The following is a 57,671-nucleotide window of genomic DNA, read 5'->3' as shown; positions in this document are numbered from 1 at the left end:
GCGGGGACCAGGACTGCCGTTTCTCCCTCGGGCAGGCTGAGCTGTTCCAACTGCGCGGGGTCCGTGACAATTTCACCCTGTACGAGGTAGCTCTTGGCGTCCTCCGTACCCCACAGGGTCGGGCACGACCCGTTCTTGCACGACGGGTCTCCGGACAGCTTCCGCAGCATCGATGCCCCCTCACGTTGTGTGGTGGCCTCGATGCTGTCGAGTGATCGGTCGTGCGGTCAAGAGGCACGCCTTTCCACAACGGGAAAGTCGCCGAAGCCCGAGGTCCGAAGCTCGGGTCGGGGCGTCAACTCGGCGCGTGGCGGCCACACCTGGGCGTTCGCGCGCCCACCCCGACCGGCGCTTGAGCTTCGGGTTTCGGGGGTCGGGATTCGAGCCCTGTTTCCAAGGAATGGTTTGTTGGGTTTGAACCCACCCATCCGCCCAACTCCCGTGTGCACACGGACGGATGACATTTCGTGAATGCGGAGTCGATGCCCTCCAGCGCCGTGTAGCGTGCGGCGCACAAGCAAACGGCCCCCGACCGGTGCGCTAACACCAACAGAGGGCCTGACCATCAAGATCGAACCAAGGACGATCTCATGGCTGTCGCCTACCCTATCGCTGCTCCCCCTATGGCCGCGCCTGGTTACGGCAAGCGCTCCGCACCAGATCATCAAGCGCCCCGCACCGCCCGCGACTTCGCACACCTGCCCGCCCGCGAGGCGGCCATCGCCGCGCACATCGACCGGCTCCCCGACGGGGCCGCCATCGACGCGAAGACGCTCGCCAAGGAGATCGCCGCCTACGGGCAGCAGGCCATCCGCACCGCCCTGAACAACCTCTCCGAAGCCGGGCACCTCCGCCGCATCCGCGAGACCACCGGCACCCAGTGGGTCACCCGCAGCCACTTCAGCCGGACCGCCCGCGACAACGACTGGTGGGCAGCCGTCCTCGCAGGAGACGTCCCGCAACAGGAGCAGCAGCAGCCACAGCCCGGGCGGTCCGTCGCGTACACCGCCCTCGCCGCCCTCGGCCGGACCAGCCCCCGCGTCGCGCTCTCCGCAGCCGAGTGCTCCGCCCTCGAACCCCTCGCCGCCGAGTGGTTCCAACGCGGCATCACCCCGCCCGAGTTCGCCCGCATCCTCACCACCGGGCTGCCCGCCGAACCCATCCACTGCCCCGGCGCCTTCATCCGCCGACGCCTCAACGACAAAATGCCACCCGAAGCAGTCGAAACAGCAACACCCACCCGTCTCATGGAATGCACCAACTGCGGCGACCCCGGCCCGTCCCACGCCCTCCCCGGCGGCCTCTGCCGCCCCTGCCACGGCGAGCAGCGACCCACCGACGCAGGCCCCGACACCCCCTACATCCGCGACCGCGTCGACGCGCTCCGCGCCATGGTGCGGGACCGCCCCCGGATCCCGCACCACCGACGCTGAGCGATCAGGCCGTGGTCGTCCGCTCCACCGGGATCCACAGCTGCGCGTCCGCCTGACCCTTGTCGTCCGGCCGGACCCGCAGGAACTCCGGGCCGGGCCTGCTGCGGTACGGGTTCGACGGGAACCACTCCGTATACACGTCCCGCCACATCAGCTGCAGCGCCTCGGGGAACGCCCCGGAGTTGTCGAAGACGGCCCACGTGCCCGCGGGCACGGTGAGGGCGTCCATCCCCTCCGGCACGGGCACGGACGTACCCGTCACCACCCCGTGCCAGTAGTCGAGCTCCGTCCCCTCCGCGCGGCTGGGGTCGATGTTGTCGGTCACCGCGACGATGCCCTGCGGCTCCTGGCCGGACAGTCCGTCCAGGCTCCGTATGGCGTCCTGGTCCAGGCCCCGGATGAACTCCGCGATGTGCGGGTTCACGCCCGCGTGGATGAGCGGGACGCGCGCCTTCCAGCCGACCACCCGCAACTCCTGCTTCTCCACCACTCGGTATCGCATACTGCTGCTCCCTTCGACGATGAGGCGGAAGGACATCCGGGGCTGCGACTGCAACGCCGCACCGGAGCGCCGGGCCTCGCCGGGGCCGACCCCGTGCATGGCGCGGAACGCCCGGGCGAACGCCTCCCCCGAGGTGTAGCCGTAGCGCACGGCCACCTCGAGCAACGTCCGCTCGCTGCCGAGCACTTCGGCACCGGCGACCGTGAGTCGCCTGCGCCGGATGTACTCGGACAGCGGGATCCCCGCCAGCGCGGAGAACATCCGTCGGAAGTGGTACTCCGACGTCACCGCGATCCGGGCCAGTTCGGCCACCTCGATCCGCTGGTCGAGGTGGTCCTCGATGTGCTCCATGGCCCGGTTCAGCTGCTCCAGCATCCCGACCCCTTCCTTCCCTTGCGATCACCACCGTAGGAAGGGAACAGCCTCCCCCACCCGACTTTCCGTGCCCGCTCCGGTCAGGCCGCGAGGCGGTGGTGTCCGGCCTCGTACTCGGGCAGGCCCGCGACAGACGCGACCTTCTCGCCCGCCTTGAGCATCAGGTTCAGCAGGAAGGGCGTGGACAGCATGCGGTTGCGCATGCGGATGCCCCTGGCCGTGCCGGGGGCAAGGAACTTGCCCGTGCGGTCGCCGCCCTTCTGGCAGCGCTGCGCGTAGCCGCGCAGCAGGGACTCGTACCGGGCGAAGGCCGCGCGGTGGTCGCCGCCGGAGCGGGCCAGCTCGCCCGCCAGGACGTACGCGGCGACGATCCCGGTGCCGGTGCCCATACCGCCGATCGTGGCGCCGCAGGCGGCGTCGCCGACGAGGGCGATGCGGCCCTTGGACCACGTGGGGACATCCGCCCGGCTGATCGAGTCGAAGTAGAGGTCGTCGGCCTGCCACAGGGAGTCGAGCAGGCTCGGCACCTGCCAGCCGAGGCCCGCGAAGGCGTCGGCGATGAGGCGCTTCTGCTGCTGCACATCGTGGCGGTCGTACGACAGCTGCGGTGCGGCGAAGACGAACATGGCTCCGGCGCGCCCGTGGCCCCGGCCGACGGAGGCCATCCGGCCGGGCACGTTGTAGCAGAGCGAGCCCTGCTGCACGCCCGCGTCGCCGGGCAGCTCCCAGGTGGCGGCGTAGTAGCCGAGGTGGCGGACGTACGACTCCTCGGGGCCGAAGGCGATGCGGCGGACATTGGAGTGCAGGCCGTCGGCGCCGATGACATAGTCGAACTCACGGGAGGCGCCGTGGCGGAAGTCCGCCCGGACGCCCGTCGCGGTCTCGGTGAGGGCGGTGATCGAGTCGCCGAAGACGTACTCGGTGTACGGGCGGCTGTGCTCGTACAGCACCCGGGCCAGGTCGCCGCGGTGCAACTCCAGCCCGCCGCCGGCGAACTCGCCGGGAAGGTGGAGGAGTTGCCGGTCGTCGGCGTCGACGAAGGTCATCGGGCTGCCGCCCGTAGAGATGCGGCGGAGCTCCGGCAGGAGGCCCATGCGCTCGAGGACGGTCATATGGGTCTCGCCGCGGAAGTCGACGGCCTGACCGCCGCCGCGCAGGGCGGGGGCCAGCTCGACGACGGTGGGCCGGAAGCCGTACCGCCCCAGCCAGTAGGCCAGCGCCGGGCCGGCGACGCTCGCGCCGGAGATGAGGACGGTCTTGTCGGTCTTGCCAGTCATGGGGTTCCCCTCCGCAGCGGATCCGTACAGAAACTGTGTCCGTCGGACACATTCAATACTGTGTACCTTGGACGCAGTTTTGGCAAGCGCGTAAGACGAAAGGCGGCACACATGGGCGGCACGGACCACGCCGTGACGGCACGACTGCTGTGGGGACCCCCTCCCCCCGGGCCCGCGCGAGGGCCCAGGCGGACGCTCGACCTCGGGCGCATCGCACACGCGGGGATCGCGATCGCCGACGCGGAGGGCCTGGACGGCGTGTCCATGCAGCGGGTCGCCGCCGAGCTGGACGTCACCAAGATGGCGCTCTACCGCTACGTGCCCGGCAAGGCCGAACTGGTCGCGCTGATGGTGGACGCCGCGATCGGCCCGTACCCGGCAAGAGACGGCAGACCTCGCGGCTGGCGCGAGGAACTCGAGGAGTGGGCCGGTCAGTTGACCGAGACGTTCGAGCGGCACCCCTGGGCGCTGGACGTCACGGTCGGCCCGCGCATCATGGGGCCGGGGGAACTGAGCTGGCTGGAGCGGGCCGTGTCAGCGCTGGACGGCACCCCGCTCAGCGGCGCCGAACGGATGGACGCCGCCGTGCTGTTGGCCCATCACGTACGCGGCCTGGTCCAGCAGTCCCGCGCGGCGGGCCCGGAGGACGACCCGGAGGCGCAGCTCGGCGCGGTCCTCGGCGGTGTGCTGCGGGAGCACGGAGAGCGCTTCCCGGCCGTGACCGCCGCGTTCGCCTCGGCGGCGGCGCCCGGCGGCGGGCAGGACCGGGCGGGCGAGTTCGGGCTGCACCGCATCCTGGACGGGCTGGCGGTGCTCATCGACCGGCGCGCGGAAGTCCGCCAGAGCATGCAGTAGCAGTGCAGTAGCAGTAAGGACGGACCGGGCCACCGCCGCAGAAACGACGATGGCCCGGTTCTCTCAGGCAGAAATGCCGTCGATCCGGGCCATCGCGTCCTCCGCGCCGTAGGCCTCCAGGTACGGAAGCCAGCGCGGATCCCTATGCCCCGTGCCGATGATCCGCCACGCGAGCCCCGACGGCGGGGCCGGTTGGTGGCGCAGCCGCCAGCCCAGCTCCGCGACGTGGCGGTCGGCCTTGACGTGGTTGCAGCGGCGGCACGCTGCCACCACGTTGTCCCAGGCGTGCTGGCCGCCCCGGCTGCGCGGGATGACGTGATCGACGCTGGTTGCGACGCCACCGCAGTACGCGCAACGCCCGCCGTCACGGGCGAACAGTGCACGGCGGGTGAGGGGGACGGGGCCCCGAAAGGGGATCCGCACGAAACGCTTGAGCCTGACGACGCTGGGTGCGGGGATGGTGCAGGTCGCGCTGTGCAGATAGGCGCCGGTGTCCTCGAGGCTGATCGCCTTTTCGTTGAGGACGAGTATGAGCGCGCGGCGGAGCGGTACGACGCCGAGCGGCTCGTACGACGCGTTGAGGACCAGGACGTGCGGCACGGATGCCTCCTTGTACGCCGGCGGCGCGTGGCTCGCGCCGGGACGATCTCCTGCAAGTGTCTCCCGCCTTCTGGCCGCGGCGCCACCATCGGCGGGTAACGGGTCACAGGTGTTTTGTGACACACCTCGGTCATCCCCGCACAGGACCTGCCCCACTTCGAACAGAACAACGGACAGTCCGCCCTGCCCCGATAGTGTGGTGGGTCTGCCCGTGTCGCCTTCCGGTACGGGCGAGTCCATCACGAAGGGTTTCCCGCTGTGTCCTGGTCCGCCGCCCCGGCCGCCGCAGACTCGACGCCCCGTCCCAACAGCCTCGACGAGGCCCAGCGAACGGCGGACAATGCCGCCAGCTGGGTCGAGCAGAACTGGTCCACCTGGCTCAGCAACGGCCTGCGCATCGTCCTGATCATCGTGATCGCGGTCGTCCTGAAGTCGTTGATACAGCGCGCGATCACCAAGCTCATCGCCCGGATGAACCGTGCCGCCAAGTCGGCCGAGCACGGGTCCATGTCGCTGGGCGGACTGCTCGTCAACGCCGAGCGACGGCGGCAGCGCTCGGAGGCCATCGGCTCCGTGCTGCGCAGCGTGGCCTCGTTCCTGATCATGGGAACGGCGGCGCTGACCGCTCTCTCGGTGTTCAAAATCAACCTGGCTCCGCTGCTGGCCAGCGCCGGTGTGGCCGGTGTCGCCATCGGTTTCGGCGCCCGCAACCTGGTCACGGACTTCCTCTCCGGCGTCTTCATGATCCTCGAGGACCAGTACGGCGTCGGCGACGAGATCGACGCGGGCGTGGCCAAGGGCACGGTCGTCGAGGTCGGCCTGCGCGTGACCAAGCTGCGAGGTGCGAACGGCGCCATCTGGTACGTGCGCAACGGCGAGGTCAAGCGCATCGGCAACCTCAGCCAGGGCTGGGCCATGGCCGAGGTGGACATCACCCTGCGCTATGACGAGGACCTCGAGCGCGCCCGTGCGGTGATCCAGGCGGCCGGCGAGGAGATGGCGAAGGCCGGTCCCTGGGACGAGAAGCTCTGGGACCCGGTCGAGGTGATGGGCCTGGACACGCTGTCCCTGGAGTCGGTGGTGGTCCGTGTCCAGGCCAAGACCGCGCCGGGCGAGTCGGCGGCGGTCGAGCGCGAGCTGCGCTGGCGGATCAAGGCCGCCCTGGACGCGGAGGGCATCCGCCTGGGCTCCGTCCAGGCCTCCCCCGAGGACGCGGCGGCCCCCGATCCCGCCGTGACCGTGACGGCGCCCTCGGCGCTCGCCAACCCGAACTCCCCGCAGTCCATGGCGACGGCGCCGATACCGGGCGCGACGCTGGACAAGTGAACGCGGCCACGCCGCGGATCTGTTGCGGGTGCGGTTCCCCCGATAGGTTGACCGTTGGACGACAGAGCCACAGGAGCCAACCGCAAGGGGACCGCACCCGTGAAACTCGCCGTGGTCGGCGGAGGGTCGACCTACACGCCCGAACTCATCGACGGATTCGCGCGGTTGCGCGAGGCCCTGCCCCTGACCGAGCTGGTGCTGGTCGACCCGGCGGCCGACCGTCTGGAGACGGTCGGCGCCCTGGCCCGGCGGATCTTCGCCCGGCAGGGCCACCCGGGCCGGATCACCTGGACCGCCGACCTCGACGAGGGCGCGGACGGCGCCGACGCGGTGCTGCTCCAACTGCGCGTGGGCGGGCAGGCGGCCCGCGAGCGGGACGAGACCTGGCCGCTGGAGTGCGGCTGCGTCGGGCAGGAGACCACCGGGGTGGGCGGCCTCGCCAAGGCGCTGCGCACGGTGCCGGTGGTGCTGGACATCGCCGAGCGCGTACGGCGGCGAAGCCCCGATGCCTGGATCGTGGACTTCACCAACCCGGTCGGCATCGTCACCCGTGCCCTGCTGACCGCCGGGCACAGGGCGGTCGGCCTGTGCAATGTGGCGATCGGCTTCCAGCGGAAGTTCGCGGCGCTGCTCGGTGTCGCACCGCACGAGGTCGAGCTGGAGCATGTGGGCCTCAACCACCTCACCTGGGAGCGGGCCGTCCACGTCGGCGGCACGGACGTCCTGCCGAAGCTGCTGGCCGAGCACGGCGAGGCGGTCGCCGCCGACCTGCGCATGCCGCGCGCGCTGCTGGACCGCCTGGGCGTGGTGCCCTCGTACTACCTGCGCTACTTCTACCAGCACGACGCGGTCGTACGGGAGTTGCGGACCAAGCCCTCGCGCGCGTCCGAAGTCGCCGCGATGGAGCGCCGGTTGCTGGAGCTCTACCGTGACCCGTCGCTCGACGAGAAGCCGGAGCTGCTGGCGAAGCGGGGCGGCGCGTACTACTCCGAGGCCGCCGTCGCGCTGACGGCGTCGCTGCTGCGGGACACGGGGGACGTCCAGGTCGTCAATACGTTCAACAACGGCACGTTGCCGTTCCTCCCCGACGACGCGGTCGTGGAGGTGCCCGCGGCGGTGGACGCGCAGGGCGCGCACCCGCTGCCCGTACGCCCGTTGGAGCCGCTGTTCGCCGGGCTGGTCGCGGGGGTGACGGCGTACGAGCGGCTGGCGCTGACGGCGGCGCTGGAGGGCGGGCGCGACCGGGTGTTCGCGGCGCTGCTGGCGCACCCGCTGGTCGGCCAGTTCGAGCAGGCGGACGCGCTGACCGACGCCCTGATCGCGCACAACCGGGACCACCTCGCGTGGGCCTGAGCGCGCTCGCCGTCGACGCGGGCAACAGCAAGACGGACGTGGCGCTCGTGGCCGCCGACGGCACGGTCCTCGGGGCGGCGCGCGGCGGCGGTTTCCGGCCGCAGACGACGGGGATGGCGGAGGCAGTCGCCGCCCTGGAGCGCCTGGTGGGCCAACTGGCCTGCGGGGAACTGCCGGAGCACGTCCAGGCGTGTCTGGCCAACGTCGACCTGCCCGTCGAGGAGCGGCGGATCACGGCCGAGCTCGAGGGCCGTGGCTGGGGGCGTACGTGCACGGTCGTCAACGACACCTTCGCCCTGCTGCGGGCCGGGCTGCCCGACGGCGCGGAGCCCGAGGGCGTCGCCGTGGTGTGCGGGGCGGGCATCAACTGCTCGGGGCTGGCCCGGGACGGGCGCACTGCCCGCTTCCCCGGCCTCGGGCGGCTCTCCGGCGACTGGGGCGGCGGCGAGGGGCTCGTACGGGAAGCGCTGTGGTGGGCGGCGCGGGCGGACGACGGGCGGGGCGAGCCGAGCGAGCTGGCCCGCGCGCTGCCCGCGCGCTTCGGGCTCGGCGGCATGCCCGAGCTGATCGAGGCGCTGCACCTGGGCACGCTTCCGGCCGCGCGGCGGCACGAGTTGGTGCCGGTGCTGTTCGCGGTGGCCAGCGGCGGGGACGCGGTGGCGCGGGCGATCGTGGCGCGGCAGGCCGAGGAGGTCGTCGCCATGGCGCGCGTCGCTCTCGGCCGGCTCGGCCTGCTGGGTGCCGATGTGCCCGTCGTGCTGGGCGGCGGGGTGCTGGCGGCCCGTCATCCCCTGCTGCACGACCGGGTGGTGGAGCTGCTGGCGGAGTGCGCGCCCAAGGCGGTGCCGGTGGTCGTGACGGCCCCGCCGGTGCTGGGCGCGGGGCTGCTCGCCCTCGACCGGTTCGGGGTACCGGTCACCGCGCACGCGCGGCTGCGGGCGCACTACGCGTAGGCATTACACGTAGGTTCGCGCCATGTTCATGACGTGAGACAAGCCACGTTAATGCGGCATGCACCGAAAATTTTCCTGCCATGATCGATTTGTAACGGCAATCCTCCTGACGTTGCCGTCAATAGCGGGATGGGCCAGAAATTCCTGCCACCGCGCTGGTTGACCCTTCATGCACCGAGTGTCCGTATTAACGGGCCATCCCGTCTCCCCCTTCACACCCGCGTGCCAGCATCCGTTCCACACGGATTGTTCACGAAATACCCACAAAACCCATGCCCAAAAGGCCATTTACGGGTATTTCGTGACAACTCCTACTTCGGACACCACTTCCCGAGGAGGATCCCGCATGTCTTCTCGCCCCACCCGTCGCGTCGTGCTCATAGGTTCCGCCGCAGCAGCGGCCGGGGTCGCGCTGGCCACTCCGTCTGCCTCTGCCGACTCCATGGGCCACATGCCCATGCCGTTCGACGAGACGTACCTGGGCCGGCACATCGTCGGCAGGCCGGCCGAACCCGGCAGCCACGGCGCCCACCACGGCGGCGGCTTCTCCGTGTTCATCGACGGCGAGGAACTGCACGTCATGCAGAACGCCGACGGCACCTGGATCAGCGTGGTCAACCACTACCAGCCGTTCCCGGACGCGCGCGCCGTCGCCCGCGCCGCCGTCGAGAAGCTGCGGGGCGCCACGCTCGTCCCGCTCATGGCCGCCTGAATCGCCTGAATCGCCTGAAAGGACACCTCGCCATGGCAGTACGCAAGAACCAGGCGGACCTCTCGGCCACCGAGAAGCGCAACTTCGTCAACGCGCTCCTCGAGCTCAAGCGCAACGGGCGCTACGACGAGTTCGTCAGAACCCACAACGGGTTCATCATGAGCGACCGCGACAACAGCGAGCGCGTCGGCCACCGTTCGCCGTCCTTCCTCCCCTGGCACCGCAGGTTTCTCATCCAGTTCGAGCAGGCGCTCCAGAGCGTCGACTCCTCGGTGACGCTCCCCTACTGGGACTGGACCGTGGACCGCACGACCGATGCCTCGCTCTGGGGCGCCGACTTCCTCGGCGGCAACGGCCGTCCCCGCGACAGCCAGGTGACCACCGGACCGTTCGCCTACAGCGGCGGCAAGTGGCCCATATCCGTGAACGTCGACAACCGCCCCTATCTCCAGCGCGAGATGGGCTCCTCCGGCGACGACCTGCCCACCCGGGCCGACCTGGACTCCGTGCTCGCCATGGACACCTACGACATGGCCCCCTGGAACAGCGCCTCGGACGGCTTCCGGAACAACCTGGAGGGCTGGCGGGGCGTGAACATACACAACCGCGTCCACGTGTGGATGGGCGGGCAGATGTCCACCGGTGTGTCGCCCAACGACCCGGTCTTCTGGCTGCACCACTGCTTCATCGACAAGCTGTGGTCGGAGTGGATGGGCATGCACCCGAACTCGCCCTATCTGCCCGGCGGCTCGACCCGCAACGTCGTCGACCTGCACAAGGCCATGAAGCCGTGGAACAACGTCTCCCCGGCCGACCTGCTGGACCACACCAGGTTCTACTCGTACGACCGCTGAGATCCCGCTGATCCTGCTGATCCCGCTTCCTCTGCTGCGGAACCGTTTCACGCGTCCCGCGCGTGAACAGGGAAGAAAGACCCGCGCGGACCCCGACGAAGATCGCGATCTGAACAAGATCACTGCATAACCGGTGTTTTTGTCAGTGCCTGCGGCCATACTGCTGGCCAGGCGTCCGCGCCCTCGCCGTCACCGGGCGGCGGGCGCCGCCGGCGACCAAGGGGGGTCACGTGTCACAGCCGCAGCAGGCCGGCGCAGCCCCGGGCCCACGCCCGGGGCTCGCCGTGTTGCGCGAGGGCGCCAGGCGGGTCTGGACGGCCGCGACCACGACGGAGCCGGGCCGGCTGCGCCTCATCGGCGCCGTACTGGCCTTGCTGCTCGCGGTGTTCGGCGCGACGACCGCCTGGCAGGTCTCCGCCCGGGCGACGGCCGCGGACGCCGTGGCGGAGCACAGCCAGCCGCTGAGCGCCGACGCCGCGGACATCTACCGCTCGCTCGCGGACGCCGACACCACCTCCGCGGGCGGCTTCCTCGCCGGCGGCAAGGAGCCGCGCGAAGTCCGCCGGCGGTACGAGACGGACATCGCCACCGCCTCCGACCTCCTGGTGAAGGCCGCGGCCAACGCGGGCGGTTCGTCGGACGAGCGCAAGCAGATCGCCACACTCAACCAGCAACTGCCCGTCTACACCGGCCTGGTGGAGTCGGCGCGCGCCAACAACCGCCAGGGCCTGCCGCTGGGCGGCGCCTATCTGCGCAACGCCAGTGACCGGATGCGTCTCGAACTGCTGCCTGCCGCACGGCGGTTGTACGAGGCGGAGACCTCCCGCCTGAGCGCGGACTACGACGACGCGGAGGCGTGGCCCTGGGCCGCCCTCGCGACCGGCGTGCTCGCCCTCGGCGCGCTCGGCTGGGCGCAGCACCGCAACTACCGCCGTACGAACCGGGTGTTCAACCACGGCCTGCTCACCGCGACGGCCGTCTCCACGGTGGCCCTGCTGTGGCTGGTCGCGGGGCACGCCGTGGCCCGCGCCGGGCTGACGGATTCGTACGACCATGGGGCCAGGGCGCTCAAGGTGCTCAACACGGCCCGGATCAGCTCGCTCCAGGCGCGCGGCGCGGAGAACCTCACCCTGGTGGCGCGCGGCGCGGTCCTCACCAAGGACAACAAGGACCGGTACGAGGAGAGCTACCTCTCGGACATGGACGCCCTCATCGGCGCCCGGGGCGCGGACGCCGCGCCGCGAAGAGGGAGCCTGCTGGACCGGGCGGCCGACCTCGCGGACGGCACCGAGGGCCACCAGGCGGTGTCCCAGGCGATCCAGGGCGTACGGGAGTGGCAGCAGCGGCACCAGGTCGCCCGCGCGACGGACGACGCCGGGCGCTATGACGACGCGCTGCCCCAGGTGATCGGTGCGACGCACAGCACGGGCGAGTCCTTCGACCGTGTGGACACGGAGCTGCGCAAGGCGCTGGACCACGAGCAGGACGAGTTCCAGCGGAATGCCGACGACGGGCGCGGGGCGCTCACCGGGCTGGCCGTGGGGGCGGTGGTCCTGGCCGTGCTGGGCGCGGTCGGCGCGGTGCTCGGCATCGGCCGCAGGCTGTCGGAGTACCGGTGACCAGGGCGACCAGGGGAGGCGACGGGATGCGCACACGACGGGCCATGGGTTCGAGGGCGTTGGCCACGGCCGCAGGGGCGGTGTGCGCCATGACCGCGCTGATCGCGACGGTGCTGCCCACGCACACGCTCACCACCGGCCACCCGGCGGCCGTCCGCGCACCGGCCCGCGCCGCCAAGGCCACGCCCGCCTCGTGCGTGAACCCGGAGGCGAGCCTGCGGCCGTCCACCGCGGACGGCGACGCCGTGCAGAAGATCAAGGCGCGCGGCAAGCTCATCGCGGGCGTGGACCAGAACAGTTACCTGTGGGGCTTCCGCGACCCGGCCTCGGGCACGCTGAAGGGCTTCGACATCGACCTGGTGCACGCCATCGCCAAGGCGGTCCTCGGCGACCCGGACAAGGTCATCTGGCTGGCGATCCCCACCAGCCAGCGCATCCCGGCACTGCAGTCCGGCAAGGTGGACGTCGTCGTGCGCACCATGACCGCGAACTGCGACCGCATCGGCCAAGTCGCCTTCTCCACCGCCTACTTCAAGGCCGGGCAGCAGCTGCTGGCCCCCAAGAACACCACGATCAAGGGGTTCGACGCGCAGTCCCTGCGGGACCGCACGGTCTGCGCCGCCACCGGGTCCACCGCCCAGACCGCGCTGCAGAACGAGCTGAAGAAGGACCGGCACTTCACGTCCGTGCGGCCGGTGGACAACCAGCTCGACTGCCTGGTGCTGCTGCAGCTCGGCCAGGTCGACGCGGTGCTCACCGACAACGCCCTGGCCGCCGGGCAGGCGGCCCAGGACCCGTCCGTGGGACTCGTCGGCAAACCGTTCACAGAGGAGTACTACGGCGTGGCGATGAACCTCGGCGCCACGGACCTGGTACGCCGGGTCAACGCAGTACTGGAGGACTACCGCCGCGGCGGTTCCGACAGCCCCTGGATGGTGGCCTACCGCAAGTGGCTGGCCGCCGCGAATCTCGGGATCACGGCCCCGCCGGAGCCCGAGTACAAGGACTGACGGGGGCAGGCGCAGACTGGAAGGAACGGCGCACCGCCGCGTAGCGGCAAGGACGGCTGACAGGCTTTCGGAGCACCACCGGACGACGCGGCGAGGCCGCGGACAGGAGAGGGGATCGATGGCGGTCGCGGGATCCACCGGGCCGGCGCTGAGCCGGGAGGAGGTGGACCGTGCGCTGGCGAGGCTCGGCGCGGAGCACGAGGCCGTCGAGTCCTCGCTGCTGGCCCTCCAGGACCACGCCGGCCGCAGGCTGCTGGAGGGCGCGGAGCTCAGCGGCGTCACCAGGAGCCGGTGGGAGGCCGCCGAGCAGCTCATCACCCGGCTGTGGACGTACTTCGACACCTACACCGCCGCCCTCGAGGCGGCCCGCGAGCTGCGCGGCCGCCGCCGCTGGCCCACCCAGGGCGAACTGGGCGAGCTCACCGACCTGCTGCTCGGCGACCGCGTCACCCTGCCCGGCGGCAGGCCGACCGCGGCGACCGGGTCGCTGACCGCACCGAAGCTCAGCGAGCGGCTGAGCCTCCAGGAGCTCGTCGACCGGATGAACGGCTGGTACGCCGAGGCCCTGGACGTGGTCGTCATCGCCGACACCGTGTGGTCCGCGCTGCCCGCCCGCATCGACCTGCTGGCCGCCGAGCTCCAGCGCACCCGCTCCCTGGCCCACTCGGTGGGCGTGCGGCCCGGTGAACACCCCTCCGGCGACGACCTGGAGCGCATCACCGGCGAACTGGCCGCCCTGCGAGGCGAGGTGATAGGGGATCCGCTGGCGTTCTGGACGGGTGCCTCGCCCAGCTCCGCGCCGGGCGGCGGCCGCCCCGACACGTCCCGCTACGACCGCGCCGCCCGCGCCCTGGAGGAGGTGCGGCGCGAGATCGAGGCCGTGCTCGCGGTGCGGCAGGACGCCGAGCAGCGGCTGATGCGCGTGCGCGATGTGCTCTCCCGCGCGGACCGCACGCTCATCGAGGCGCGTCAAGCGCGCGTAGAAGTGCTGTCAAAAATCGCGGCGTCCGTGGTGCCCGCCGTGTCCGGCCCGCCGACCGCGCTCTACGAGCAGTTGTCGGCCGCCGCGGAGCACCGCAGACGCGCCCAGTGGAACCGGCTCTCGCCGCTGCTGGAGGGCCTCGAGCAGCGCGCCGAGGAGGAACTGCTGCGCGCCCGCGACCAGTTGACGGCCGTCACCGCACCGCTGGCGGTGCGGGCCGAACTGCGCGGCCGGCTGGACGCGTACAAGGCGAAGGCGTCCAGGCACGGCCTGGCCGAGGACCGCACTCTCGTCGAGCGCTACGACGTGGCCCGCCGCATGCTGTGGAGCGCGCCGTGTGATTTGGTGGCCGCCGAACAGGCAGTGCTGCGCTATCAACAGGCGATGGCCGTGGCCCTGTCGGAGTTCACCGACCGTAGGGGGGAAGCATGAGCGACACCTGTCAGCGGCCCGGCTGCGACGGGACGTACGAGGACGTCGGCGACGGCGAACTCTACTGCGGCGTCTGCGGGCTCGCGCCGGTCGTCTCGCCGAGCGGCATGATCTCGTCGCCGCCCACCGGCATGGCGGGCGGCGGGATCGGCGCGCAGGGCTCGGCCCCGTCGTCGCGGTCCGTGCGCTCGACGCGCTCGTCGTCGTCGCGCAGGTCCGTCTCGGGCCGGCTGTCGCGGTCGCTGTCCGGCGGCTCGGAGGGGTCGTCGCCGACGCGCTCGGTGTCGGTGCGCAGCGCGCAGACCGCGGCGGGGTCCGCGGCGTCCGCCCGCAACAAGCTCGGGGCGGGCCTGGTCAGCATGCCGGGCGTGCCGCGCCCCGACCCGCGGGCGGCGGTGATGGCCGATCCCGAGGTGCCGGAGCGCAAGCGGTTCTGCAGCAAGAGCGACTGCGGTGCGCCGGTGGGGCGTTCGCGCGGCGACCGGCCGGGCCGTACGGAGGGCTTCTGCACCAAGTGCGGCCATCCGTACTCGTTCGTCCCGAAGCTGGGCGCGGGCGATGTGGTGCACGGGCAGTACGAGGTGGTGGGCTGTCTCGCGCACGGCGGCCTCGGCTGGATCTACCTCGCCATAGACCGCGCCGTGTCCGACCGCTGGGTGGTGCTCAAGGGCCTGCTCGACACCGGTGACGAGGACGCGCTCGCGGTCGCCCTCTCCGAGCGGCGCTTCCTCGCCGAGATCGAGCACTCCAACATCGTCCGCATCTACAACTTCGTCGAGCACCTCGACCAGCGGACGGGCAGCCTCGACGGCTACATCGTCATGGAGTACGTCGGCGGCAAGTCCCTCAAGGAGATCGCCAACGAGCGGCGCACCCCCGACGGCCGGCGCGACCCGCTGCCGGTCGAGCAGGCCTGCGCGTACGGCATCGAGGCGCTGGAGGCGCTCGGCCACCTGCACAGCCGCAACCTGCTCTACTGCGACTTCAAGGTCGACAACGCCATCCAGCAGCAGGACCAGCTCAAGCTCATCGACATGGGCGCGGTCCGGCGGATGGACGACAACAAGAGCCCGATCTACGGCACGGTCGGCTACCAGGCCCCGGAGGTCGCGGACATCGGCCCGTCCGTCTCCTCCGACCTGTACACCGTCGCCCGTACGCTCGCCGTGCTCACCTTCGACTTCCAGGGCTACACGAACGTCTTCGTGGACAGCCTGCCCGACCCCGACAACATCGAGGTCTTCGCCCGCTACGAGTCCTTCTACCGGCTGCTGGTGCGGGCCACCGACCCGGACCGGGAGCGGCGGTTCTCCTCGGCCGCCGAGATGGCGGACCAGCTGACGGGGGTGCTGCGGGAGGTCGTCGCGCTCCAGTCCGGCACGCCGCGCCCCGCGCTCTCCACTCTGTTCGGGCCGGAACCGCGCGTCGTGGACACCACGCTTTTCGGTGAACTGACGGGCGAGACCACGACGTTGGGCGTCCGTGCGAGCACCGCACAGGCGCTGCCGCCGTCGCCCGCCGCATCCGTCGCCCCGCTGGACGTGCGGGCCGCCGCGCTGGCCCTGCCCGTCCCGCTCGTCGACCCGGCCGACCCCAACGCGGGCTTCCTCGCGGGCCTGTTGGCCTCCAAGCCCGCCGAGCTGTACGCCGCGCTCCAGGCGGCGCCCGCCGACTCCCTCGAGCTGCGGCTGCGCCGTTACCGGGCCCAGCTGGAGCTGGGCGAGCCGCAGGCCGAGCGGGCGCTGGTGAGCCTGGAGAGCGACCACCCCGACGACTGGCGCATCATCTGGTACCGCGGACTGCACGCGCTCGTCCACGGCGACCACGAGACCGCGGCGCTGTCCTTCGACGCCGTCTACGACGCCTTCCCGGGCGAGCCGGCGCCGAAGCTGGCGCTCGGCGTGTGCGCCGAGGTGCTCGGCCAGCTCGACAACGCGGCCGAGTACTACCGTCTGGTGTGGAGCACGGACCCCAGCTTCGTCAGCAGCGCCTTCGGGCTCGCCCGGGTGCGGCTCGCCACCGGGGACCGCGCGGGCGCGGTGAGCACGCTGGAATCCGTGCCGGAGTCCTCCATCCACTTCACCGCGGCCCGGGTGGCGGCGGTGCGGGCCCGGCTGCGGCAGCGCTCGCCGCAGGAGTGGCTGCGCGAGGACCTCCGGGACGCCGCCGGGCAGGTGGAGCGGCTCGCCGACTTCGGGCTGGACCCGGTGCGCCGCGAACGGCTGGTCACGGAGGTGCTGGGCACCGCGCTGGACTGGGTACTCTCCGGCAGCCAGGGCAACGCCACCGGGCCGGGCGCCCTCACCCTGCTGGGCAGCAACACGGACGAGCGCGGCCTGCGCTTCGGGCTCGAGCGCTCGTACCGGGTGCTCGCGCGCCTCGCCCAGCGCGGCGAGGAAAGGATCGAACTGGTGGAGCGGGCCAACCGCCTCCGCCCCAGGACATGGGTGTGATCGATGTCGCAACTGCCGCAACCCGCACAGCTGACGGCGTGTCCGGCCTGCCGTGAACCGCTCGACCCGGCCGACAATTACTGCGGCCGCTGCGGCGCGGATCTCTCGGCGGCTCCGTCGGCGTCCGGCGGCGCACCACCGCGGCAGCCGCACCCCGCCGGCGACTACCGGCTCGCCCCTCCGGGAGTACCCGTGCAGACGCCGCACGGCACACCGGCCCCGGCCGGCGCCGGACGCGTCTGCGCGGCCTGCCGGTCCGGCATGATCGACAACGACGGGTACTGCGAGACATGCGGGCATGCACAGCCGCGCGAACGGGATCACATGGAGCACGAGACGGCCGGCGTCGCCGCGGTCAGTGACCGGGGCCTGCGCCACCACCGCAACGAGGACGCGTACGCCCTGGCCACCGTGGCCCTCCCGGAGGGCGGGCCCGCCGCGGTCGCCGTCGTCTGCGACGGCGTGTCGTCCGCGGCCCGGCCCGACGAGGCGTCCGCCGCCGCGTCGTCCGGCGCGCTCGCCCACCTCCAGGAGGCCCTGGCGGCGGGCACTCCCCCGCGCGAGGCCACCCGCCAGGCGATCATGCGGGCCGCCGAGGCGGTCAGCGCGCTGGCCGGCCCCGGCCACGAGCCGCGCGACCACAGCCGCTACCAGCACGAGAACGCCCCCGCCTGCACGATCGTCAGCGCGGTCATCACGGGCGACCTCCTGACCGTCGGCTGGGTCGGCGACAGCCGCGCCTACTGGGTGCCCGACGACCGCGGCACCCAGCCCGCCCGGCTCACCGAGGACGACTCCTGGGCCGCCCAGATGGTGTCCGCCGGGCTGCTCTCCGAGGCGGAGGCGTACGCCGACGAGCGCGCCCACGCCATCACCGGCTGGCTCGGCGCCGACGCGTACGAGGTCGAGGCGCACACCGCGGCCTACCACCCGGACCGTCCCGGGGTGGTCGTCGTGTGCACCGACGGGCTGTGGAACTACGCGGAGACCGCCGAGCACATGGCCTCCGTCGTACCGGCCGACGCCCGCACCCAGCCGCTGGAAAGCGCCCGGCAGCTCGTGGAGTTCGCCCTCGACGGAGGTGGCCACGACAACGTAACGGTGGCGGTCATGCCGTTCCCGTCCCGTCCCGAAGGGGCAGGATCGGCCTGACGCACCACGCGTCCACGGGGGGATGCGCGCCGGTGCCGGGGGTCATCCGGCCCGTCGCGCCTGTCCGCCCGCCCATTGCTTGCGAAGCATGCACCTGCGAAGGAGCGGAACGGATGTCCAACTTCACCAAACCGAGCGTGCCGCGGTTCTCGGTCGACGTGTACCAGAACCCCTCTCTGCCCGAGGGGGCCCAGGTGGTCGACGCGATCGTCACGGTCACCTCGACCGGCGGCGGCAGCCTCGGCGTACCGGCGGCCGGCCCCGGCGCGGCCGTCGTCATCATGGTCGACTGCTCCGGCTCGATGGACTACCCGCCGGCCAAGATGCGCAACGCCCGCGACGCCACGGCGGCCGCCATCGACGCCCTGCGCGACGGCGTGTCCTTCGCCGTCGTCGCCGGCACCCACCTGGCCAAGGAGGTCTACCCCGGGGTGGGCCGGCTCGCGGTGGCCGACGCCACGACCCGCGCCCAGGCCAAGGAGGCGCTGCGCAAGCTCGGCCCCGGCGGCGGCACGGCCATCGGCACCTGGCTGCGCCTCGCGGAGCGGCTGTTCGCCTCGTCCGAGGCGTCCATCCGGCACGGCATCCTGCTCACCGACGGCCGCAACGAGCACGAGGAGCCTCAGGCGCTGCGGGCTGCGCTGGACGCCTGCGCCGGCCGGTTCACCTGTGACGCGCGCGGGGTGGGCACGGACTGGGAGGTCAAGGAGGTCAAGGGCATAGCCTCGGCCCTGCTGGGCACGGCCGACATCGTCGCCGACCCGGCCGGGCTGGCCACTGACTTCACGCAGATGATGGAGTCCGCGATGGGCAAGGAGGTCGCGGACGTCGCGCTCCGGCTGTGGACCCCGCAGGGCGCCGAGGTGACGTTCGTCAAGCAGGTCGCCCCGGCCATGAAGGAGCTCACGGACCGGCGCACCGAGGCAGGGCCCCGCGCGGGCGACTATCCGACCGGCGCATGGGGCGACGAGTCGCGGGACTACCACGTGAGCGTCCGGGTCCCGGGCGCCGCGGTCGGCCAGGAGATGCTGGCGGCCCGCGCCTCCCTCGTCGTGCCCGCACCGGACGGTTCGTCGCCGCAGGTGCTCGCCCAGGGCCTGATCCGGGCGGTGTGGACGGACGACCTGGCGGCGTCGACCGCCATCAACCCGCAGGTCGCGCACTACACGGGCCAGGCCGAACTGGCCCAGGTCATCCAACAGGGCCTGGATCTGCGCAAGTCGGGCGACCTGGACGGGGCAACCGCCAAGCTGGGCCGGGCCGTTCAGCTGGCCAGCCGGTCCGGGCACGAGGACACCGCCAAGCTCCTGTCGAAGGTGGTGGACGTCGTCGACGCGGCGAGCGGTACTGTGCGCCTGAAGGCGAAGGTCACCGCGGAGGCGGAGATGACGCTGGAAACGCGCTCCACCAAGACGGTCCGCGTCAAGAAGTAGCCGGACGAGGGGGAATCGACCGACATGCCGACCTGCCCGAACGGCCACCCATCGGTGGCCGACGACTGGTGCGAGGTGTGCGGCCACCGGATGTCCGCCGCGCCCACGGGCCCCGTCCCTCCGCCGCCGCCCGCGCCGGTCTACCCAGGCCAGGCTGCGGAGGCCACCATGCGCGCGGAGCTGTGCCCGCAGTGCCGTACGCCGCGTGAGGCGGAGGCCCCGTGGTGCGAGGAGTGCCGCTACAACTTCCTGACGCAGACCGCCTCTTCGTACGTCCCGCCGCCTCCGCCGCCGCAGGGGTTCCAGTCGGCCCCGCCGCCCTCGGCGCACCAGGGCTCGCCGTCGCAGACCTTCGAGTACTACGGTTCCAGCCGGTCCCAGGTCAACCGCGAGGCCGAGCCGCTCTCGCCCGAGGGCGACGGGGACTGGCTGCTGTCCCCGCCGACCAACCCGCCGCCGCCCGCCCCGCCCATGTACGGCTGGTACGCGGTGGTCACGCCGGACCGCGACTATTTCCTGTCGATGATGAACCGCAGCGGCCCGGAGGCCCAGGGGCTGAACCTGCCCGCGTACTCCCCGGAGCAGCACGTCCAGCTCACCGGCCCCCAGGTCAGCATCGGCCGCCGCCGGCACAGCACGGGCGAGGCGCCCGACATCGACCTGTCGCGCCCGCCGGAGGACCCGGGCGTCTCGCACCAGCACGCGCTCCTCGTCGAACAGCCCGACGGCACCTGGGCGGTGGTCGACCAGGACTCCACCAACGGCACCACGATCAACGACATCGAGGAGGCCATACAGCCGTACGTCCCCGTCACGCTGCACGACGGCGACCGGGTGCACGTCGGCGCCTGGACGACGATCACGGTCCGCCGGGGCTGAGGAACGGACTTAGGGACTTAAGCCGGAAGTCCTCCGCCGTGCCGTCTGCGACCATGGAAGGGTGAATGAGATTCGGCGCGGCACGCTTCAGGAGCAGACCTTCTACGAGCAGGTCGGCGGCGAGGAGACCTTCCGGCGCCTGGTCCACCGCTTCTACCAGGGCGTGGCCGAGGATCCGCTGCTTCGGCCCATGTACCCGGAGGAGGACCTCGGCCCGGCGGAGGAGCGCCTGGTGCTGTTCCTCATGCAGTACTGGGGCGGGCCGCGCACGTACAGCGACAATCGTGGTCACCCGCGGCTGCGGATGCGTCACGCACCGTTCACGGTTGACCGTGCCGCGCACGACGCGTGGCTCCGCCACATGCGCGACGCGGTCGACGAGCTCGAGCTCTCCCCGGCACATGCCGAGGAGCTGTGGCGCTACCTGACGTACGCGGCGGCGTCCATGATCAACGCCCCGGGCTGAGCTGCCCGTTTGGATCCTGCCCCGGTCCCGCCCTTTCACCGTTTCCTCCGGGGGCAAGCCCCCGGACCCCCGAAACCGCGCTCCGCGCGGTTGTCCTCAATCGCCGGACGGGCTGGAATGTCGGGGCCGCCCTGGATTTTCGCGCCCGCGCTGAAAATCAAGCCCGGCCCGGCACTATCAAGCCCGTCCGGCGATTGAGGACGAGCGGCGAAGCCGCGACAAGGGGGGGCTGGGGCACAGCCCCAGGAAACGGCGAAAGGGCGGGACCGGGGCGCAACTCCCTACGCCGGGGTGAGCGTCAGCCCCGATACCCCGGCGACCCGCACCACCACGGACCCGTACGGCGTCCGCACCCGCAACCACCCACCGGCGGCTGCGAAAAGCCCCAACTCCGCCCCCACGGGGCCCAGGAACCCCAGCGACTGCGCCGCATGCACCGCCCGCAACGGCAACTCCGTCTCGCCGAGCGTCCGCGACCAGATCTCCCGCCCGATGCGGTCCCGCTCGACCCGCGTCCGCCGCTGCTCCGGCAACGCCCCGTCACGCGCGCGGAATTCGGCGACGGCAGCCGCCACCGCACCACGCGCGTCGTCCGCGTCCAGGTCCGCGACCCGCTGCCAGCCGCCGCGCGGCGGCAGCACGCCGGCCCAGGGCGGGCCGGTGACGGCGTCCGGCACCGTGACATCCACCCCGGAAGCGGCAGCGTCGAGCGCATCGCTCAACTGCCCGGCGGACACGGTCACATCGAGCTCGACATGACCGTCCAGCCGGGCGGTACGGATAGCGAGCACCTCGAAGGACGGCGGGCGGCCGAAGACGCCCAGCACTCCCCCGCCGGCCTGCAGCCGGACCACCGCCGCACGGTCGTAGTGGATCAGCCGGGCCAGGAAGGCGGACAGAGAGGCCGCCTCCCCGGCTTCGGCGAAGCGCAAGCGCGCCGACCCCGACGCCGTCATACTGCGACGGCCTCCTCCGCGGACCCGTCGACCGGCTCGTCCCGGTATCCCTCGAGGAGCTCGAGCTCCCCGGCCGCGATCCGGCGCGGCCGACCGCTCTCGAGATCGACCGCCACCACCTTCGTGGCGGCCCGGACGTAGGTCTGCTCCGCGTCCTTTATCTCGTAGGCGACGGTCACGGCGACCCGCCTGAGGTCGGTGACCCACATCTCGATGGTCACCGGCTCGGCCCGGTGGACGAGCGGACGGACGTAGTCGATCTCGTGCCGGGCCACGACGGCCCCGCTCGTGACGGACCCGGCCTCGTCCGACGTGGCCAGCGCGGAGAAGAAGTCGAACCGCGCCTCCTCCAGGTACTGGAGGAAGACCGCGTTGTTCACGTGGCCGTACGCGTCCATGTCGGACCAGCGCAGAGGGCAGCTGTAGACGTAGCGCGCCATGATCAGCCCCGGGTCAGCTTCTTGTAGGTGGCCCGGTGCGGACGGGCCGCGTCGGGACCGAGCCGCTCGATCTTGTTCTTCTCGTACGACTCGAAGTTGCCCTCGAACCAGAACCACTTGGAGTTGCCCTCGTACGCCAGGATGTGCGTGGCGACTCGGTCGAGGAACCAGCGGTCGTGGGAGACGACCACAGCCGCGCCGGGGAAGTCCAGCAGGGCGTTCTCCAGCGAGGAGAGGGTCTCGACGTCGAGGTCGTTGGTCGGCTCGTCGAGGAGCAGCAGGTTGCCGCCCTGCTTGAGGGTGAGCGCGAGGTTGAGGCGGTTGCGCTCACCGCCGGAGAGGATGCCGGCCGGCTTCTGCTGGTCCGGGCCCTTGAAGCCGAACGCGGAGACATAGGCGCGGGAGGGCATCTCGACATGGCCGACGTTGATGTAGTCCAGCTCGTCGGAGACGACGGCCCACAGCGTCTTCTTGGGGTCGATGTTGGCGCGGCTCTGGTCGACGTACGAGATCTTGACGGTCTCGCCGACCTTGATGTCGCCGGAGTCCGGGGCCTCCAGGCCCTGGATCATCTTGAACAGGGTGGTCTTACCGGCACCGTTGGGGCCGATGATGCCGACGATGCCGTTGCGCGGCAGGGTGAAGGACAGGTCGTCGATGAGGACCTTCTCACCGAAGGCCTTGGAGAGGTTGTTGACCTCGACGACGATGGAGCCCAGGCGCGGGCCCGGCGGGATCTGGATCTCCTCGAAGTCCAGCTTCCGCATCTTGTCGGCCTCGGCGGCCATTTCCTCGTAACGGGCCAGTCGCGCCTTGGACTTGGCCTGGCGGCCCTTGGCGTTGGAGCGGACCCACTCCAGCTCTTCCTTGAGGCGCTTCTGGCGCTTGGCGTCCTTCTGGCCCTCGACCTTCAGACGGGCGGCCTTGTTCTCCAGGTAGGTGGAGTAGTTGCCCTCGTACGGGTGGGCGCGGCCGCGGTCGAGCTCCAGGATCCACTCGGCCACGTTGTCGAGGAAGTAGCGGTCGTGGGTGATCGCGACGACGGTGCCCGCGTACTTGGAGAGGTGCTGCTCCAGCCAGTTCACCGACTCGGCGTCGAGGTGGTTGGTGGGCTCGTCGAGCAGCAGCAGGTCGGGGGCCTCGAGCAGCAGACGGCACAGGGCCACGCGGCGCTTCTCACCACCGGAGAGGTTGGTGACCTGCCAGTCGCCGGGCGGGCAGTCCAGCGCGTCCATGGCCTGCTCGAGCTGGGCGTCCAGGTCCCAGGCGTTGGCGTGGTCCAGCTCCTCCTGGAGCTTGCCCATCTCGTCGAGGAGCGCGTCCGAGTAGTCGGTCGCCATCAGCTCGGCGATCTCGTTGAACCGGTCGAGCTTGCCCTTGACCACCGCGACACCGTCCTGGACGTTCTCCAGGACGGTCTTGCTCTCGTCGAGCTCCGGCTCCTGCATCAGGATGCCGACGCTGTAGCCCGGGGAGAGGAAGGCGTCGCCGTTGGAGGGCTGCTCCAGACCGGCCATGATCTTGAGGACGGTGGACTTACCGGCACCGTTCGGGCCGACCACACCGATCTTCGCGCCGGGCAGGAAGCTCAGCGTCACGTCATCGAGGATGACCTTGTCGCCGTGCGCCTTGCGCGTCTTGCGCATGGTGTAGATGTACTCAGCCAAGAGAAACCGTCCGGCAGATCGAGAAGGGCCAATGTGCGGCTCCGCCGCATGAGGGCAGACACAACCATCTTGCCGTACGGGCGGCCCTGGGCGGAAACGCGTTGTCGCCCGGGCCCGCCTGCGGGGCTTCCCCTACTGCTCGTCCGTCGTCTGCCTCCTGCGGAGCGCGAAGACCGCGGCGCCGCCGACCACGATCAGCCCGGCCGCCACACCCGTGAGCAGCGGGGTGGCACTGCTGCTGCCGGTCGTGGCGAGGTCACGGTCCGTGGCGGAGGCGGAGGGGCCGGGCGTACCGGGGCCCGAGCGGCTCACGAAGGCGGGGGTGGCGGAGCGGTCGGCGGAGGCGGGCACGGCGTCGCCCGTTCTGCAGTCGAGGACGCCGGTGAAGGTCCTGGCGAAACCGTGCGGGCCGGTCACGGTGATCGCGTAGGGCCGGTCCTCGTCGGCCTTGACCAGGGTGGTCGCGGAGCCGCCCGGGGCGAGGGTGTGCCGGGTCGTGCGGGCGGCGCCCATGCCGTAGGCGAGCTTGCGGTCGCCCTTGTTCGTGACAGTGACCTCGAGGCCGCCCTTGGTGCAGGCCTTCTCGGCGGACACCGCGGGGGCGGCGCCCTTCCGCGCCCAGTTCACGGTGGCGGTGGCGGTGACGGTGCTCTCGCTGGAGCCGGCGAGGACCTGGGTCTGGGTCCTGATGTTGTCGCCGACGAAGACCCGGCCGACCGGCACCTTGGTGGCGGCCGTCACCGTGAGCGAGGCGGCCCCGTCGGCCGCGCCGGACGGCACGTCGAAGTAGAGCCTGCTGCCGTCGGCGGCCGAGGTGACGCGCTTGCCCGCCTTGTCGACGACCTTCACCTTCTGCGCGGCGGCGTCACCCGAGGGCATGACCGAGACGGTGTCCGCGGTGGTACGGACCGTGACCGGGCCCAGCCTGCGGCCGGGCTTCCCCGAGACGGCGGGCGGGGCGAGGGCCAGGGACGCCTGGGGCTCGGCCAGGTCATCGGCGTTCTTGTAGAGGTAGTCGGCGAGCTTCTCGGCGGCGGGGTCGGTGGCGTCGACCTTGATGCCGTCCGAGTAGCGCCAGATGGCGACCTGGGTGCCCGCGGCGGCCTGGCCCGCGTCCAGCGTGCCCGCGCCGGACTTCTCGCTGAGCCGAGCGAGATCGTTGACCTGCGGGTAGGAGTTCTGGAGGATCCACCGGATCCGGCCCGCGTTCTTGTTGTTCCCCAGCGACGACTCGCTCCAGGCCGCCTCCTTGTACTTCGCCTCGGTCACGGTGCCGGTGAGGATGTCGACGCAGTACGTCTGGAGCGTGCCGCCCCCGTCGACCTTCATCTCGAACAGACCCGCCCGCAGGGGGCCGGTCCGGCGCGAGTCCTTCACATAGGCGCCGGAGCCGACCGTGATCTCGCCGAGGGTGGCGCTGACACCTGCGGAGCTCTGCGGCGCGTCGTCCGCCGCGGCGGACGACGCGATGGCTATCGCGCCCCCCGCGGCCAGGCAGGCCGCCAGCACGGCCGCGGCAAGACGGGTGGCCGCCCGTCTCGTGACAGAGTTCATCGAAGTCCTTTCGGGCGGGCGCGAGTGACGCAGAGCACAGATCACAGGGCACGCCTCGCCGGGCAACTCGAAATGCAGCAGCCCCCGTTGTCCGTTGGGATCCTAGGGATCACCCACCGTGCCGGAACAACGCAGGTCATGCGCACGGGCGATCCGAATCGGAATCGTTATCGGACGCAGGTGTTCCGCTCGGCATTATCGATAAATCGTCGGGACAAATCCCCCCATTTCACGGGGTCGTTGCCTCGACGAGCTCGCCCTCCTGCGGTCTGGACCATTCCGGGGCCGGAGCAGGACCCGCCATCCGCACCGGCTCCACGGGCAGCGGCCGGACCTGGGACACCCGGCGGAACGCCGAGGTGCCCCGCGCGAGGTCGTGCCCGATCGACACAGCGTCAATATCGGCCGACAGCCACCGCTTTCCCTCACGCTCCTGCTCGGCGATCCTCAACTTCCCCCGCACGATGAGGGGTTCCCCGAGCGACACGGACGCGACCACATTGGACGCCAGCGTCCGCCATGCCCACACGGTGAAGAAGTTCGTGTACGCATCCGCCCATTCCTCCCGCCCCCGGTCCCAGCGCCGCGTGGTCGCCGCGAGCCGGAACCGTGAGACCGCCGCTCCGTTCGCCGTCTCCCGGAAGTCCGGCTGCGTCGCCACGTTCCCCACGACCGTCACCAAGGTCTCGTTCACCGAACTCCCCCGCTCCCCCGCCGGGTCCCTCACCCGGCCTGTGAGCTCATGGTGCCCTTGATCACCGGATCCCGCCGGAGCCTGTGGACGACCCCACGACTGTGGACAACTCCGTCACCCCTCCCCGGCCGCGATGACGAACTGCGCCCGCACCTCCTGGTACCGCAGCAGCTCCGCCGCCACCGGCTCCAGCACCCGTGCCCGTCCGCACCCAGCGGCGGCGCTCCGCAGCCGGCGTTCGGTCTCCAGCCCATGGCTGCGCGCGGGCCCCCGCGCCGCCAGCCGGCAGCACCACGCCAGCACCGGGGCGCTCAGCCCGCAGGCCACCACCAGTACCCCGGCCGTCCACCACTCCCCGGGCAGATCGGACGTCACCATCCCCACCAGCCAGGCCACGCCCGCCAGTTGCAGGAGCAGCAGCACCGCCTGGGCGCCGGCCGTCATCGCCCACCACCGGGGCCGCACCGGCCGTACCGTGCCCGTACGTCCCGTGCCCGTACGCCGCTCCCCCGTGCCGCCGCGCGGCTCGGGCACCACCGCGCCCGTCGCGTCGAGCGCCTCCGCCAGCCCCTCCGCCCCCTTCGCCGCCGCCTCGCGCACCGCCTGCGCCCACGGTCCGGGCAGCCCCGCGGAGGCCTCGTGCACCAGCGACCGTACGGCCTGCTCGACCAGCGGCCGCGACGCCGTCCGGCGCTGGGCCTCCTCGCCGTCCTCACCGGCACCGGCGAAGGCGTCCTGCCCGCGCAGCCTGCGGTACAGGCCCCGGGCCCGGGCCCATGGCGTCCCGCACGCCCGGCCCGCGTCGCGCAGCCAGGTCCGCTCCGCGGCCAGCCCGGACGCCCGGGCGCCCACCGCCTCCGCCAGCCGGTCCTCGAACTCCTGCCGGGCCTCCTCGGTGAGCCCCGGACGCCCCTCCTCCGTCACATAGGCCGGCCTCAGCCGTGCCGACGCCCCGTCCACGTCCGCGGTCAGCCGCAGCTCGGCCGCGCACCGCCGGGCCACGAACTGGCCGAGCGTCTCGCGCAGTTCCGCGACCCCCTCCCCCGTCAGCGCCGACAGCGCCAGCACCACCGCCCCCGGCTCGCCGTGCTCGCCGAGCGCCAGTCCGTCCTCGTCCAGCAGCCGGCGCAGGTCGTCCAGCACCTGGTCGACGGCCCCGCCCGGCAGCCGGTCGGACTGGTTGAGCACCACGAAGGTCACCTCCGCGTACCGGGCCAGCGGGCGCAGATAGCGCTCGTGGACCACCGCGTCGGCGTACTTCTCCGGGTCCATCACCCAGATCACCGCGTCCACCAGCGCGAGCAGCCGGTCCACCTGTTCCCGGTGGCCGGGCACGGACGAGTCGAGGTCGGGCAGGTCCAGCAGGACGAGCCCGCACAGCGCGGGGTCGTACGGGCGCGGCGGCTGCCGCCGCGCCCTGGCGGGGATGCCCAGCCGGTCGAGCAGCCCGTCCGCCCGGTCCGTCCAGGTGCAGGCGACGGGCGCCGCGGTGGTCGGGCGGCGCACCCCGGCCTCCGAGAGCTGGGCCCGGGCCAGGGCATTGAACAGCGTCGACTTGCCGCTGCCCGTGGCACCGGCGATGGCCACCACCGTGAGGTCCAGCGCGTACCGCTGCCGGGCCGCGGCCTCCTCCAGCACCCGGCCCGCCTCGGCGAGCGTGCCGCCGTCCAGCCGGGTCCGCGAGAGCCCGGTCAACTCGCGCAGCGCGTCGATCCGTTGCAGCAGGTCCCCGCCGAGGGCGGCCGTCTGACGGGACTCCCCGCCCGGCGGGGAGGGCTCGCCGGGTGCCTTCTCGCGAGTCCTCTCCTCGACGTCCTTGGCGTCCTTGACGTCCTTCTCCGGGCGGGCGCGGCGCGCGATCAGCCCGTCGTCCCAGGCGCGGTCGTCGGCGTCGGGCGCGGGGCCCTCGCCGCGGCTGTCGGTGCCGGCCACCGCGGTCACCTCTCCTTCTGCAGTACGGACAGGGCCGCGATCAGTTCGACCTGGGGGTCCGGGGTCACGTCGAGGGCGTCGAGCGGGGCGCTCCTGCGGTCGCGTTCGGCGTCGAGCACCCGCTCCAGACAGTCGGCCAGCAGATCGGCGCCCCGGTCGCGCAGGCGCTGCGCGCTGCGCGCACCGAGGAGTTCGGCGAGGTTCTCCCCCGCGAGGTGGGCCCGGCGGCCGCCGAGCAGTGCGGCGACGAGCAGCGCGGCAGCGCGCTCCGCGTCGCCGGCCGTGGGGCGTTCGAGGGTGCGGACGGCGTCCTCCGCGATCTCCTCGACGCAGCGCCGCCAGTGACGGACCGCCACCCCGATCCGGCCGGCCGCGCCCTGCCCGTCGCGCGGTGCGAGCGCCGCCTCGGCGGCGGGGTCGGAGCCGGCCTCGGCGATCTCCTCGTCGGCGGCGTCCACGGCGCAGGTCAGCAGCGCGACGAGGGTGGCGGACAGGGAGGTGAGGAGCTCGTCGGAGGTGCTGTCGCGCGGGTGGCCGCGCCAGTGGGTGAGCGCGTCGCCCGCGAGCGCCTCGCCCGCGGCGGTCTCGCGCCGGACCCGCTCCAGGGCGCGCGTGTACGCGTCCTCGGTCCGCTGGAGCAGCCGTACCGCCGTACCGTGCTGGAGGGCCGCCGCCCCGGCCAGGTCGGGCAGTCGCGACCCGAGCGAGGAGAGGATGCCGTCGGCGGTACGGGCCCTGGCCACGGTCCGGGCGGCCGGGTCCTGCGCCCGTTGGGTCAGCCAGTCCCGCAGCTCCGCGACGGCGGTGCCGGGCAGCAGTCCGCTGCCCCCGCCGACGGACTCCGGCAGCTCCGGGATCGTGAACCGCGGTACGTCGCCGAGCCCCGCCGACTCCAGCAGCGCCCCGAACTGCCGCGTCACCTCTCCCGCGACCTGGTGCGGCACCCGGTCCACCACGGTGACGAGCGTGACGTCGTACTCCTTGGCCGCCCGCAGCAGATGCCAGGGCACCGCGTCCGCGTACCGCGTCGCGGTGGTGACGAGCACCCAGATGTCGGCCGCGCAGACCAGTTCGGCGGCGAGCTCGCGGTTGCGGGTGACGAGCGAGTCGATGTCGGGCGCGTCGAGGAGGGCGAGGCCGCGGGGCAGGGCCCGGTCGGTCTCGATGCACAGCCCGGCGGGTTCGCCGCCGGCCGGCGGCTCTCCCTCTTCGCGCTCTTCCCGGTACGCCCCGCCGTCGCCCTCCTGCTCCTCCCCCTGCTCGAACACCGGGGCCCCGTCCTGGACCGGCGCCCACACCCGGTACAGATCCGGCAGGACCCGGGGTCCGGCGAACCAGTGCTGATCGTCCGGATGGCAGACGAGCACCGGGGTCCGGGTCGTCGGCCGCAGCACCCCCGCCTCGGTGACCCGCCGCCCCACCAGCGAGTTGACCAGAGTGGACTTCCCGGCCCCGGTGGAACCCCCGACCACCGCGAGCAAGGGCGCTTCGGGGGCGCACAGGCGGGGCACCAAGTAGTCGTCGAGCTGCGCGAGGAGCTCGACCCGGTTGCGACGGGCGCGGGCGGCGCCGGGAAGGGGGAGCGGAAAGCGTGCGGCGTCGACACGATCACGCAGTGCGGACAGCGCGTCGAGCAGTCTGGGCCGTACATCCAAGGTCGCCACACGCGCAGAATGCCCAATTCTGGTGTGTTTTTGAAGCGTATAGCCCGTAGGACGCGAGGCGTGGCGTATGGGGCCCGGGCATAACGAGTGCACAACACCCTGCCTCTGAGGCGTGAAAAACGGTGCAGGATTCGCACCCGCCTGCGATTATCAGGACCGCTTCACCGAACCTCCACATCGTGTCACGGAGGTGAAGCAACCGGGACGAGGTACGCGGAGCCCTATCCTTGTCCCCGGCAAGGTCACGGCACCACCGAGCCCGGGGCTTCAGCCGTCCGCGACCGCCGCACACCGGCCCCCGTAGCTCAGTGGATAGAGCAGGCGCCTTCTAAGCGCTTGGCCGCAGGTTCGAGTCCTGCCGGGGGCGCTCGCGCGTTGCCTCTCCCCTCCGGGAGGGGCTTTTTTGTTGCCCGGACGAGGGGTGCGGGATCGTTCCCGCCGTCACCCATACGGACGCCTCTCCCGTGAAGGCGCACAGCGCACCCCCTAAGCCACCCCCTAAGTCGACCCCCTACAAGGGGACTTCACGCCGCCCCCCTCGCGGCCCTGCGACCCGGCCGGCGGCAACCGCACCACGCCCCTCCCCTTCAAGGCAGGGGCGCTTTTTCGGCCAAGAAGGTCGTCAAATGGTCAATCATTAATGCCAAGTCTCCATAAAGGGCCGAACAAAGGTGAGCAATGTCCTCAACCACCCCGGCCCCCATTGCGTCCAAACATAAGGTTTCGCAATGTGACCCACCTCACATCCACATAGGGGTTGTGGTGGCCCGCCCCCCAGGGGGATCTTGGTGATATGTTCCACTCAAGGGAATTGACTCACTCGAGGGCAATCGTTGATTCGGGGCAATTAGCGGGTCCGTTATGCAGCTCGCCCCGGATTCACCGTTTTCAGCGCCGCAGCCGGCCGGAGGGAACCCCTCGGGCTACTCCGGGTAACGCCGCCTGACCATGCGGTGAGCACACGGGCGGCAGGCCGGCCGAACCCCGGGCCGGACCGTGGGGACGGTGCGGGAGGCGTGGCCCCGCCGGGTATTTCCATGCCCTTTTCACAACCGGCGGAGAACTCTTTTCCCGAGAGAACTTCCACCCCTTTTTGCCGCAAGCTTTTGATGGGGGAACCAATTTTGGATGCCCGTTTCTCGGTGCTCGGTCTGCTGAGCATCTCTGAGAAAGGGGATGCAGTGGTGCTGCAGCCGTCGAAACCCACGACATTGCTGGCTGCACTCCTGCTGCGTCCCAATGAAGTCGTGTCCATCGATTATCTGCAGCGCGCCATCTGGGGAGAACACCCGGCGGTCACCGCCACGGCGACGCTGCGCACGTACATCATGCGGCTGCGCAAGCTCTTCGCGAAGTTCGGCATCTCCGACAACCTCATCGAGACGCTGCCCGGCGGCTATCGCCTCCGTGCCACGCCGACGACCCTGGACCTGCTCGAGTTCCGGGAGCAGGTGAGGGCCGCCGCCGTACAGGAGGACCAGCAGGCCGAACTCGACCTGCTGGTACGGGCGGTGAAGCTGTGGCGCGGGCCGGTGCTGGGCAACATCCCGTCGGACGCCCTGCACAGCCGGGAGATCCCGGCGCTCACCGAGGAGTGGCTGCGCTCCTGGGAGCGGGTCTTCGACCTCTCGCTCGCGCTGGGCCGCGGCCGGCAGGTCCTGCCCGAACTGCGTACGGTCGTACGGTCGCACCCCGGCCACGAGCGGTTCTGGGAGCAGCTGATCGAGGCGCTGTACCGCTCCGGGCGGCAGTCCGACGCGCTGGCCGAATACCAGCGGGTCAAGGCGTACCTCCGCGACGAGCTCGGGGTCGACCCCGGCCCCGCGCTGCAGAACCTCGAGCTGGCGATCCTCCGCGGCGAGCGGCTCGAGCCCGTGCCGGACCCGGATGCGCCCGTCGCGGCGGAGGCCGCGCCCGCCGAACCCGGTCCCGTGCCCGCGCGCTGCGCCCTGCCGCCGGACCTCCCGCACTTCGCCGGACGGGCCGACGACGTCGCCTCGCTGGTCGCACAGCTGACCAAGGAGAGATCGGGCCCCGCGGTGGCCGTGCTCTCGGGGCCGCCCGGCATCGGCAAGACCGCGCTCGCCACGCACGTGGCGCATCAGGTGCGCGACCACTTCCCGGACGGACAGTGGGCCCTGCGGATGCGGGACGGCCACACCGGCCGTGCCGATGACATCGTTTCCCGCGTCAACTCGGCGCAGGGGGACGACCGGAGAGTACTGCTGCTCCTCGACGACGTGTCGGACGTCGAGCAGGTACGTCCCCTGCTGCCGACATCGGCGGGCAGCGCGGTGATCATCACCAGCCGGATCAACCTCGCGGAGCTCGCGGTGAGCACGGGCGGCACGCTGCACCGGCTGATGCCGCTGGAGCCCGAGGACTCCTGTCGCCTGCTGGCCGCCGTCGTGGGGGCCGAGAAGGTACGCGCGGAGCCGGAGGCGGCACTCGAACTCGCCCGGCTCTGCGGCCATTTCCCCCTCGCCCTCGCCATCGCCGGAGCGCGCCTGCTCGGACGGCCCCGGCACCGCGTCGCCGACTGCGTCACCTGGCTGGAAACCGGCACACTGGAGAAGCTGTCACTGCCCGGCGGACGGCTGTCCGTGGGGCGGCTCTTCCATGAACACCTGGAACAGCTGGCGGAACCCCTCGGCGAGGCGTTCCTCAGGCTCGGGGAGCACGCCGAGGACGGCCTGTCCGCGGCGCGGTGCGCGGAACTGCTGGGCGCCACACCCACGCGGGCCCGTCACCTGCTCGAGCAGCTCGTCGACGCCCATCTGCTCGAGGAATATCCGCTCGGCCATTTCTATACGCACGACCTCCTCCGCCTGTACGCCCGGCAGCACATGAGTCCCGTCGACTCCGCCGCATAATCCGCGCGTTCAAGATGTCCCGGGCAACTGCCCGATACCACACATCAGTTCCGACCTTTCCCTTCGCGCTGCTCCACGCGCATCTCCGCACCGATTCTCCAGAGGGTTGACGACATTGGTAGCCACGCAGGAATCGATCACCCAGGCACGCCCCCGTATCCAGCGCGACGTGCTCTTCACCGAGACCCCGCAGGGTGTGCTCTTCCACAACGCCCGCGGCGGATTCCAGATCAAGGCGAAGTCGGCCTACCGGTTCGCCATGCTGATCGTGCCGCATCTCAACGGCGGGAACCGGGTGGAGGACCTCTGTAAGGGGCTGGCGGAAAGCCAGCAGAAGATGCTCCTGGGCCTGGTCCGCGCCCTGTTCGACCACGGGTTCGCGCGCGACGTACGGAGCACGGACACGGCGGAGATACCCGCCGGCACCGCCGAGTTGTTCAGTGCCCAGCTCCACTACATCGACCACTACGTGGACGACGCGCCGTCGCGGTTCCTCAGGTTCAGGAACACCCGCGTCGCGGTGATCGGGGACGACGAGATCGCCCGCTGGTGCGCGCTCGGCCTGGTCCGCAACGGCGCGGCGCACGTCGCCATGAGCCGGCGCTTCGACGAGGTCGTCGCCGAGGCCGGGGAACTGTCCGCGAAGGGCAGCCCGGTGGAAATCGGCCAACTGCGTGCCCCGGACGACACATTCACATGGGACGACCTCGCGCCGTTCGACGTCGTCGTGGTGTCGGGACTGGACGCGGCGCCGCGCCGGGTCCTGTCCCTGCTGCAAGCCGGGCTGCCCGAGGGCAAGACGCTGCTGCCCGCCTGGGGGTTCGGCAACCAGGCCGTCGTCGGCCCGCTGATGCGCGCCGGCACCCCGGCGTGCTGGGTGTGCGCGATGCTCCGCCTCGGCGCCGGCGAGGACGGGCACGGCCCCGCGGCCCGGGTGTGGAGCGAGGCCGTCCTGCCCGCCACCGGGCAGCCCGGTACGGCCCCGAGCCGGCCGCTGGCCGCGATGCTCGGCAACCTGCTGGGCTACGAGGTCTTCCGCGTCGTCACCGGCGCCCTGCCGCCCGAGACCGAGGGGCAGGTCCTCATCCAGGACCTGGACTCCGTCGACGTCACCTCCGAGCCCGTCGTCCCCCACCCGCGCTGCCCCCACTGCGCCGAGGCCGCCGAGGCCCCCGCCGACGACCTCACCGAGGCCACCCTCGGCCTGCGGCAGCCCGCCGCCGCGCCGAGCACCGACGCCGACGAGCTGATGAAGCAGCTCGACGAGCAGCTCCTGCTGGTCCGCCCCAGGACCGGTGTGTTCCGCGCCTTCGAGGACGAGCCGCTCAAGCAGCTGCCCCTCAAGGCGAGCGTCCTGCGGTTCGGCCTCGGGCACGGCGGTGAGCGCTCCGTCGCCGCCTTCGACGTGCACCACGTCGTCGGGGCCCGCCTGCGGGCGCTGCGCCGCGCCGCGGGCATCCACGTCGAGCACGCCCCGGCCCGGCACGCGCTCTCCGGCGAAGCGCTCGAGGCGGTACCGCTCCCGGCGGTGGACCCGGCCTCGCTCGTCACCAACAGCGGTACGGGCGTGCCCGGTTCGGCGATCGCGTACTGGTCGGCGGCGACCTCGCTCGTATCGGGCGCGCGGCGCCTGGTGCCCTCGGCGGCGGTCCTGACCGCGGGGCCCCACAACGCCGACAAGGTGTGCGCCGTCACCTCGGCGGGCACCGGTGCCGGTGCGACCGCCGGGGAGGCCCTGACCCGCGGGCTGCTCTCCGCACTGGCCCACGACGCCCTCGAGCGCACCCTCCGCGGGACGGCACAGGCCGCCTCCGTACCGCTCGGCGCCCTCGCGGACGGGGCGGAGCTCGCGTTCCTCGTCGACTCCGGCCGCAACCTCGGCCTGGACCTCGAGCTGTTGGACCTGACCGCGCACGAGGACGGACGCCACGTCCTGCTCGCCCGCTCCGGCGGCTTCTGGGCGCTCGGCTCGGGCCTGACCTGGCGGACCGCCGCCGTCGCGGCGCTGCGTGACGTGGTCGGCGCCGCGCAGCTCGCGCAACAGGCCGACGGCCTCGTGGACTTCGGCGACGCGGTCATCCGCGAGTTCGCCCCGGCCGCCGTCGTCCCCGAGGGGACGGCCCCGGCCCGGCTCGACGCCGAACTGTCCCCGGAGCAGGTGCTCTACGCCCTCAAGGCACGGGACATGGACGCCCTGGCGGTCGCGACCACCCCGTCCGACCTGCTGGCCGGCGGCATCCACACCGCGCGGGTGGTGCTGACGCGTGGCAACTGATCTCGGAAGCGATCTGGAGAAAGCCGTCCGCGCCGCGCTGGCCCGCCACGGCGCCGACAGCGTGACCGTGACCGCCCGTCCCCTCGGCGTCCGCGACGAACTGGCCGTACCCGCCGAAGCTGTACCCACCGAAGACGTGGACCCCGGCGACGTGTCGGTGTACGTCTACGGGCACACCGCCGTCATCGGCCCCCTGCACCACGGCGGCGCGACGGCGCCCGCCTGCGGGCGCTGCCTGGCCCGCCGCTGGCAGGCGGTGCGGCCCGAGGAGATCCGGGACGCGCTGGAGACCGGGCGCGACACCCACGCGTGCGGCGACCACCCCTTCGTCACCCCGTTCACCGCCGACGCGGTGGCGGCGGTGATCGCCGCCCACCAGGAGAACGCGGCTCCCGCGCTCTACTCGACCGTCTGCCTGGTCAACCTCGAAACCCTCGAGGTCCAGCAGGTCCCCCTCGTGCCCGACGCCGACTGCCCCGTGTGCGGCCGTCGTACGCCGGACACCGCCGAGGCCGCCGAGGTGGTCCTCGAGCCGACGCCGAAACCGGCGCCGGACGTCTTCCGGACCCGCCGGCTCGGGGACTTCGGCATCCCGGAAGCCGCCTTCGCCAACGCGGTCAGCGGGGCCCTCGGCCCCGCGCCCTACCTCGAACTCGACTCCCCCACCTCGTCGTCGACCCTCGGCTGGTTCACCCTGCGGACCGGGCCGTACCTGCACAAGACGTACTGGGCGGGCCACACGAACTCCTACGGCGACAGCATCCGCGTCGGCATCATGGAGGGCCTTGAGCGCTACGCGGGCACCCGGCCGCGGAGCAAGACGGCAACGGTCGTCGCCTCGTTCGAGGAGCTCGGCGACCAGGCGCTCGACCCGCGTGAATGCGGCGTGTACAGCGACGAGTTCTACGAGCACGACGGCCGGATGGCGCCGTTCTCCGAGAAGCGCCCGATGCCCTGGGTGTGGGGCTGGTCCCTGCGCGACCGGCGTCCGGTCCTCGTGCCCGAGCTCATCACCTACTACAACAGCTCCACCACGGAGACCCCCTTCGTGCAGGAGTGCTCCAACGGCTGTGCCTCCGGCGGCTCCCTCGTCGAGGCCACGTTCCACGGCCTGATGGAGCTGATCGAGCGCGACGCGTTCCTCCTCGCCTGGTACGGCATGGCCGCGCTGCCCGAGATCGACCCGTACAGCAGCAGCCGCCCGGACACCCGGATGATGGTCGACCGGCTGGCGATGTACGGCTACGAGGCCCGGTTCTTCGACGCCCGCGTCACCTTCCCCGTCCCGGTGGTGACGGGCGTGGCGGTCCGCAAGGACGGCGGGCTCGGCACGATGTGCTTCGGCGCCGGGGCGAGCCTGGACCCCGAGGAGGCCGTCGCCGGCGCCCTGGCCGAGATCGGCACCGACGCGGCGCGGCTGCGCGTGCGCACCGAGCTGCAACTGGACGAACTGCGGCCGATGGTCCGCGACTTCGGCAAGGTCAAGGCCCTCAACGACCACCCGGGCCTGTACGGGCTCCCGGAGATGGCCCCGTACGCCTCGTTCCTGCTCGACGGCGCGCGGGACGCCCGGCCCCTCGCCGAGGTGTACGACGGCCGACGGCCGCTGCTGCGCCCCTCGGCGGACCTGGCCGAGGACCTCGCGGCGTGCGTGGGCGCCGTCACGGCGGCCGGGTTCGACACCATCGTGGTCGAGCAGACCCTCCCGGAGCAGCGGGACCTGGGCCTGAGCACCGCCAGCGTGATCGTGCCCGGACTGCTGCCCATCGACTTCGGCTGGGGACGCCAGCGCGCCCTGCACATGCCCCGCACACGGACCGCCCTGCGGGAGGCGGGACTTCGCCCCGACGACCTCACCCGGGATCAGCTGAACCCGGCGCCCCACCCGTTCCCCTAGGGAGTGTCCATGAATGCCGCACACGCATACGTGAACGCAGTGATCCAGCGCGGCCGGGACGGCCTGCAGCCGCCCGGGTTCGAACCCGACTGGTCCGACGCGCCCCGGGACGGCAAGTTCTATCCCGGCACCGAAACGATCCCCCTGCCCCTCGGCGAACTCCCCGGCAGCGCGACGCTCCAGGACGGACTCCACGGCGGCGACACAGCGGGCGGGTTCACCCTCGACACGCTCGGCGGGATGCTGCTCGACTCCTACGGGCGCATAGGCCGCCGCCTCGCGGTGAACGCCAACTACGACGCGCCCACCCTGCCCAGCTATGTGCAGGCCCGCTGGGCCAGAGGCACCGCCTCGGGCGGCGCCCGCTACCCGGTGAGCGTCTACTGGGTGGCCGGGCCGAGCGGCCCGCTGCTGCCCGGGGTCTACCACTACTCCTCCCCCCACCACGCCGTGCAGCGCCTGCTCGCGGGCGACGTGACCGGCGAGGTACGGGAGGCCGTCGGCGACCCCGCGCTGACCGGCCACACCGACCAGTACCTCGTGCTGGGCATCAAGTTCTGGCAGAACGCCTTCAAATACGGCAACTTCAGCTACCACGTCGTCTCGATGGACATCGGCACCATCGTGCAGACGTGGCGGATGTGGGCCCGTGCGCACGGCCTGGACACCGAGCCCGTCCTGTGGTTCGACGAGCCCCGCCTGGCCCGGCTCCTCGGACTGCCGGAGGGCGAGGAGGGCGTCTTCGCCGTCGTCCCCCTGCGCTGGAAGTCCGAACAGAACGGACCCCACCCGGCGTTCACGAACACCACCACCGCCCCGCGCGTCCGCCTGTCGGACTCCGAACTGTCCCAGCACACCCGCGGGTTCGAGATGGGCGACGCCGTCCACGCCGCCACGCTCGAGAACGCCGCCGCGCGCCCGCCGGCCGGAGCGGCGAAGGCCGCGGCGCCCGAGGTACGGGGCCAGGGCCCGGCGATCCCGCTGCCGCCGCCCCGCGCCCTGGACCTCCCCGTCCGGGAGGCACTGCGCCTGCGCACCAGCAGCTTCGGCCGGTTCACCCCGGACCGCGCCCTCACCCCCGAGGAGCTCGCCACCGCGCTCGCCGGGGCCCGGGCCGGGGCGCTGGCGGCGGACGTCGGCTCCCAAGGGCTGACCAAGTTCTACGTGTTCGTGAACAACGTCGAGGGCATCGCCCCCGGAAGCTACGAGTTCGACGACGAGCAGAACGCCCTGCTGCCCGTGAAAGCCGGGCCGCAGGGCAGGTTCCTCCAGAACCACTACTTCCTCGACAACTACAACCTGGAACTCGCCGGAGCGGTCATCGTGCCGACCGCACGCGCGCTCACGGCACTCGACGCGCTGGGCGCACGGGGCATGCGGCTGGTCAACGCCGAGATCGGGGCCGTCTCACAGGCGCTGTACACGGCCTGTGCCGGGATCGGGATCGGCTGCGGCGCCGCGCTCGGCTTCGACAACCGCGCCTACATCGAGGAGCTCGGGCTCGCGTCGACCGACGAAGCGCCCCTGCTCATCATGCCGATCGGGCACGAGCGGCCGGACTCCGCGGACTACCGCCACGAGATGGCCTGAACCATGGAACAAGCAGAGGAACGCACCGTGCCGGAAACCCGCCGCCCCGGCGACACCTTCATCATGCGCATCGCCGGAGCCCCCATCGAAACGGTCCGGGGCCTGCGCTCCCCGCACAGCACCGCGTGGGCGACAGCCATGCTGGAGCGCGAGGAGGAGCTCCGTACGCTCGGCGCGCACATCAGCGACCTGCTCCACGACGTGGTCAAGCGGACCGAGGACACCGGCGCGCGGCGCGCGCTGGTCGAGCTGCGGCGGCAGGTGTTCAACAACCGCCTGCCGCGCGACGCGGACGCCGTCCGCGCCCTCGCCGCCGCCCTCGAGCCCGCGACCGCGGACCTCGTCACCGAGTGGCTCGCGGCCCGGCTCGCCCTCGAGGAGCTGCATGCCGAGGGCGAGGAGACCGTACGCGCCGAACTCGGCGCCGCGCGGGCCCACCTCGCCTCGCTCGCCGAGGACCCCGGGCTGCGCAAGGCGCTGCTGCTCGCGTCGCCGTCGCTGGACACGTACGTCCACCGGTACGTCCGCAAGCACGACGGCAAGCTCGGCAAGAGCGAGCGGCGGATCGAGCGCTCCCTGGTGGAGTACCTGTCCCGGATGGCCTGCAAGACCAGCCCGTTCAGCACCTTCACCGGGCTCGCCCTCGGCCGCTTCACCGACGACGACAGCAGCGCCCGGCACACGGCGCCGGTCACCGACTGGACCAGCCACACGCGGCTCAACATCGCGGTGCTGGGCCGGATCGCCGACCTGATCACCGAGAACGACACCCTCCGCCTCGACCTGCCGGTCCGACTCACCGCGGGGTGGCGGCTCGACGACCTGGACCGCATCCGGTACGTCCGGCGCACCGTGACCACGGGCGACGACGACGCCACGGTCAGCTTCGACACCGTCCGCGACAGCCTGTTCTTCCTCCGTAAGACGGGCACCCTGGACCGCGTCTTCACGATCGCCGAGGCCCACCCGGACATCCGCTACGGCGACCTCCTGGGCCGGCTGAGCGAGGAGACGGGCATACCGGCCCGCGAGTACGACCGCTACGTCGTGGTCCTGCTGCGGCTCGGCCTGCTCCAGGTCCCGTCCCTGCATCTGGACCTGCACAGCCACGACCCGCTGCGGGCGTTCCGCGACCAGCTCGACGGGCTGGGCCACCCCTGGGCACGCAGCCTGGCCGCCCAGCTCGACTGCCCGGCCGAGACCCTGGACGCCTACCGGGTCGCCGACGTGGCGGGCAGACGGCAGCTCCTCGCGACCGTACGCCAGGACCTCCTCCAGATCCTGGCCGAACTCGGCGCGCCCGACGCCACGTTGCCCGTGACGCTGGTCTACGAGGACTGCTCGGCCGGCCGGGAGACCGTGCTGTGGAACCGCGAGGAGTGGCAGCACACCTTCGGGGACGCGCTCGAGGGGCTGAGCCGGGTGTTCCCGGCGTTCGACTCCCTGGTCTGCCACCGGCTCACGCTCAAGGGGTTCTTCGTGTCCCGGTTCGGCCGGGGCGGCCGGTGCGACGACGTGCTCAGCCTCGTCCACGACTTCCACGAGGACATCTACCACCAGTACTCCCGCTGGTCCGGACGCTACGAGCCGTTCGGCGAGGACGGCACGTACGCCCCGCAGAGCAACTGGATGCGGCTGCCGGAGATCACCTCCGTCGACAAGGGCCGTCAGCTGTTCGCCCGGCGGATGGACGAACTCGCCGACGGCAGCGACGCGCAAGAGGTGTGCATCGGCGAGGAGTTCGTCGAGGAGGTGGCCGCCGAGCTGGCGTCCGTCGCCCCGGACTACCGGCCCCGCAGCTGGTTCCTCCAGCTGGGCCGCGACGCCGACGGGCCGCTGGCCGTCCTGAACCGGTCCTACAGCGGACTCTCCTTCCCCTTCTCCCGGTTCACGCACTGTTTCGACGAGCCCGGCACCGAGGAGTTCACGGCTCAGCTGCGCGAGTCGATGTCCGAGTCGTGCCCGGAAGGCGCGGTGTTCGCGGAGATCACCGGCGGCATCGCGACGACCAACCTGAACCTGCACGGCCGGCTGACGCCGTACGTCATCGTGTGCCCGGGCGAGTCCACGAGCGCCCCGGAGGAGTGCCGGATCCCGCTCGCGGATCTGTACGTGGTGCACTGCACCGAGCAGGACCGGGTCATGCTGCGCTCGCGGCGCCTGGACAAGGAGGTCATCCCGGTCTACCTCGGCTATCTGTTCCCCCTGGCCCTGCCCGAGATCCCCCGCATCCTCACGCTGTTCTCGCCGACGCCGATGATGACGCTCGACGTCTGGGGCGGGGTGCCCGAGCGGGTCACCGAGGGCGGGGTGTCCGTACGACCGCGCGTGCGCTACCGCAACGTCGTGGTCGCGCGCCGCCGTTGGACGGTCGCCGCGGAGGCGCTGCCGAAGCGCGAGCCCGAGGCCACGGACGCGCGGTGGTTCCTGGAGTGGCGGCGCTGGCAGCACACGCACGGCCTCCCCGGCCAGGTCTTCGCCACCATCGACCACCGGGGCGACAGCGACGGCGGTACATGGGGCGGCCAGTCCAAGCCGCACTACGTGGACTTCACCAGCCACCTCTCCCTGACCGCGCTCGAGGCCCTGCTCAAGCGGAACGGCGAACACGTCGTGTTCCGCGAAATGCTGCCCGCCGAGGACGACCAGGACATGACCTCGAGCGCGGGCCGTCATGTCACCGAATACGTCGTGGAAGTGAACTGAGACTGAGATGGACAACAGCACCTTTCTCACCAACAAGCCCGTCTCGGACCCCGACGGCTGGCAGGCACTGCACGTCTTCTACGCCGCGAGCCCGCGCCCCGTCATCACCCAGTGCGTCGAGCCCCTGATCCGCGAGCTCACCGAACGGGAGCTGCTGGACGGGCACTTCTTCATCAACTACTGGTTCGGCGGCCCCCACGTCCGTATCCGCCTCAAGCCCCGCTCCGCCGACGTCTGCGACGAGATCAGGGAACGCGCCGAGCGCCACATCACGGACTTCCTGCGCACCCGTCCCGCCCTGTACGAGGTCCAGGAGACCGATTACCTGACCCAGTACTACGACGTGCTGTACGAGCTCGAGTACAGCGAGGACGAGGACCAGCAGTCACTCGCCGCCGAGGACCGCGAGCGCTTCAGGCCCAACAACACCTTCAGCTACGAGCCGTACGAGCCGGAGTACGGCAAGTACGGCGGCCCGGCCGGAGTGGCGCTCGCCGAATGGCACTTCCAGCGCTCCAGCGAACTCGTCATGGACCTCACGCGCCGGATGAACCTGCACGTGCGCACCGTTCTGCTGGGCGTCTCCGCCCAGATGATGATGGTGATGTCGACGGTCTTCCGGCAGGACGCGACCGCGACGGCCGGCTACATGCGGCGCTACCACGAGTTCTGGCAGAACGCCTTCAACGGCACCAAGTTCCTCAGCGAGGCCGGTTACGAGCGCGGCTACACCGTCATGGCCGACGGCCTGCGCCGCCGGTTCACGGAGATCCAGCGCGCGTTCGACGAGGGCACCGCCGAGGCCCTGCCGGGGTTCGTCGGCGCCTGGGCCGCGCACTGCGCGGAACTGCGTGAGCGGGTGGCCGAGTTGGCGGTGCGCGGCGATCTGACGTTCCACGCCTGGGACGGCGACGGCGACCAGCCGGTCACCGACCCCGACGAGGCCCTGGAGCGGCTCCTCACCCCGTATATGCACATGACCAACAACCGGCTCTACGTCACGATCCCGGACGAGATCTACCTCTCCTACATCCTCGCCCGGGCGCTGGAGGAGCCGGCCGCCGGGCCGGTCACGAAGTGAGCACGGCGGGCGGCCTGCTGGAGTGGGCCCCGGCGCTGCGGCCGGGTGTGCGGCTGGGCCCCCGGCTGCTGCGGGGCGCGTCATATCTGCACCTGGTCCACGACCGGGACAGCGGGCGCACGTACGAGATCGGCGTGCGCGAGCACTTCGTCTTCTCCCGGCTCGACGGACGGCGCACCCTCGCCGAGGTGGGCGAGGAGTACGCGGCCCATTTCGGGCGGGTGCTCGGCGAGCCGGGCTGGAAGCAGCTGATCCGGCTGCTCACGGAACGGGGCCTGCTCGAGGGCCTGCCCACTCGTGCGGCGGCCCCCGCCACGGCGGCGGCCGTGCCGTCGTCGCCATGGCGGGGGCGGCGGGCGTTCGGCGACCCGTCGCGGCTGCTCGAGGTGCTGCACCGCCGGCTGCGGCCGGTGCTGCGGTGGTACGTCCTCGGCCCGCTGGCGGTGGCGGTGTGCGCGATGGAGCTCGCGCTGGCCGCCGACGGGGGCGCCCTGCTGCACGACATCCGGGAGCTGGCGGGCCGGCCGCTGCTCGGTATCGCGGTGCTGGTGGGCATCTTCCTGTTCACCACGGCCAGTTCGGGCCTGCACGAGCTGGCGCACGGCCTGGCATGCCGGCACTTCGGGGGCCGCGCGGATGCGATCGGGGTGGGCTGGCGGCTGCCGTTCGTCTACTTCTACTGCGCGGTGGACGACTCGCGGTTCTTCCTGCCGCGATGGCACCGGGTCGTCACGGCGCTGGCGGGTGTCTTCGTGAACCTGCTGGTGCTGCTGCCGTTCTTCGCCTGCCGGTACTGGGCGCCCGTGGGGGACACGGGCCGACAGGTCCTGTCCGCCACCTTGCTGCTGGCCAGTCTGCGAGCCCTGCCGAACCTGCTGCCGTTCCCCAAACTCGACGGCTACCTGGCCATCGGCCATGCCCTCAACATGACGGACCTCGCGGACGAGAGCATCCGCTTCGCCCGGCGCCGCGGAGCGGGCGGCTATCCCCGGTGGGCACGGTTCGCCTACCTCGGATACCTGCTGGCGCTGCTCGCCGTGTGGGCGGTCCTGATCATCGGCGGCTGGCTCCTGGCCGCACGGACCCTTTTCTGAAATCTCACCACTGCTTGGGGAGCGGAATGTCGCAACCTGTTGTCTCACTGCAAGACGTACGCAAACAGTACAAAGGCGTGACGGCCGTCAACGGCGTCTCGCTCGAGATCGCCGGCGGCGAGTTCTTCGGCATCCTCGGCCCCAACGGCGCCGGCAAGACCACCCTGATCGAGATCATGGAGGGACTGCGCCGGGCCGACTCCGGGACGGTGCGGGTCTTCGGGCAGAGCCCGTGGCCGCGCAACCGGGACCTGCTGCCGCGGCTCGGCGTGCAGACGCAGGCGTCCGCGTTCTTCGAGAGCCTCACCGCGATCGAGCACATCACCACGGTCGCCCGGCTCTACGGAGTGGCCCCGCGGCAGGCCCGGGAGGCACTGGAACGGGTCGGACTCGGCGAGAAGGCGGACACGCGCGTCAAGAAGCTCTCCGGCGGCCAGCGTCAGCGCCTGGCCATCGCCAGCGCGCTCACCCACGAACCGGAACTGATCTTCCTGGACGAACCGACCGCCGCCCTGGACCCCCAGGCCCGGCGCGACCTGTGGGAGTTGCTGCGGGACATCCGCAGCCAGGGGCGCACCATCGTCTACACCACGCACCACCTCGACGAGGCCGAGGTGCTCTGCGACCGCGTCGCCATCGTCAACCACGGCGGGATCATCGCGCTCGACACCCCCCACGGCCTGCTGGAGTCGGTGGGCAGCGCCACCCGGCTGTTCGTCCCGCAGCACCGGATGTCCCTCGAGGCGGCCCGCGGCATCGCGGGCGTGGACAGCGTGGACGTCGAGGGCGGCGCGGTGGTCCTCACCACCACGATCCCCGGCCAGGTCCTGGCCGCGGTCGACCAGCTGGCCGGACTGCAGGGCGTCCAGACGCGCACAGCAACGCTGGAGGACGTCTACCTCCAGCTGACCGGAACGGAATACCAGGTATGAGCAGTTACGGCTTGAGCGGTTACGGCGCGCTGTCATCCGCCACATACCGGGCGTTCATCCGCGACAAGGTGACGCTCTTCTTCTCCTTCGTCTTCCCGCTCATCTTCCTGGTGGCCCTCGGCCTGATCTTCAAGGGCCAGGCGCTGAAGAACGGCCACCACTACATCGACTACATCGGCCCCGGCATCGTCGCCTACGGCATCGGCAACGGCGCGCTGTTCGGCGTGGCCTACACGATGATGCACTGGCGCCGTGACGAGGTGCTCCGGCTGATCCGGATGACGCCGGTGTCCTCGGTGACGGTCCTGGGCGCGCGGTACGCGCTCACCGTGGGCGTGGGCCTGGTGCAGGCGGGGCTCTTCGTGGCCGTCGCGAGCCTGCCGGTGTTCGGCCTGCACCTGGCGGGCACCTGGCCGCTGACGATCCCGGTGCTGCTGTGCGGGATCACGGCGTTCTTCGTCATCGGCCTGCTCATCGGCTCGTACGTGAACACGCCCGAGGCGGTCGGCGCGGTGTCCAACTGCGTGATGATGCCGATGGCGTTCGTGTCCGGCACGTTCTATCCGCTCGACGCCTTCCCGGGCTGGCTGAAGGCGGTCTCCTCGGTCCTGCCGCTGCGGTACATGGTCGAGGGCATCGCGGGCTCGCTCACGGGCGTGCGGGGCGCGGGCGCGGTCGGGCTCTCGTGTGCCGCGCTCGTCGCCTTCGCCGCGGTGCTCGGTCTGTTCTCGCTCAAGTTCTTCAGGTGGAGCAAGGAAAAGTGAGCACACTGACAGCAGGACTGACAGCAGAACCGTTGTCGGCGGCCAGGCAGCTGCTCGCGAGCGAGCTCGCGCTGCGGTCCGCGGCAGCGGGCCAACTGCCGCCGGAGGTCGTGGCCCTGGGCGCCGCCGACCTCACGGAGCCCGAGCCGGACGCCCGCGCGGACGCCCGGATCCATGTGACCACCCGTGCCGTCCTCGTCGGGCCGTGGACCCGCGACGGCTCCGCCCCCGACGCGTGCGGGCACTGCCTCGCGATCCGGTGGCAGCGGCTGCGCGGCGAGTACGAGCGGATCGCCCTGGAGACCGGCGGCCCCCTCCGGCCCGCCGGCGACTGGCCGTTGCTGCTGCCGTGGCACACGGACGCCGTCTGGGCGCTGCACCAGCGCGTCCACCTCGCCCCGCCGCACCTGCGTCCCGACCCCGGGGCCGCCGGGCCGGGCGGCACCTGGGTGTCGCTGCTGGACCTCACCACGCTGGCCACCCACAACGTACCGATCCTGCGCGAGCCCCTGTGCCCCTCCTGCACGCTCACGCGGGAGACCGAGCCGGTGCCCGAACTGCGGCTGTCGTCGCGGGAGAAGGAGCACCCCGGGGCATACCGGCTGCGGTCCGCGGATGCGTACGAGCTGCCCGAGCGGGCGCTGGCCAACAGCGTCTGCGGGGTGATCGGCGGCGCCCCGGCCATGGACATCGGCTGGACCACCACGGCACCGGTGGTGGGCACCGTGCAGATGCGGGGCTACAGCGGACTGCTGGAGGTCTCGTGGACCGGGCAGGCCGACCGCTACGCGACCAGCCGCGGCCTGGCGCTGCTCGAGGGCCTCGAGCGGTACGCGGGCACCCACCGCCGCCGGGCCGGCGCGGTGGTCGTGGACTCCTACCGCAACCTCCGCGAGAGCGCCCTGGACCCGCGGACGTGCGGCGTCTATCCCGAGGAGACCTACCGCGAACACCCGCTCCTGGCCCCCTTCGACGAGACCCGCGCGATCCCCTGGACCTGGGGCTGGTCGCTGCGCGACGACCGTCCCCTGCTGGTGCCGACGCGGCTGGTCTACTACAACGACCGCGCGGAATCGGACCGGTTCGTCTTCGAGAGCTCCAACGGCTGCGCCACCGGCAGCTGCCTGGAGGAGGCGATCCTGTTCGGCATGCTCGAACTCATCGAGCGGGACGCCTTCGTGCTCGGCTGGTACGGCGGCGCGGAGCTGCCCGAGATCGACATCAGCGGCACGCGGAACGCCACGCTGCACGCCATGGTCCACCGTGCCGGGCTCGAGGGCTACGACATCCGGCTGTTCGACAACCGCGTCGACCTGCCCGTCCCCGCGGTGACCGGCGTGGCCGTACGCCGCGACGGCGGCCCCGGCGCCCTCTGCTTCGCCTCCGGGGCGAGCCTGGACCCGGAGAAGGCCATCGAGGGAGCCCTGTCCGAGATCATCACCTATGTCCCCGCGGTGCCGCGCAGGACCCGCAACCGCCTGGCTGAACTGGAGGCGATGGCCGGCGACTTCTCCCGGGTCCGCGTCCTGCGCGACCACTCCGCCCTCTACGGACTGCCCGAGATGGCCCGGCACGCCGAGCGCTACCTGCGCCCGCGCACCGCACAGCCGCTGGAGTCGCTGTACGCGTCCTGGGAGGAGCAGCGGCCCCGCACCCGCGACCTGCTGGACGATCTGCGGTTCTGCCAGGCCGCGTTGGAGCGGGCGGGCTCCGATGTCATCGTCGTCGACCAGACGACGCCGGAGCAGGAGGCCGTCGGGCTGAGCACCGCGTGCGTGATCGTCCCGGGACTGCTGCCGATCGACTTCGGCTGGGAGAAACAGCGCGCGCTGCACATGCCCCGGATGTTCTCCGCCTACCGGCAGGCGGGCTGGCGCACGGACGACCTCACCCCCGCTGACCTGCACCGAGTCCCCCACCCCTTCCCTTAAACACCTGACATCAAGGGCGTGTTGACGGGCTCTCGGCCCGCACACGCCCTTTTCAGCGCAATCAAGTTTGTGCTACAAACCTCTTTGTGAGCGCACTGAGAGAAGCGCCGACAACGCCGGAGGCGGCGCCCCCGTCCGCCTCCGGCGTGGCGATCGGCATGACGGACCTGTTCAAGAGCCATGGCAAGGTCCGTGCGGTGGACGGCCTGACGCTGACCGTCGGCCGCGGCGAGGTCGTCGCCCTGCTGGGGCCCAACGGCGCGGGCAAATCCACCACGATCGACATGCTGCTCGGACTGACCACGCCGGACGCCGGCGAGGTCCGGATCTTCGGCAGGCCCGTCCGCGAGGCCGTGACCACGGGCGACGTCGGCGCCATGCTCCAGCAGGGCGACCTGCTCGAGGACGCGACCGTCGCCGAGACGGTCGGCGTGGTGGCGTCCATGTACCCCCGCCCGCTGCCCACCGCGACAGCCCTGGAACGCGCCGGGATCACCGAACTCGCCAGCCGCCGGGGCCGCAAGCTCTCCGGCGGCCAGAAGCAGCGGGTGCGCTACGCCATGGCCCTGGCCGGCGACCCCGACCTGCTGGTGCTCGACGAGCCGACGGCCGCGATGGACGTCGAGAGCAGGCGCGACTTCTGGGCGTCGATGCGCGAATTCACCGCCACTGGGCGGACCGTCCTGTTCGCGACCCACTACCTCGCCGAGGCCGAGGAGTTCGCCGACCGCGTGGTCCTCATGCGCAGCGGCCGGATCGTCGCCGACGGCTCGGTGGCACAGATCCGCGCCGCGGTCTCGGGCCGGATGCTGCGCGCGGTGGTCCCGGGCGCGACCCGCGAGCAGCTCGCGGCACTGCCCGGCGTCTCGTCCGCCGAACTGCGCGGCGACCGTGCCGAGTTGTCGTGCGCGGACTCCGACACGTCGATACGGGCGCTGCTCACCGCCTTCCCGCAGGCCGCCGACATCGAGATCACCGCACACGGCCTCGAGGAGGCCTTCGTCGCCCTGACCCACGAGGACAAGCACGAGGACAAGGCTTCATGAACGCGACGTACTTCGCCTTCGAGGTCAAGCGGATCGTCCGCAACCCCCGGTTCACCGCCTTCGCCATCGCGATGCCCGTCGCCATGTTCCTGCTGTTCGCCGGGATCTACGGGGCCGAGGAGGTCGCCCCCGGCGTCAGCTCGGGCGAGCTGACCATGGTGAACATGGCGGCCTACGGCGCCATGTCCGCGTCCCTGTTCGCCGGCACCCGCATCGCCGCCGAGCGCGACGCGGGCTGGCAGCGCCAGCTGCGGCTCACGCCGCTCAGCGGCCCGGGCTATCTGGCGGTCAAGGCCGTCTCCAGCGTGCTGGTCGGACTCCCGGTCATCCTGCTCATCTGCGGCATCGCCGCCGCACAGGGCACCACGCTGAGCGCACTCCAGTGGACCCACATCATCCTCGGACTCTGGCTCGCCTGCCTGCCCTTCGCCGCGCTGGGCATCCTCCTCGGCCTGTTCACCACGGGCAGCAGCGTGCAGGCGATCACCGGCGGGATCATGATGCCGCTCGGCATGCTCGGCGGCCTGTGGGTCCCCTTGCGGATCCTCCCCCACTGGATGACCTACGTCGCCAAGGCGATGCCCACCTACTGGATGGGCGAGGTCGGCCGGAGCGCGGTCATGAAGGGCTCGGGGACCGGGATCGCGGCCCTCGTCCTCGCGGCCTGGCTGCTCGTCGTATCGTTCGCTGCCGTCCGGCGGTTCCAGGCCGGCACAGCCCGCTGACGAAGCAGACGCAAGGAGAAGCCGTGCAGAACGAAGAGGCGCCCGACCAGGACGAGTCCGTGATGTCGGCCGCGCAGTCCCTGGCCCTGATCGAGCGGCAGACCGAGAAGGTCCGCCAGGAACTCGGCATCAACTCGGCCCAGCTGTTCGGCGCCTGGGGCATCGCGTGGACCGTGGGATGGGGCGCCTTCTACGCGGCACAGGCCGGCTCGGAACCGGTGATCCCGCTGTGGACGGCCGGGCTGGTCCTCGCCGTCCTGCTCGTCGGCGCCGTCGCGGTGTCGCTGGTCCACGGCATCCGCCGCAGCCAGGGCATCAAGGGACCGTCCCAGGCCACGGGGGCGATGTACGGCTTCACGTGGATGGCCGGCTTCGCCGCGCTGGTGGCGGTGAACGTCGAGATCAGCGGCGAGCTCGCCCACGACAGCGTCGTCCTGCTCTGGTCCGGCACCTCGCTCACCCTGACCGGTCTCCTCTACATGGCCGGAGGCGCCATCTGGCGCGACCGGCTGCAGTACGGCCTCGGCCTGTGGATGCTCGCCTCGGCGGCGGCCAGCGTGTTCGCCGGAGTGCCCGGCAACTTCCTGGTGCTGTCCCTCGCCGGCGGTGGCGGCTTCCTGGTCGCCGCGCTCTGCCACGCCCTCAAGCACAGGGCCGGAAGCCGGTGAACTCCCCGCAGGAGCCGGGGCTTCCGCAGCTCGACGCGGTCATCCACGCCCAGGCACGGCTGAAGGTCATGGTGGCCCTCGCCGGGCTGGCACCGGGCGACCGCATCACCTTCCCGCGACTCCAGAAGCTGCTGGACATGACCGCGGGAAACCTGTCCACCCACCTCCGCAAGCTCGAAGAGGCCGAGTACGTCGAGGTGACCAAGACCCATGAGCGGCGCACCCCCGTGACCCATATCGCGCTGACTCCCCAGGGGCGGCTCGCGTTCGACACGTACGTGACGAACCTGCGCACGCTGCTCGGCGGCCCGTAGGGCCCCAACAGACCGCAGTGCCGGCCAAGAAGGCACTGCTTGCAAGAAGAAAGTCCGATGCATTGCGCACGTTAGCGATGAACTGAAAGGAATCACCATGAAGGCGAACCTCGCTCGTTCCTGGAAGACCGCCGCGATTGCCACCGCCGCCGCGGGCATGCTGATAACCGGTGCCAACTCCGCGTTCGCCGCGGGCCCGTCGGTCACCGTCAACCCGGCCAAGGGCCTGTCGGACGGCGCCTCCGTCACCGCCTCGGCGACCGGCTTCGCCGGCGGCACCGCGGTCAAGGTGCAGGAGTGCGCCATGGTCGACCAGAAGGGCGTCTGCAACACCGCGACCGCCCAGCAGGTGACCACCGACGCCAAGGGCTCCGCGACCGCGAAGGTCACGGTCCACAAGAAGTTCACCGCCGCCGGCACCGACGGCAAGACCCGCACCGTCGACTGTTCCTCCGTCGCCCACGGCTGCTACATCGGCGCCACCGGCCCGGCCGCCGCGTACGGCTACGCCCAGATCTCCTTCAAGTAACACAAAAACGTGCGGGGTGCGCCCTGAGGCGCACCCCGCACGTTGATCCGAAGATCAGGCGCAGCAGCTGGTGGAGCTGGTGGTGCTGGAGCTGGTGCAGGAGCAGGACGAGTCCATCATGACCTCGCCGCTGTCGGCGTAGTCGGCGATCTCGAAGGTCTCCGACTCCAGCGCCTGCATCTCCTCGGCGAGCTGCGACAGGGTGTTGTCCATGACTGCCTCCTTAATGTTCTGCGAACCGGCCGGCGGCCCGTTCTCCTGCCTCATTTCTACCGACGGGCCATGGCAGTTGAGGTGGCAGTTCGCTGGCAATGCGCTGGCGCCCCCGTCGCAACACCTGTGACACGGCACGACACAACAAGGACACAACAAAGGGGCCCGGACGGCGACTTCACCGTCCGGGCCCCTGTACGGACTCAGAGTTGCGGCAGCACCTTGTCGACGAACAGCCGCATGCTGCGCTCCATCATCGCGTAGTCCTGGCCGCCGAAGTCGATCTGCCACAGGAAGTCCTCGATGCCCAGGGTCTCGCGGAACTCCTGGATGCGCTCGACGACCCGGGACGGCGAGCCGATGACGGCGGTGCCGAACCGGCGCAGGTCGAGGTGCTCGAGCTGCGGCGAGTGCTGCGCCATGGCGTCGTAGCCCTTGTACTGGTCCGAGGACGTCGTCTTCCAGGCGCTGGCCGCCTCCGACCACACCGCCATGTACTCGCGGTAGACCGGCTCCGCCAGGCGGTACGCCTCCTCGTCGGTCTCGGCGACGAACAGCGGCGTGCTCATCGCGATCCGCGGCTTGGAGTCCGGGCCGTGCTTGGCCTTGAACGTGTCCCGGTAGAGGTCGAGCAGCCAACGGCTCAGGCCCACATCGTGCTTGACGGGCGCGAGCGCCATCTGGAGGCCGAAGCCGTTCTCGGCGAGCCAGGTGAAGCTCTCCGGCGAACGGACCGCGGCGCCCCACACCGGCGGGTGCGGCCGCTGGACCACGGGCGGCAGGGAGGTGGCGTCCTTGAAGGAGAAGAAGGGCGTGTCCTCGGTGACCTTCTCCTCCGTCCACAGCCGCACGACCGCCTTGATGGTCGCCTCGTAGCGGGCGCGGCTCTCCTCGATCGGGACGCCGAGCGCCTCGAACTCGTACGGCAGCCAGGCGCGTCCGAACCCGACCTCCATGCGGCCGTTGCTGATGGCGTCGACCTGCGCGATGTGCGCCGCGAGCTGGATCGGGTGGTGGAACGCCGGCAGGAGGGCGCCCGTCATCAGCCTGATGCGCTCGGTCTGCGTGGCCACCGCGGCCAGGAACGTCAGCGGGCTGGGACAGTAGCCGCCGTAGTCACCGAGGTAGTGCTCGGTCATCTTGACGTAGTCGATGCCCTCACGGTCCGCGAAGCGACTGATCTCCAGCGCGTCCCGGTAGTACTCGGCCGCGGAGCGCTTGTCCGTACGGCAGTCCGGCAGAAGAGAAATCCCATGTCCCATTGCGCGCACACTTTCTTCAGATCGCTGCGTATGTCTCTTCCTACACACCGCCTGCGGCGCACCGGTGGACACTGCGCTGGCAGCTCCCTGACACCTCGCTGACACCCCGGTAGCAGCGGTTGACCAGGCCCGGCGCGCGGGCGAGCATGGCCGTTCACGCGACCTGAGAGGTGACTGTGGCGGACCCGACCGACGACGTACTCGGCCCTGTGACCGACCTCTACCGCGACCTCCACCAACACCCCGAACTCTCCGGTCAGGAACGGCGGACGGCCGAGCGGTTCGCGCAGTGGCTGGACCGCGCCGGCTACGAGGTGACGCGCGGCGTCGGCGGCCACGGCGTCGTAGGCCTGCTGCGCTCGGGCGAGGGGCCGACCGTGCTGCTGCGGGCGGACCTCGACGCCCTGCCCGTCGCCGAGGCCACCGGACTTCCGTACGCGAGCCGGGAGTTCGCGCCCGGCCCCGACGGGCAGCACCGGCCCGTGATGCACGCCTGCGGGCACGACGTCCACGTGGCCTGCCTCGCGGGCGCGGCCGTCCTGCTCGCCGGGACGGCGGAGCGGTGGCGCGGCACCGTGATGGTCGTGGGGCAGCCCGCGGAGGAGACGCTCTCGGGTGCCGAGGCGATGCTGAGGGACGGCCTCTACCGGCGGTTCGGCAAGCCGGACGTCGCCCTGGCCCAGCACGTGTGCCCGCTCCCCGCGGGGGTGATAGCCCACGCGCGGGGCCCCGTCACGGGGGCAAGTGCCGCCGTGCGCGTCGTCGTTCACGGCCGCGGCGGCCACGCCGCCGCACCGCACCTGGCGGTCGACCCGGTCCTCACCGCCGCGTCCGCCGTGGTGCGTCTGCAGAGCATCGTGTCGCGCGAGAGCAACCCGTCCGAACCGCTGGTGCTCACCGTCGGCTCGTTCCACGCCGGTGACGCCGGCAACGTCATACCCGACAGCGCCACGCTGGAGATCAGCGTGCGCGCCTTCTCGGACGAGGCGATCGACCGGGCCGTCGCGGCCGTCGACCGCATCGTGCGGGCCGAGTGCGCCGCCGCGGCCTGCCCGGACGAGCCGGAGATCACCGTCGTCTCCCGGGCGGCCGTCAACGTCAACGACCGGGGCCTCGCCGCCGTGGTGCGCGCCGCGCACGAGGCGGACGCCGGCCTGTCGGCGGTCGTCCCGCTGCCGCCGTCGTCGGCGAGCGAGGACTTCCCGCTCTTCGGCGCGGCCGGCACCCACCTGTACGACGGCCCGGCCGTGCCCACCGTGTACTGGATGTTCGGCGGAACCCCCCACGAGACCTGGATGGCGGCCGGGGGCTCGTCCTACCACGACAGGCTCGCGGCCGTCCCCGCGAACCACTCCCCCGCCTTCGCCCCCGACCCGGAACCCACGCTCCGCATGGGCATCCGCGCCATGACCTCCGCCGCCCTCGCCTGCCTGGACGGACCCGAATAGGGGTTCCGTCCGGCCCGGCCTCCGCGTTAGCGTGGTCAACTCGATCCCCCTCGGGTCGAGTTCGTCGAGGAGATCGAGAAGGACGTCCCACCGTGGCCCACGGAAAGCTGCTCGCCGTCAGCGACCTGCACATCGCCTACGAGGAGAACCGCGCCCTCACCGAGACGCTGCACCCCGAGTCGGACGACGACTGGCTGATCGTCGCGGGCGATGTCGCCGAGCAGTTCGCCGACATCGAGTGGGCGCTGCGCCTGCTCGCCGGACGGTTCGCGAAGGTCGTCTGGGCGCCCGGCAACCACGAGTTGTGGACCCACCCCAAGGACCCCTGCGACCTGCGGGGCGAGAAGCGCTATCTGCGCCTGGTGGAGCTGTGCCGCGAACTGGGCGTGGCCACGCCCGAGGACCCCTACCCCGTGTGGGAGGGCGAAGGCGGACCGGTGGCGGTGGCCCCCCTCTTCACGCTCTACGACTACACGTTCCGGGCCCCGGGCGCGACCACCAAGGAGGAGTCGCTCGCCCTGGCCCTGGAGGCGGGCGTGGTCTGCACCGACGAGCACTTCCTGCACCCCGACCCCTACCCCGGCCGGGACGACTGGTGCCGGGCACGGGTCGCGTACACCGAGCGCCGCCTGTCGGAGGTACCCCCCGAGCTGCGCACCGTGCTGATCAACCACTGGCCGCTGGTGCGCGAACCCACCCGGGTCCTGCGCTACCCCGAGTTCGCGCAGTGGTGCGGCACCGAGCTGACGGCGGACTGGCACGTACGCTTCCGGGCCGCCGCCTCGGTCTACGGCCATCTGCACATCCCCCGGGTGACCTGGTACGACGGGGTACGGCACGAGGAGGTCTCGCTCGGCTACCCGCGCGAGTGGAAGCCGCGCCCGCCGCGCAAGCTGCTGCGGCAGATCCTCCCCCAGCCCGCCGGGACCCCGGCGGGTGCGCGGTGATCGAGGAACTGGTGCCCGCCGAGGCCGTCTCCGAGGAGACCTTCACCGACGCCGCGCAGGACGTGTCGAGCGTGCTCTTCCCCGAGGAGGCCGCCGCCGTGGCCCGCGCCGTGCCGCACCGGCAGCGCGAGTTCGCGACCGTACGGGTCTGTGCGCGCAAGGCGCTCGGGCGCCTCGGCTTCGCCCCCGCGCCCCTGCTGTCGAGCAAGCGCGGCGCACCGCAGTGGCCGGAGGGCATCGTCGGCAGCATGACCCACTGCAAGGGCTACCGCGCGGCCGTGGTGGCCCGGGCCTCGGACGCCGCGTCGCTCGGCATCGACGCCGAGCCCAACGGCCCACTGCCGGACGGCGTCATCGACGTGATAGCGCTGCCGTCCGAGCGCGCCTGGGTGGACGAACTCTCCGCCGCGCACCCCGGGGTGTGCTGGGACCGGCTGCTGTTCAGCGCCAAGGAGAGCGTCTTCAAGACCTGGTATCCGCTGACCCGCCTCGAACTGGACTTCAGCGAGGCCGAGCTGACCGTCGACCCGCTCGCCGGCACCTTCTCCGCCCGGCTCCTGGTGCCCGGCCCGGTGGTCGGCGGGCGCCGCCTGGACGGCTTCTCCGGGCGCTGGCTGGCCGCGGGCGGCCTGGTCGTCACGGCCATCGCCCTGCCCGCCCCGGTCCCCGCGGATGTCCCCGTGGATGTCCCTGCGGATGTCCCCGTGGAGCAGGTGCCCTGACACGCGCGTGGCGCCCGCCGGCCGGAGCCGGGGGCGCCACGTGAGGGGAGGCACCGCTCGTGACGGGCGTCCCGGTCGCGGACGAGTCGTCCGCGCGTCAGGAGTTGACGCAGGTGTTGCCGGTCGCGTTGTTCAGCAGACCGATGAGGACGTCGATGGTGTTGCCGCAGACATTGATGGGGAGGTGGATCGGGACCTGGATGACGTCGCCCGAGAGGACACCCGGCGACCCGACGGCCGCGCCCTTGGCGCCCGCATCGGCTACGGCGGTGCCGGAGATGCCGGCAAGAGCGAAGCCCATGGTGGCGGTCAGGACGGCCGCCTTCGCGAATCGTGACATGTGGTGACACCTTTGTTCGGTCTGACGGAACGAGCTCACGGCCGGTGTACCGGCCGGAGCCCGGATAAACGGCCGGTGTCCACAAAGGTTTCGTTTGTGAAGCGGACGGGTGAAGACCACCATTAACGTTGATCTGTCCGGATTAGCACCAATTGGCCCCTCATGGCACACGCATGCCGTCTGTACAGCCCACGGCCGCTCCCGTTAGAACGGAGGGCGGGCACAACGGCGGCTGCGGGGAGGCAGCGATGCGCAGAATCGCGATCGTCGGCGCGGGACAGTCGGGCCTGCAACTGGCCCTGGGACTCCAGGCCGCGGAGGCCGGGTACGAGGTCATGGTGGTCTCCGCCCGTACCCCCGAGGAGATCCGGGCCGGCCGGGTGCAGTCCACCCAGCTGATGTTCGCCCCCGCACTCGCCACGGAGCGGGCGGCGGGCCTGAACCTGTGGGACGGCACCGCCCCCGCGGTCATGGGCTCCAGCCTCGCCACCGTCGACCCGCCCGGCACCGCGGCCCGCGCCATCACCGCGGCCCTCGACGAGCCCGCGCAGTCGGTCGACCTCCGGGTGAAGACCGCGCGCTGGCTGGAGATGTTCGAGGACCGGGGCGGCCGGGTCGAGTACCGCCCGGTGACCGCCGAGGAACTGCCCGACCTGGCCGCCGCCCACGACCTGACCCTGGTCGCCACCGGCCGCGGCAGGCTCGGCGAGATCTTCGGGCGCGACGACCGCCACAGCCCGTACGACAGTCCGCGGCGCGCCCTCGCCGTGGTCTACCTGCACGGCGTCGCCCCGCACCCGCAACTGCCGCCGGCCTACCTGCGGATGGCCGCCACCCCCGGCGTCGGCGAGGTCTTCGTCCTCCCCGGACTCACGCTCTCCGGACCCTGCGACATGCTGCTGTGGGAGGGCGTGCCGGGCGGCCCCTTCGACTGCTGGCGCAACCACACCACCCCGGACGCGGCGCTCGAGCGCTCCCTGGAGCTGATGCGCGCGTACACGCCCTGGGAGTACGAGCTGTGCGCCGACGCCGAGCCGACGGACGCGGGCGGCGTCCTGACGGGCAGCCTCACCCCGGTCGTCCGCCACCCCGTCGCCGAGGTCGCCCCGGAGACCTACGTCCTGGGCATGGCCGACGCGGTCGTCCTCAACGACCCGATCGCGGGCCAGGGTTCCAACGGCGCCGCGCACTGCGCGGACCGCTTCCTCCACGCGATCCTCGAGCGCGGCGAGCAGCCCTTCGACCGGGCGTGGATGCACGACACCTTCGCCGGCTGGTGGGAACGCGCCCGGCACGCCGCCGCCTTCACCAACCTGCTGCTCGGCCCCCTGCCCGAGCATGTCCAGCGCGTGGTGACCGCCGCGGCCGACCGCCCGGACATCGCCCGGCGGTACATCAACGGATTCGCCGACCCCGCCGGCTACCAGGACTGGCTGCTGGACGCCGACCGAGCGGACGCCTACCTCGCGGCGGTCATGGGTTAGCGTGACCCGGTGAGCACAGCACCACCCAGTCAGTGGCCGGTCGTCTGCGCCGTGTCCCTCGGCGGCGGCCTCGGCGGCGCCGCCCGGTACGGCGCCGGGCTGCTGTGGCCGACCCCGGACGGCGCCTTCCCCTGGACGACCTTCCTCATCAACGTCGTCGGCTGCGCGCTCATCGGCATCCTGCTCGTCACCATCGCCGAGCGCGGCGCCGTGCACCGGCTGGCGCGCCCGTTCCTCGGCACGGGGGTGCTCGGCGGCTTCACCACGTTCTCCACCTACGCGGTGGACATCCAGCGCCTGGCCGAGGACGGCCGCGTCGCGACCGCGCTGGCCTACCTCGCCGCGACGCTGCTCGCCGCGATGGCGGCGGTCTGGCTGGCGGCCGCCACCACCCGCCGCCTGCTCCTCAGGGAGGCATCATGAGCAAGGCACTCCGCGTGACGGTCCTCCTCACCGAGTCCGACCACGTCCACGGCAGGCCGCTCTACTCCGAGATCGTCCACCGCGCCCACGCCGCGGGGCTCGCGGGCGCGAGCGTCTTCCGCGGCATCGAGGGCTTCGGCGCGTCCTCGATGGTCCACACGTCACGTCTGCTGTCCCTCAGCGAGGACCTGCCGGTGGCCGTGATCATCGTGGACGCGGAGGAGAAGATCCGCACCTTCCTCCCCGAACTCACCGAACTGGCCTCCGAAGGAAGCCTGGTGACCCTCGACGAGGTCGAGATCCTGCACCCCCGGGGGACGACACCCGCGTGAACTGGCTCCTCGTCATCGCCGGCGCCATGGCCGGCGCTCCTTTGCGTTACCTCACCGACCGCGCCGTGCAGTCCCGGCACGACTCCGTCTTCCCCTGGGGCACGTTCGTGGTGAACGTCGCCGGCTGCTTCATCCTGGGCGTCCTGACCGGCGCCGCCCCGGAACACCTGCGCCTGCTGCTGGGCACGGGTGTGTGCGGGGCACTCACGACGTACTCCACGTTCTCCTACGAGACCCTGCGCCTGGCCCAGGACGGTGCGCGGACGTACGCGGCCGCGAACGCGATCGCGAGCGTGGCGTGCGGGGTCGCGGCGGCGTGGGCGGGGGTGTGGGCGGGGAGTTGATGCAGCCCCCGCCCCGCCCTTTCACCGTTTCCTCCGGGGGCAAGCCCCCGGGCCCCGGGCCCGCGCTCCGCGCGGTTGTTCCGGGGGCTACGCCCCCTGGACCCCCGCAACGCGGCTCCGCCGCGTTGGTCCTCAAACGCCGGACGGGCTGACTTGTC

Annotated in this window: 51 protein-coding genes and 1 tRNA gene (1 of these 52 running past the window's edge); 38 read left to right on the top strand and 14 right to left on the bottom strand. The window is 71.8% G+C overall.

The features are described from left to right. Positions 1-170, bottom strand: partial view of a hypothetical protein gene (locus ACV530_RS32455; RefSeq protein WP_494336266.1) — the 5' portion only. It extends 37 nt beyond the left edge of the window; 170 of the gene's 207 nt are visible here — the first part of the coding sequence; the start codon lies at positions 168-170; its stop codon lies off the left edge, out of view. A 420-nt stretch (positions 171-590) separates the two neighbouring features. On the opposite strand from ACV530_RS32455, the gene ACV530_RS32450 reads away from it, so the two are divergent. Then, on the top strand, positions 591-1,433 hold the full coding sequence (locus ACV530_RS32450; RefSeq protein WP_494336265.1) for a hypothetical protein: 843 nt from the start codon (positions 591-593) through the stop codon (positions 1,431-1,433). Between the two features lie 4 nt (positions 1,434-1,437). Here the strand turns inward: ACV530_RS32450 and ACV530_RS32445 are convergent, their stop codons facing one another. After that, entirely contained in the window at positions 1,438-2,310 is an 873-nt protein-coding gene (locus ACV530_RS32445) for an AraC family transcriptional regulator (protein WP_494336264.1), read from the bottom strand. An 80-nt stretch (positions 2,311-2,390) separates the two neighbouring features. Next, positions 2,391-3,587 (bottom strand): FAD-dependent monooxygenase, encoded by a 1,197-nt coding sequence (locus tag ACV530_RS32440; RefSeq protein WP_494336263.1) that lies wholly within the window; start codon positions 3,585-3,587, stop codon positions 2,391-2,393. 111 nt (positions 3,588-3,698) lie between these two features. On the opposite strand from ACV530_RS32440, the gene ACV530_RS32435 reads away from it, so the two are divergent. Beyond that, on the top strand, positions 3,699-4,442 hold the full coding sequence (locus ACV530_RS32435) for a TetR/AcrR family transcriptional regulator (protein WP_494336262.1): 744 nt from the start codon (positions 3,699-3,701) through the stop codon (positions 4,440-4,442). Positions 4,443-4,505: 63 nt separating this feature from the next. Here the strand turns inward: ACV530_RS32435 and ACV530_RS32430 are convergent, their stop codons facing one another. Further along, positions 4,506-5,042 (bottom strand): HNH endonuclease, encoded by a 537-nt coding sequence (locus tag ACV530_RS32430; protein WP_494336261.1) that lies wholly within the window; start codon positions 5,040-5,042, stop codon positions 4,506-4,508. A 258-nt stretch (positions 5,043-5,300) separates the two neighbouring features. Between ACV530_RS32430 and ACV530_RS32425 the strand changes: the two genes are divergently transcribed. The 13 genes from ACV530_RS32425 to ACV530_RS32365 all read left to right on the top strand — a co-directional run bounded on the left by ACV530_RS32425 (position 5,301) and on the right by ACV530_RS32365 (position 20,666). Next, positions 5,301-6,368, top strand: coding sequence for a mechanosensitive ion channel family protein (locus ACV530_RS32425; RefSeq protein WP_494336260.1), 1,068 nt, complete (start codon positions 5,301-5,303; stop codon positions 6,366-6,368). A 99-nt stretch (positions 6,369-6,467) separates the two neighbouring features. Further along, on the top strand, positions 6,468-7,721 hold the full coding sequence (locus tag ACV530_RS32420) for a 6-phospho-beta-glucosidase (protein WP_494336259.1): 1,254 nt from the start codon (positions 6,468-6,470) through the stop codon (positions 7,719-7,721). Beyond that, complete coding sequence (locus tag ACV530_RS32415; RefSeq protein ID WP_494336258.1) at positions 7,712-8,674, top strand: N-acetylglucosamine kinase; 963 nt, start codon at positions 7,712-7,714, stop codon at positions 8,672-8,674. The genes ACV530_RS32420 and ACV530_RS32415 overlap by 10 nt, the downstream gene beginning before the upstream one ends. Before the next feature lie 346 nt (positions 8,675-9,020). Next, positions 9,021-9,386, top strand: a complete 366-nt coding sequence (gene melC1 / locus ACV530_RS32410; protein ID WP_494336257.1) for an apotyrosinase chaperone MelC1 — start codon at positions 9,021-9,023, stop codon at positions 9,384-9,386. A gap of 32 nt (positions 9,387-9,418) precedes the next feature. Then, positions 9,419-10,240, top strand: a complete 822-nt coding sequence (gene melC2, locus ACV530_RS32405; protein WP_494336256.1) for a tyrosinase MelC2 — start codon at positions 9,419-9,421, stop codon at positions 10,238-10,240. A gap of 230 nt (positions 10,241-10,470) precedes the next feature. Then, positions 10,471-11,859 carry a GlnX family signal transduction membrane protein gene (locus ACV530_RS32400; RefSeq protein WP_494336255.1) on the top strand — a complete coding sequence of 463 codons (1,389 nt, stop codon included), beginning with the start codon at positions 10,471-10,473 and terminating at the stop codon, positions 11,857-11,859. Between the two features lie 26 nt (positions 11,860-11,885). Then, positions 11,886-12,869 (top strand): glutamate ABC transporter substrate-binding protein, encoded by a 984-nt coding sequence (locus ACV530_RS32395; RefSeq protein ID WP_494336254.1) that lies wholly within the window; start codon positions 11,886-11,888, stop codon positions 12,867-12,869. Positions 12,870-12,987: 118 nt separating this feature from the next. Continuing rightward, on the top strand, positions 12,988-14,283 hold the full coding sequence (locus tag ACV530_RS32390; protein ID WP_494336253.1) for a hypothetical protein: 1,296 nt from the start codon (positions 12,988-12,990) through the stop codon (positions 14,281-14,283). After that, positions 14,280-16,736: a serine/threonine-protein kinase gene (locus ACV530_RS32385; protein ID WP_494336252.1), complete on the top strand. Its 2,457-nt coding sequence runs from the start codon at positions 14,280-14,282 to the stop codon at positions 16,734-16,736. The genes ACV530_RS32390 and ACV530_RS32385 overlap by 4 nt, the downstream gene beginning before the upstream one ends. 3 nt (positions 16,737-16,739) lie before the next feature. Continuing rightward, on the top strand, positions 16,740-17,888 hold the full coding sequence (locus ACV530_RS32380; protein WP_494336251.1) for a protein phosphatase 2C domain-containing protein: 1,149 nt from the start codon (positions 16,740-16,742) through the stop codon (positions 17,886-17,888). Between the two features lie 113 nt (positions 17,889-18,001). After that, positions 18,002-19,321 (top strand): vWA domain-containing protein, encoded by a 1,320-nt coding sequence (locus tag ACV530_RS32375; RefSeq protein ID WP_494336250.1) that lies wholly within the window; start codon positions 18,002-18,004, stop codon positions 19,319-19,321. 24 nt (positions 19,322-19,345) lie between these two features. Then, positions 19,346-20,200, top strand: coding sequence for an FHA domain-containing protein (locus ACV530_RS32370; RefSeq protein ID WP_494336249.1), 855 nt, complete (start codon positions 19,346-19,348; stop codon positions 20,198-20,200). Positions 20,201-20,261: 61 nt separating this feature from the next. Continuing rightward, positions 20,262-20,666, top strand: a complete 405-nt coding sequence (locus tag ACV530_RS32365; protein WP_494336248.1) for a globin — start codon at positions 20,262-20,264, stop codon at positions 20,664-20,666. A gap of 281 nt (positions 20,667-20,947) precedes the next feature. On the opposite strand, the gene ACV530_RS32360 is transcribed toward ACV530_RS32365, so the two are convergent. The 7 genes from ACV530_RS32360 to ACV530_RS32330 form a co-directional block, all read right to left on the bottom strand. Continuing rightward, on the bottom strand, positions 20,948-21,622 hold the full coding sequence (locus tag ACV530_RS32360) for a DUF8010 domain-containing protein (protein ID WP_494336247.1): 675 nt from the start codon (positions 21,620-21,622) through the stop codon (positions 20,948-20,950). Beyond that, positions 21,619-22,062, bottom strand: a complete 444-nt coding sequence (locus ACV530_RS32355; RefSeq protein ID WP_494336246.1) for an acyl-CoA thioesterase — start codon at positions 22,060-22,062, stop codon at positions 21,619-21,621. Before ACV530_RS32355 ends, ACV530_RS32360 begins: the two co-directional genes overlap by 4 nt. 2 nt (positions 22,063-22,064) lie before the next feature. Continuing rightward, complete coding sequence (gene ettA, locus ACV530_RS32350) at positions 22,065-23,729, bottom strand: energy-dependent translational throttle protein EttA (RefSeq protein ID WP_494336245.1); 1,665 nt, start codon at positions 23,727-23,729, stop codon at positions 22,065-22,067. Positions 23,730-23,861: 132 nt separating this feature from the next. Then, entirely contained in the window at positions 23,862-25,283 is a 1,422-nt protein-coding gene (locus ACV530_RS32345) for a Cys-Gln thioester bond-forming surface protein (protein ID WP_494336244.1), read from the bottom strand. Between the two features lie 229 nt (positions 25,284-25,512). After that, a complete protein-coding gene (locus ACV530_RS32340; RefSeq protein WP_494336243.1) occupies positions 25,513-25,977 on the bottom strand; it encodes a single-stranded DNA-binding protein in 465 nt (154 codons plus the stop codon). Positions 25,978-26,091: 114 nt separating this feature from the next. Then, entirely contained in the window at positions 26,092-27,918 is a 1,827-nt protein-coding gene (locus ACV530_RS32335) for a GTPase (protein WP_494336242.1), read from the bottom strand. Then, positions 27,915-29,564, bottom strand: a complete 1,650-nt coding sequence (locus ACV530_RS32330; RefSeq protein WP_494336273.1) for a dynamin family protein — start codon at positions 29,562-29,564, stop codon at positions 27,915-27,917. The genes ACV530_RS32335 and ACV530_RS32330 overlap by 4 nt, the downstream gene beginning before the upstream one ends. A 303-nt stretch (positions 29,565-29,867) precedes the next feature. Here ACV530_RS32330 and ACV530_RS32325 point away from each other — a divergent pair. The 16 genes from ACV530_RS32325 (at position 29,868) to ACV530_RS32250 (ending at position 49,998) form a co-directional block, all read left to right on the top strand. Further along, positions 29,868-29,940, top strand: a tRNA-Arg gene (locus ACV530_RS32325). 742 nt (positions 29,941-30,682) lie between these two features. Then, positions 30,683-32,446: an AfsR/SARP family transcriptional regulator gene (locus ACV530_RS32320; RefSeq protein ID WP_494336241.1), complete on the top strand. Its 1,764-nt coding sequence runs from the start codon at positions 30,683-30,685 to the stop codon at positions 32,444-32,446. Positions 32,447-32,552: 106 nt separating this feature from the next. Beyond that, positions 32,553-34,721 (top strand): TOMM precursor leader peptide-binding protein, encoded by a 2,169-nt coding sequence (locus tag ACV530_RS32315; protein WP_494336240.1) that lies wholly within the window; start codon positions 32,553-32,555, stop codon positions 34,719-34,721. Then, the gene (locus ACV530_RS32310) at positions 34,711-36,618 is read left to right on the top strand and encodes a TOMM precursor leader peptide-binding protein (RefSeq protein WP_494336239.1); all 1,908 of its coding nucleotides are present in this window, start codon (positions 34,711-34,713) and stop codon (positions 36,616-36,618) included. The genes ACV530_RS32315 and ACV530_RS32310 overlap by 11 nt, the downstream gene beginning before the upstream one ends. A 9-nt stretch (positions 36,619-36,627) precedes the next feature. Continuing rightward, positions 36,628-38,208 carry a SagB family peptide dehydrogenase gene (locus tag ACV530_RS32305; protein ID WP_494336238.1) on the top strand — a complete coding sequence of 527 codons (1,581 nt, stop codon included), beginning with the start codon at positions 36,628-36,630 and terminating at the stop codon, positions 38,206-38,208. A gap of 3 nt (positions 38,209-38,211) precedes the next feature. After that, positions 38,212-40,914: a lantibiotic dehydratase gene (locus ACV530_RS32300; RefSeq protein ID WP_494336237.1), complete on the top strand. Its 2,703-nt coding sequence runs from the start codon at positions 38,212-38,214 to the stop codon at positions 40,912-40,914. Positions 40,915-40,921: 7 nt separating this feature from the next. Beyond that, complete coding sequence (locus tag ACV530_RS32295) at positions 40,922-41,995, top strand: lantibiotic dehydratase C-terminal domain-containing protein (RefSeq protein ID WP_494336236.1); 1,074 nt, start codon at positions 40,922-40,924, stop codon at positions 41,993-41,995. Next, on the top strand, positions 41,992-43,089 hold the full coding sequence (locus tag ACV530_RS32290) for a peptidase M50 (RefSeq protein ID WP_494336235.1): 1,098 nt from the start codon (positions 41,992-41,994) through the stop codon (positions 43,087-43,089). The genes ACV530_RS32295 and ACV530_RS32290 overlap by 4 nt, the downstream gene beginning before the upstream one ends. A 26-nt stretch (positions 43,090-43,115) precedes the next feature. Continuing rightward, positions 43,116-44,021, top strand: a complete 906-nt coding sequence (locus tag ACV530_RS32285) for an ABC transporter ATP-binding protein (RefSeq protein WP_494336234.1) — start codon at positions 43,116-43,118, stop codon at positions 44,019-44,021. Positions 44,022-44,032: 11 nt separating this feature from the next. Then, on the top strand, positions 44,033-44,785 hold the full coding sequence (locus ACV530_RS32280; protein ID WP_494336272.1) for an ABC transporter permease: 753 nt from the start codon (positions 44,033-44,035) through the stop codon (positions 44,783-44,785). Continuing rightward, positions 44,782-46,716 (top strand): TOMM precursor leader peptide-binding protein, encoded by a 1,935-nt coding sequence (locus ACV530_RS32275; RefSeq protein ID WP_494336233.1) that lies wholly within the window; start codon positions 44,782-44,784, stop codon positions 46,714-46,716. The genes ACV530_RS32280 and ACV530_RS32275 overlap by 4 nt, the downstream gene beginning before the upstream one ends. An 86-nt stretch (positions 46,717-46,802) precedes the next feature. Continuing rightward, positions 46,803-47,762, top strand: a complete 960-nt coding sequence (locus ACV530_RS32270; RefSeq protein ID WP_494336232.1) for an ABC transporter ATP-binding protein — start codon at positions 46,803-46,805, stop codon at positions 47,760-47,762. After that, the gene (locus ACV530_RS32265; protein ID WP_494336231.1) at positions 47,759-48,487 is read left to right on the top strand and encodes an ABC transporter permease; all 729 of its coding nucleotides are present in this window, start codon (positions 47,759-47,761) and stop codon (positions 48,485-48,487) included. Before ACV530_RS32270 ends, ACV530_RS32265 begins: the two co-directional genes overlap by 4 nt. A gap of 23 nt (positions 48,488-48,510) precedes the next feature. Then, a complete protein-coding gene (locus tag ACV530_RS32260) occupies positions 48,511-49,155 on the top strand; it encodes a hypothetical protein (RefSeq protein WP_494336230.1) in 645 nt (214 codons plus the stop codon). After that, positions 49,152-49,469 (top strand): transcriptional regulator, encoded by a 318-nt coding sequence (locus ACV530_RS32255; protein WP_494336229.1) that lies wholly within the window; start codon positions 49,152-49,154, stop codon positions 49,467-49,469. The genes ACV530_RS32260 and ACV530_RS32255 overlap by 4 nt, the downstream gene beginning before the upstream one ends. A 97-nt stretch (positions 49,470-49,566) precedes the next feature. Then, positions 49,567-49,998, top strand: coding sequence for an enediyne antibiotic chromoprotein (locus ACV530_RS32250; RefSeq protein ID WP_494336228.1), 432 nt, complete (start codon positions 49,567-49,569; stop codon positions 49,996-49,998). 54 nt (positions 49,999-50,052) lie between these two features. On the opposite strand, the gene ACV530_RS32245 is transcribed toward ACV530_RS32250, so the two are convergent. Both ACV530_RS32245 and ACV530_RS32240 read right to left on the bottom strand, forming a co-directional pair. Further along, positions 50,053-50,211 (bottom strand): thiazolylpeptide-type bacteriocin, encoded by a 159-nt coding sequence (locus tag ACV530_RS32245; protein WP_494336227.1) that lies wholly within the window; start codon positions 50,209-50,211, stop codon positions 50,053-50,055. A 203-nt stretch (positions 50,212-50,414) separates the two neighbouring features. Continuing rightward, positions 50,415-51,473, bottom strand: coding sequence for an LLM class flavin-dependent oxidoreductase (locus ACV530_RS32240; protein ID WP_494336226.1), 1,059 nt, complete (start codon positions 51,471-51,473; stop codon positions 50,415-50,417). Positions 51,474-51,649: 176 nt separating this feature from the next. Between ACV530_RS32240 and ACV530_RS32235 the strand changes: the two genes are divergently transcribed. The 3 genes from ACV530_RS32235 to ACV530_RS32225 all read left to right on the top strand — a co-directional run bounded on the left by ACV530_RS32235 (position 51,650) and on the right by ACV530_RS32225 (position 54,590). Next, positions 51,650-52,921: an amidohydrolase gene (locus tag ACV530_RS32235; protein ID WP_494336225.1), complete on the top strand. Its 1,272-nt coding sequence runs from the start codon at positions 51,650-51,652 to the stop codon at positions 52,919-52,921. Positions 52,922-53,013: 92 nt separating this feature from the next. Continuing rightward, on the top strand, positions 53,014-53,868 hold the full coding sequence (locus tag ACV530_RS32230; RefSeq protein WP_494336224.1) for a metallophosphoesterase family protein: 855 nt from the start codon (positions 53,014-53,016) through the stop codon (positions 53,866-53,868). Then, positions 53,865-54,590: a 4'-phosphopantetheinyl transferase family protein gene (locus tag ACV530_RS32225; RefSeq protein WP_494336223.1), complete on the top strand. Its 726-nt coding sequence runs from the start codon at positions 53,865-53,867 to the stop codon at positions 54,588-54,590. Before ACV530_RS32230 ends, ACV530_RS32225 begins: the two co-directional genes overlap by 4 nt. A 97-nt stretch (positions 54,591-54,687) precedes the next feature. Here ACV530_RS32225 and ACV530_RS32220 read toward each other — a convergent pair whose 3' ends face one another. Continuing rightward, positions 54,688-54,930, bottom strand: coding sequence for a chaplin (locus tag ACV530_RS32220; RefSeq protein WP_494336222.1), 243 nt, complete (start codon positions 54,928-54,930; stop codon positions 54,688-54,690). Positions 54,931-55,178: 248 nt separating this feature from the next. Here ACV530_RS32220 and ACV530_RS32215 point away from each other — a divergent pair, with 248 nt between their 5' ends. From ACV530_RS32215 to crcB (ACV530_RS32200), 4 genes are read left to right on the top strand one after another with little or no spacing between them, the layout of a single operon-like run. Continuing rightward, positions 55,179-56,414, top strand: coding sequence for a styrene monooxygenase/indole monooxygenase family protein (locus ACV530_RS32215; protein ID WP_494336221.1), 1,236 nt, complete (start codon positions 55,179-55,181; stop codon positions 56,412-56,414). Positions 56,415-56,423: 9 nt separating this feature from the next. Continuing rightward, positions 56,424-56,837 (top strand): fluoride efflux transporter CrcB, encoded by a 414-nt coding sequence (crcB, locus tag ACV530_RS32210; protein ID WP_494336220.1) that lies wholly within the window; start codon positions 56,424-56,426, stop codon positions 56,835-56,837. Next, complete coding sequence (locus ACV530_RS32205) at positions 56,834-57,169, top strand: DUF190 domain-containing protein (RefSeq protein WP_494336219.1); 336 nt, start codon at positions 56,834-56,836, stop codon at positions 57,167-57,169. Before crcB (ACV530_RS32210) ends, ACV530_RS32205 begins: the two co-directional genes overlap by 4 nt. Continuing rightward, on the top strand, positions 57,166-57,513 hold the full coding sequence (gene crcB, locus ACV530_RS32200; protein WP_494336218.1) for a fluoride efflux transporter CrcB: 348 nt from the start codon (positions 57,166-57,168) through the stop codon (positions 57,511-57,513). Before ACV530_RS32205 ends, crcB (ACV530_RS32200) begins: the two co-directional genes overlap by 4 nt. Positions 57,514-57,671: the final 158 nt, after the last annotated feature.

The organism is Streptomyces sp. SX-6 (assembly GCF_059089585.1).
Note: the sequence above shows the minus strand (reverse complement) of the source record. Positions and strands in the feature narration are given on the sequence as shown.

Bases quoted from the DNA above. Each gene is read 5' to 3' on its own strand.
- ACV530_RS32450 (WP_494336265.1), top strand. From the start codon at position 591: ATGGCTGTCGCCTACCCTATCGCTGCTCCCCCTATGGCCGCGCCTGGT.
- ACV530_RS32445 (WP_494336264.1), bottom strand. From the start codon at position 2,310: ATGCTGGAGCAGCTGAACCGGGCCATGGAGCACATCGAGGACCACCTC.
- ACV530_RS32440 (WP_494336263.1), bottom strand. From the start codon at position 3,587: ATGACTGGCAAGACCGACAAGACCGTCCTCATCTCCGGCGCGAGCGTC.
- ACV530_RS32435 (WP_494336262.1), top strand. From the start codon at position 3,699: ATGGGCGGCACGGACCACGCCGTGACGGCACGACTGCTGTGGGGACCC.
- melC1 (WP_494336257.1), top strand. From the start codon at position 9,021: ATGTCTTCTCGCCCCACCCGTCGCGTCGTGCTCATAGGTTCCGCCGCA.
- melC2 (WP_494336256.1), top strand. From the start codon at position 9,419: ATGGCAGTACGCAAGAACCAGGCGGACCTCTCGGCCACCGAGAAGCGC.
- ACV530_RS32395 (WP_494336254.1), top strand. From the start codon at position 11,886: ATGCGCACACGACGGGCCATGGGTTCGAGGGCGTTGGCCACGGCCGCA.
- ACV530_RS32390 (WP_494336253.1), top strand. From the start codon at position 12,988: ATGGCGGTCGCGGGATCCACCGGGCCGGCGCTGAGCCGGGAGGAGGTG.
- ACV530_RS32385 (WP_494336252.1), top strand. From the start codon at position 14,280: ATGAGCGACACCTGTCAGCGGCCCGGCTGCGACGGGACGTACGAGGAC.
- ACV530_RS32380 (WP_494336251.1), top strand. From the start codon at position 16,740: ATGTCGCAACTGCCGCAACCCGCACAGCTGACGGCGTGTCCGGCCTGC.
- ACV530_RS32375 (WP_494336250.1), top strand. From the start codon at position 18,002: ATGTCCAACTTCACCAAACCGAGCGTGCCGCGGTTCTCGGTCGACGTG.
- ACV530_RS32370 (WP_494336249.1), top strand. From the start codon at position 19,346: ATGCCGACCTGCCCGAACGGCCACCCATCGGTGGCCGACGACTGGTGC.
- ACV530_RS32360 (WP_494336247.1), bottom strand. From the start codon at position 21,622: ATGACGGCGTCGGGGTCGGCGCGCTTGCGCTTCGCCGAAGCCGGGGAG.
- ACV530_RS32355 (WP_494336246.1), bottom strand. From the start codon at position 22,062: ATGGCGCGCTACGTCTACAGCTGCCCTCTGCGCTGGTCCGACATGGAC.
- ACV530_RS32345 (WP_494336244.1), bottom strand. From the start codon at position 25,283: ATGAACTCTGTCACGAGACGGGCGGCCACCCGTCTTGCCGCGGCCGTG.
- ACV530_RS32320 (WP_494336241.1), top strand. From the start codon at position 30,683: ATGGGGGAACCAATTTTGGATGCCCGTTTCTCGGTGCTCGGTCTGCTG.
- ACV530_RS32305 (WP_494336238.1), top strand. From the start codon at position 36,628: ATGAATGCCGCACACGCATACGTGAACGCAGTGATCCAGCGCGGCCGG.
- ACV530_RS32300 (WP_494336237.1), top strand. From the start codon at position 38,212: ATGGAACAAGCAGAGGAACGCACCGTGCCGGAAACCCGCCGCCCCGGC.
- ACV530_RS32295 (WP_494336236.1), top strand. From the start codon at position 40,922: ATGGACAACAGCACCTTTCTCACCAACAAGCCCGTCTCGGACCCCGAC.
- ACV530_RS32285 (WP_494336234.1), top strand. From the start codon at position 43,116: ATGTCGCAACCTGTTGTCTCACTGCAAGACGTACGCAAACAGTACAAA.
- ACV530_RS32265 (WP_494336231.1), top strand. From the start codon at position 47,759: ATGAACGCGACGTACTTCGCCTTCGAGGTCAAGCGGATCGTCCGCAAC.
- ACV530_RS32250 (WP_494336228.1), top strand. From the start codon at position 49,567: ATGAAGGCGAACCTCGCTCGTTCCTGGAAGACCGCCGCGATTGCCACC.
- ACV530_RS32245 (WP_494336227.1), bottom strand. From the start codon at position 50,211: ATGGACAACACCCTGTCGCAGCTCGCCGAGGAGATGCAGGCGCTGGAG.
- ACV530_RS32240 (WP_494336226.1), bottom strand. From the start codon at position 51,473: ATGGGACATGGGATTTCTCTTCTGCCGGACTGCCGTACGGACAAGCGC.
- ACV530_RS32220 (WP_494336222.1), bottom strand. From the start codon at position 54,930: ATGTCACGATTCGCGAAGGCGGCCGTCCTGACCGCCACCATGGGCTTC.
- ACV530_RS32215 (WP_494336221.1), top strand. From the start codon at position 55,179: ATGCGCAGAATCGCGATCGTCGGCGCGGGACAGTCGGGCCTGCAACTG.
- ACV530_RS32205 (WP_494336219.1), top strand. From the start codon at position 56,834: ATGAGCAAGGCACTCCGCGTGACGGTCCTCCTCACCGAGTCCGACCAC.